At 71.3% G+C, this 56514-nt stretch carries 52 protein-coding genes (2 of these 52 running past the window's edge); 19 read left to right on the plus strand and 33 right to left on the minus strand.

The genetic code is table 11. The annotated features are described in order from the left end of the window. From ACIQMV_RS02275 to ACIQMV_RS02295, 5 genes are all read right to left on the minus strand, one after another. Window positions 1–270, minus strand: the 5' end (the start) of a protein-coding gene (locus ACIQMV_RS02275) for a carbohydrate ABC transporter permease (protein ID WP_141362026.1). The gene continues 570 nt to the left of window position 1, outside the view; the window shows 270 of its 840 coding nt (coding positions 1–270); it begins with the start codon at window positions 268–270; its stop codon lies beyond the left edge, outside the window. Further along, window positions 267–1637, minus strand: a complete 1371-nt coding sequence (locus tag ACIQMV_RS02280; protein ID WP_402590472.1) for an ABC transporter permease subunit — start codon at window positions 1635–1637, stop codon at window positions 267–269. The genes ACIQMV_RS02275 and ACIQMV_RS02280 overlap by 4 nt, the downstream gene beginning before the upstream one ends. Window positions 1638–1643: 6 nt before the next feature. Continuing rightward, window positions 1644–2984: an ABC transporter substrate-binding protein gene (locus ACIQMV_RS02285; protein ID WP_402590474.1), complete on the minus strand. Its 1341-nt coding sequence runs from the start codon at window positions 2982–2984 to the stop codon at window positions 1644–1646. A gap of 38 nt (window positions 2985–3022) precedes the next feature. Further along, complete coding sequence (locus tag ACIQMV_RS02290) at window positions 3023–4654, minus strand: glycoside hydrolase family 13 protein (RefSeq protein WP_402590476.1); 1632 nt, start codon at window positions 4652–4654, stop codon at window positions 3023–3025. Window positions 4655–4858: 204 nt separating this feature from the next. Beyond that, window positions 4859–6133, minus strand: coding sequence for an ABC transporter substrate-binding protein (locus ACIQMV_RS02295; protein ID WP_402590478.1), 1275 nt, complete (start codon window positions 6131–6133; stop codon window positions 4859–4861). A 160-nt stretch (window positions 6134–6293) separates the two neighbouring features. Between ACIQMV_RS02295 and ACIQMV_RS02300 the strand changes: the two genes are divergently transcribed. From ACIQMV_RS02300 to ACIQMV_RS02310, 3 genes are all read left to right on the plus strand, one after another. Beyond that, window positions 6294–6809 (plus strand): PadR family transcriptional regulator, encoded by a 516-nt coding sequence (locus tag ACIQMV_RS02300; RefSeq protein ID WP_141362016.1) that lies wholly within the window; start codon window positions 6294–6296, stop codon window positions 6807–6809. Next, entirely contained in the window at window positions 6806–7561 is a 756-nt protein-coding gene (locus tag ACIQMV_RS02305; RefSeq protein ID WP_402590480.1) for an ABC transporter ATP-binding protein, read from the plus strand. Before ACIQMV_RS02300 ends, ACIQMV_RS02305 begins: the two co-directional genes overlap by 4 nt. Before the next feature lie 109 nt (window positions 7562–7670). Next, a complete protein-coding gene (locus ACIQMV_RS02310; RefSeq protein WP_402590482.1) occupies window positions 7671–9953 on the plus strand; it encodes an FtsX-like permease family protein in 2283 nt (760 codons plus the stop codon). 201 nt (window positions 9954–10154) lie between these two features. Here the strand turns inward: ACIQMV_RS02310 and pgi are convergent, their stop codons facing one another. The 11 genes from pgi to uvrC all read right to left on the minus strand — a co-directional run bounded on the left by pgi (window position 10155) and on the right by uvrC (window position 23326). Further along, window positions 10155–11807 (minus strand): glucose-6-phosphate isomerase, encoded by a 1653-nt coding sequence (gene pgi / locus ACIQMV_RS02315; protein WP_402590484.1) that lies wholly within the window; start codon window positions 11805–11807, stop codon window positions 10155–10157. A 66-nt stretch (window positions 11808–11873) separates the two neighbouring features. After that, window positions 11874–13154 carry an MFS transporter gene (locus tag ACIQMV_RS02320; protein WP_402590486.1) on the minus strand — a complete coding sequence of 427 codons (1281 nt, stop codon included), beginning with the start codon at window positions 13152–13154 and terminating at the stop codon, window positions 11874–11876. A gap of 155 nt (window positions 13155–13309) precedes the next feature. Then, window positions 13310–13645: an RNA polymerase-binding protein RbpA gene (locus ACIQMV_RS02325; protein ID WP_073952427.1), complete on the minus strand. Its 336-nt coding sequence runs from the start codon at window positions 13643–13645 to the stop codon at window positions 13310–13312. A gap of 215 nt (window positions 13646–13860) precedes the next feature. Continuing rightward, window positions 13861–14097: a preprotein translocase subunit SecG gene (secG, locus tag ACIQMV_RS02330; protein WP_100569504.1), complete on the minus strand. Its 237-nt coding sequence runs from the start codon at window positions 14095–14097 to the stop codon at window positions 13861–13863. Between the two features lie 159 nt (window positions 14098–14256). After that, on the minus strand, window positions 14257–15033 hold the full coding sequence (gene tpiA / locus ACIQMV_RS02335) for a triose-phosphate isomerase (RefSeq protein ID WP_402590488.1): 777 nt from the start codon (window positions 15031–15033) through the stop codon (window positions 14257–14259). Window positions 15034–15039: 6 nt separating this feature from the next. After that, the gene (locus ACIQMV_RS02340) at window positions 15040–16251 is read right to left on the minus strand and encodes a phosphoglycerate kinase (protein ID WP_402590490.1); all 1212 of its coding nucleotides are present in this window, start codon (window positions 16249–16251) and stop codon (window positions 15040–15042) included. A gap of 166 nt (window positions 16252–16417) precedes the next feature. Then, window positions 16418–17425: a type I glyceraldehyde-3-phosphate dehydrogenase gene (gene gap, locus ACIQMV_RS02345; RefSeq protein WP_100569507.1), complete on the minus strand. Its 1008-nt coding sequence runs from the start codon at window positions 17423–17425 to the stop codon at window positions 16418–16420. 687 nt (window positions 17426–18112) lie between these two features. Then, the gene (whiA, locus tag ACIQMV_RS02350; protein WP_141362000.1) at window positions 18113–19102 is read right to left on the minus strand and encodes a DNA-binding protein WhiA; all 990 of its coding nucleotides are present in this window, start codon (window positions 19100–19102) and stop codon (window positions 18113–18115) included. Next, a complete protein-coding gene (yvcK, locus tag ACIQMV_RS02355; RefSeq protein ID WP_402590493.1) occupies window positions 19093–20187 on the minus strand; it encodes a uridine diphosphate-N-acetylglucosamine-binding protein YvcK in 1095 nt (364 codons plus the stop codon). The genes whiA and yvcK overlap by 10 nt, the downstream gene beginning before the upstream one ends. Beyond that, window positions 20184–21185, minus strand: coding sequence for an RNase adapter RapZ (gene rapZ / locus ACIQMV_RS02360; protein WP_141361996.1), 1002 nt, complete (start codon window positions 21183–21185; stop codon window positions 20184–20186). Before rapZ ends, yvcK begins: the two co-directional genes overlap by 4 nt. Continuing rightward, on the minus strand, window positions 21182–23326 hold the full coding sequence (gene uvrC / locus ACIQMV_RS02365; protein ID WP_402590495.1) for an excinuclease ABC subunit UvrC: 2145 nt from the start codon (window positions 23324–23326) through the stop codon (window positions 21182–21184). Before uvrC ends, rapZ begins: the two co-directional genes overlap by 4 nt. Before the next feature lie 275 nt (window positions 23327–23601). On the opposite strand from uvrC, the gene ACIQMV_RS02370 reads away from it, so the two are divergent. Next, window positions 23602–24549, plus strand: a complete 948-nt coding sequence (locus tag ACIQMV_RS02370; protein WP_402590497.1) for a hypothetical protein — start codon at window positions 23602–23604, stop codon at window positions 24547–24549. A gap of 24 nt (window positions 24550–24573) precedes the next feature. On the opposite strand, the gene ACIQMV_RS02375 is transcribed toward ACIQMV_RS02370, so the two are convergent. Beyond that, window positions 24574–25002: a Rieske (2Fe-2S) protein gene (locus tag ACIQMV_RS02375; protein ID WP_141361990.1), complete on the minus strand. Its 429-nt coding sequence runs from the start codon at window positions 25000–25002 to the stop codon at window positions 24574–24576. Window positions 25003–25168: 166 nt separating this feature from the next. Here ACIQMV_RS02375 and ACIQMV_RS02380 point away from each other — a divergent pair, with 166 nt between their 5' ends. Continuing rightward, the gene (locus tag ACIQMV_RS02380) at window positions 25169–26080 is read left to right on the plus strand and encodes a carbohydrate kinase (RefSeq protein WP_402590499.1); all 912 of its coding nucleotides are present in this window, start codon (window positions 25169–25171) and stop codon (window positions 26078–26080) included. A 61-nt stretch (window positions 26081–26141) separates the two neighbouring features. Here ACIQMV_RS02380 and uvrA read toward each other — a convergent pair whose 3' ends face one another. After that, window positions 26142–29162, minus strand: coding sequence for an excinuclease ABC subunit UvrA (uvrA, locus tag ACIQMV_RS02385; RefSeq protein WP_402590501.1), 3021 nt, complete (start codon window positions 29160–29162; stop codon window positions 26142–26144). A gap of 234 nt (window positions 29163–29396) precedes the next feature. Here uvrA and ACIQMV_RS02390 point away from each other — a divergent pair, with 234 nt between their 5' ends. Both ACIQMV_RS02390 and ACIQMV_RS02395 read left to right on the plus strand, forming a co-directional pair. Further along, window positions 29397–30083, plus strand: coding sequence for a maleylpyruvate isomerase family mycothiol-dependent enzyme (locus ACIQMV_RS02390; RefSeq protein ID WP_402590503.1), 687 nt, complete (start codon window positions 29397–29399; stop codon window positions 30081–30083). Between the two features lie 48 nt (window positions 30084–30131). Beyond that, window positions 30132–30788: an MBL fold metallo-hydrolase gene (locus ACIQMV_RS02395; RefSeq protein WP_141361982.1), complete on the plus strand. Its 657-nt coding sequence runs from the start codon at window positions 30132–30134 to the stop codon at window positions 30786–30788. A 226-nt stretch (window positions 30789–31014) separates the two neighbouring features. Here ACIQMV_RS02395 and aroQ read toward each other — a convergent pair whose 3' ends face one another. From aroQ to ACIQMV_RS02430, 7 genes are all read right to left on the minus strand, one after another. Continuing rightward, window positions 31015–31491, minus strand: a complete 477-nt coding sequence (gene aroQ, locus ACIQMV_RS02400) for a type II 3-dehydroquinate dehydratase (protein ID WP_402590505.1) — start codon at window positions 31489–31491, stop codon at window positions 31015–31017. Window positions 31492–31572: 81 nt separating this feature from the next. Further along, window positions 31573–32673 carry a calcium:proton antiporter gene (locus tag ACIQMV_RS02405; protein ID WP_141366768.1) on the minus strand — a complete coding sequence of 367 codons (1101 nt, stop codon included), beginning with the start codon at window positions 32671–32673 and terminating at the stop codon, window positions 31573–31575. Between the two features lie 70 nt (window positions 32674–32743). Then, window positions 32744–33763: a TerC/Alx family metal homeostasis membrane protein gene (locus ACIQMV_RS02410; protein WP_141361979.1), complete on the minus strand. Its 1020-nt coding sequence runs from the start codon at window positions 33761–33763 to the stop codon at window positions 32744–32746. Between the two features lie 167 nt (window positions 33764–33930). Next, window positions 33931–36018 carry a TerD family protein gene (locus ACIQMV_RS02415; RefSeq protein ID WP_402590508.1) on the minus strand — a complete coding sequence of 696 codons (2088 nt, stop codon included), beginning with the start codon at window positions 36016–36018 and terminating at the stop codon, window positions 33931–33933. Between the two features lie 72 nt (window positions 36019–36090). Then, a complete protein-coding gene (locus ACIQMV_RS02420) occupies window positions 36091–36669 on the minus strand; it encodes a TerD family protein (RefSeq protein WP_141361975.1) in 579 nt (192 codons plus the stop codon). Between the two features lie 132 nt (window positions 36670–36801). Then, on the minus strand, window positions 36802–38967 hold the full coding sequence (gene uvrB, locus ACIQMV_RS02425; protein ID WP_402590510.1) for an excinuclease ABC subunit UvrB: 2166 nt from the start codon (window positions 38965–38967) through the stop codon (window positions 36802–36804). 40 nt (window positions 38968–39007) lie between these two features. Next, window positions 39008–39886: an MHYT domain-containing protein gene (locus ACIQMV_RS02430; RefSeq protein ID WP_402590512.1), complete on the minus strand. Its 879-nt coding sequence runs from the start codon at window positions 39884–39886 to the stop codon at window positions 39008–39010. Window positions 39887–40173: 287 nt separating this feature from the next. On the opposite strand from ACIQMV_RS02430, the gene ACIQMV_RS02435 reads away from it, so the two are divergent. The 4 genes from ACIQMV_RS02435 to ACIQMV_RS02450 all read left to right on the plus strand — a co-directional run bounded on the left by ACIQMV_RS02435 (window position 40174) and on the right by ACIQMV_RS02450 (window position 43942). Beyond that, a complete protein-coding gene (locus tag ACIQMV_RS02435) occupies window positions 40174–41052 on the plus strand; it encodes a glycerophosphodiester phosphodiesterase (RefSeq protein WP_402590514.1) in 879 nt (292 codons plus the stop codon). 92 nt (window positions 41053–41144) lie between these two features. After that, window positions 41145–41720: a methylated-DNA--[protein]-cysteine S-methyltransferase gene (locus tag ACIQMV_RS02440; protein WP_402590516.1), complete on the plus strand. Its 576-nt coding sequence runs from the start codon at window positions 41145–41147 to the stop codon at window positions 41718–41720. A gap of 363 nt (window positions 41721–42083) precedes the next feature. Continuing rightward, a complete protein-coding gene (locus ACIQMV_RS02445) occupies window positions 42084–42989 on the plus strand; it encodes a pseudouridine-5'-phosphate glycosidase (RefSeq protein WP_402590518.1) in 906 nt (301 codons plus the stop codon). Further along, window positions 42986–43942 (plus strand): carbohydrate kinase family protein, encoded by a 957-nt coding sequence (locus tag ACIQMV_RS02450; RefSeq protein WP_402590520.1) that lies wholly within the window; start codon window positions 42986–42988, stop codon window positions 43940–43942. The genes ACIQMV_RS02445 and ACIQMV_RS02450 overlap by 4 nt, the downstream gene beginning before the upstream one ends. Before the next feature lie 23 nt (window positions 43943–43965). On the opposite strand, the gene ACIQMV_RS02455 is transcribed toward ACIQMV_RS02450, so the two are convergent. Further along, window positions 43966–44895, minus strand: a complete 930-nt coding sequence (locus tag ACIQMV_RS02455) for a methyltransferase domain-containing protein (protein WP_402590522.1) — start codon at window positions 44893–44895, stop codon at window positions 43966–43968. Window positions 44896–45050: 155 nt separating this feature from the next. Here ACIQMV_RS02455 and ACIQMV_RS02460 point away from each other — a divergent pair, with 155 nt between their 5' ends. Next, window positions 45051–46142 (plus strand): magnesium and cobalt transport protein CorA, encoded by a 1092-nt coding sequence (locus tag ACIQMV_RS02460; protein WP_402590524.1) that lies wholly within the window; start codon window positions 45051–45053, stop codon window positions 46140–46142. Window positions 46143–46338: 196 nt separating this feature from the next. Here ACIQMV_RS02460 and ACIQMV_RS02465 read toward each other — a convergent pair whose 3' ends face one another. Continuing rightward, complete coding sequence (locus ACIQMV_RS02465) at window positions 46339–46980, minus strand: uridine kinase (RefSeq protein ID WP_172633001.1); 642 nt, start codon at window positions 46978–46980, stop codon at window positions 46339–46341. 81 nt (window positions 46981–47061) lie between these two features. Here ACIQMV_RS02465 and ACIQMV_RS02470 point away from each other — a divergent pair, with 81 nt between their 5' ends. After that, window positions 47062–47754, plus strand: a complete 693-nt coding sequence (locus tag ACIQMV_RS02470) for a DUF2293 domain-containing protein (protein WP_402590526.1) — start codon at window positions 47062–47064, stop codon at window positions 47752–47754. Between the two features lie 375 nt (window positions 47755–48129). Then, window positions 48130–49617, plus strand: coding sequence for a glutamate synthase subunit beta (locus tag ACIQMV_RS02475; protein ID WP_402590528.1), 1488 nt, complete (start codon window positions 48130–48132; stop codon window positions 49615–49617). An 89-nt stretch (window positions 49618–49706) separates the two neighbouring features. On the opposite strand, the gene ACIQMV_RS02480 is transcribed toward ACIQMV_RS02475, so the two are convergent. From ACIQMV_RS02480 to ACIQMV_RS02490, 3 genes are all read right to left on the minus strand, one after another. Continuing rightward, the gene (locus ACIQMV_RS02480; RefSeq protein WP_141361953.1) at window positions 49707–50495 is read right to left on the minus strand and encodes an SAM-dependent methyltransferase; all 789 of its coding nucleotides are present in this window, start codon (window positions 50493–50495) and stop codon (window positions 49707–49709) included. Between the two features lie 91 nt (window positions 50496–50586). Beyond that, entirely contained in the window at window positions 50587–50859 is a 273-nt protein-coding gene (locus tag ACIQMV_RS02485) for a DUF397 domain-containing protein (protein WP_141361951.1), read from the minus strand. Next, the gene (locus ACIQMV_RS02490; protein WP_401774087.1) at window positions 50860–51720 is read right to left on the minus strand and encodes a helix-turn-helix domain-containing protein; all 861 of its coding nucleotides are present in this window, start codon (window positions 51718–51720) and stop codon (window positions 50860–50862) included. Between the two features lie 249 nt (window positions 51721–51969). On the opposite strand from ACIQMV_RS02490, the gene ACIQMV_RS02495 reads away from it, so the two are divergent. Then, window positions 51970–52608, plus strand: a complete 639-nt coding sequence (locus ACIQMV_RS02495; RefSeq protein ID WP_402590531.1) for an ATP-binding protein — start codon at window positions 51970–51972, stop codon at window positions 52606–52608. Beyond that, window positions 52599–53051: a hypothetical protein gene (locus tag ACIQMV_RS02500; RefSeq protein WP_141361937.1), complete on the plus strand. Its 453-nt coding sequence runs from the start codon at window positions 52599–52601 to the stop codon at window positions 53049–53051. Before ACIQMV_RS02495 ends, ACIQMV_RS02500 begins: the two co-directional genes overlap by 10 nt. A gap of 33 nt (window positions 53052–53084) precedes the next feature. Here the strand turns inward: ACIQMV_RS02500 and ACIQMV_RS02505 are convergent, their stop codons facing one another. The 3 genes from ACIQMV_RS02505 to ACIQMV_RS02515 form a co-directional block, all read right to left on the minus strand. After that, a complete protein-coding gene (locus ACIQMV_RS02505; protein ID WP_141361935.1) occupies window positions 53085–53270 on the minus strand; it encodes a hypothetical protein in 186 nt (61 codons plus the stop codon). Between the two features lie 249 nt (window positions 53271–53519). Further along, window positions 53520–53708, minus strand: coding sequence for a DUF397 domain-containing protein (locus tag ACIQMV_RS02510; RefSeq protein ID WP_402590533.1), 189 nt, complete (start codon window positions 53706–53708; stop codon window positions 53520–53522). Further along, window positions 53705–54547 (minus strand): helix-turn-helix domain-containing protein, encoded by an 843-nt coding sequence (locus ACIQMV_RS02515; RefSeq protein WP_402590535.1) that lies wholly within the window; start codon window positions 54545–54547, stop codon window positions 53705–53707. The genes ACIQMV_RS02510 and ACIQMV_RS02515 overlap by 4 nt, the downstream gene beginning before the upstream one ends. Window positions 54548–54741: 194 nt before the next feature. On the opposite strand from ACIQMV_RS02515, the gene ACIQMV_RS02520 reads away from it, so the two are divergent. The 3 genes from ACIQMV_RS02520 to ACIQMV_RS02530 all read left to right on the plus strand — a co-directional run. Continuing rightward, window positions 54742–55194 carry an ATP-binding protein gene (locus tag ACIQMV_RS02520; protein ID WP_402590537.1) on the plus strand — a complete coding sequence of 151 codons (453 nt, stop codon included), beginning with the start codon at window positions 54742–54744 and terminating at the stop codon, window positions 55192–55194. A gap of 164 nt (window positions 55195–55358) precedes the next feature. Further along, entirely contained in the window at window positions 55359–56300 is a 942-nt protein-coding gene (locus ACIQMV_RS02525; protein ID WP_402590539.1) for an ABC transporter ATP-binding protein, read from the plus strand. Continuing rightward, on the plus strand, window positions 56297–56514 hold the beginning of the coding sequence (locus ACIQMV_RS02530) for an ABC transporter permease (protein WP_402590541.1). The gene runs 1141 nt beyond the window's last position; the window shows 218 of its 1359 coding nt (coding positions 1–218); it begins with the start codon at window positions 56297–56299; the stop codon falls past the right edge of the window. Before ACIQMV_RS02525 ends, ACIQMV_RS02530 begins: the two co-directional genes overlap by 4 nt.

The following is a 56514-nucleotide window of genomic DNA, read 5'->3' on the forward strand; positions in this document are numbered from 1 at the left end:
GACGACCAGGACCGTCGTGGGCACCGAGATCAGCACCGTGTTCCAGAAGGCCTTGGTGATGCCCGAGTTCTTCAGCAGTGCCGAGTAGTTGTCGAAGGACAGCTGCCCGGGGCTGGCCAGCGCCGTCCACCAGCCGCCCTTCGCGGTGTCCTGGGCCGAGCGCAGCGACGACAGGAAGAGTCCCGCGAGCGGGGTCATCCAGACCAGGCCGATCACCACGAGGACGGCCTGGACCAGCCCGTTGCCCAGGCCCCGCCTGACCGCGTTCATCGCTGACTCCTTCGGAAGCGGCGGACGTTGAACACCATCGCCGGGATCACCAGGAGCAGCAGGAGCACGCCGAGCGCGCTGCCGAGGCCCTGGTTGTTGCCACCGCCGAAGGACACCAGCCACATCTGGGTCGCCAGCACGGTGGCGTCCTGCTGCACCGGGCCGGGCGCGATGATGTAGACGAGGTCGAAGACCTTCATCACGTTGATCACGAGGGTGACGAAGACGACGGTGAGGACGGGGGCGAGCAGCGGCACGGTGATCCGGCGGAAGATCTGCCACTCGTTGGCCCCGTCGATGCGCGCCGCCTCCAGCGCGTCACGCGGCAGCGCGGACAGTCCGGCGCCGATCAGCACCATCGCGAATCCGGTCCAGATCCACAGGTAGGCACCGATGATCATCGGGGTGACGAGCGTCGGGCCGAGCCAGGAGACGCCCTGGTAGGGCTGTGCGAAGTTGGCGTGCGGCAGCTTCACCTCGTACGAGCCCGAAGTCAGGCCCGTGAAGCGGAAGGAGCCGTCGGAGCCCGTGGTGGTGGTCGCGACCGTCCGGCCGTCGCGCACCGCCTCGACCTTCATGCCGGGCAGGCCGCTCTCGCCGCGGTCGACCTTGCCCTGGGTGCCGCCTCCGCCGGGCGCGAAGTCCAGGTAGACGACTCCGCGCAGTTCGTCCCCGGCGGCCTTCCCGCCCTCCACCGGGCGGGCGGGCGAGGCATCGCCGGGCAGGTCCTTGGGCAGCACGCCGACCATCGGCAGGGTCACCGTGGCGCCCGGCGAGAGGCTCGCGTCGGTGAGGTACGAGCCGTCCCGGCCCTGGGTCAGCCCGAATCCCTCACGGGCGCGTGCGCTCGGGTAGGACGGGGATCCCTTGAAGGCGTCGTGCACGGAGACCACGGCGGCGTTGAGGACGCCCTTGTCCGGGTCCTCGTCGTAGGCGAGCCGGAAGATGATGCCGGCGGCCAGGAAGGACACGGCCATCGGCATGAACAGCAGCAGCTTGAACGCCGTCGCCCAGCGGACCTTCTCCACCAGTACGGCGAGGATGAGTCCGAGCCCGGTGAGCAGCGCCGGGGCGACGACGACCCAGATCATGGTGTTCCGGACGGCCTTCAGCGTCGCGGGGTCGCGGAACATCTCGGTGTAGTTGTCCCCGCCGACGAACCGGGTGCCGGAGGCGTCGAAGAAGCTCCGGCCGACGGAGAACAGGACCGGGTAGACGACGAGGGCGCCGAGCAGCAGCAGTGCGGGGAAGACGAACAGCAGCGCGACGACCCGCCCCCGCCGCCGCGCGCGCCGAGTACGTTCGGCGCGCGCGGCGGGCGTCGGGGGGCCCGCTCCCTTCTCCTTCGCGAGCGTGGTGGCGGTCATGGTGCGTCAGCCCTGGTTCTTGTACGCCTTGGCCGCCGCGGCCTCCAGCTTCGCCGCGGTGCCCTTCGGGTCGGACGGGTCGCGCAGGAAGTCCTGGAGCAGCTTCCACTCGCCCACGCCGCTGGTGCCTCCGAAGGACGCCGGGGCCTGGTCGGACATGTCGAACCGGACCGCGTCGGAGTCGCCCGCCGCGACCAGGGACTTGGCGGTGGCGCGGGTGACGTCGTCGCCGTAGGAGGCGAGGTCGAGGTTCTTGTTCGGGGACAGGAAGCCGCCGGCCTTGGCCCAGACGGCCGCGGCCTCCGGAGTGGCCAGGTACTCGAGGAGCTTCATGCCGGCCTTGGCGTTCTTGCCGTCCTTGAGGACGGCGGCCGCGTCGCCGCCGCTGACGACCGGCGCGTTGCCGCCGTCGACCGGCGGGAACGGGAAGAAGTCCGCGTCCTTGCCGATGGTCCGGTCGAACTGGTCGTGGGCGACACCCGCGACGAAGTCGCCCTCGTAGACCATGCCGGCCTCAGGCTTGGGCCCGAAGACCTTCTCCACCGAGCCCGGGAAGTCGGTGTTGAGGGCGCCCTTCTGGCCGCCCGCGATCAGCTGCTTGTCCTTGAACAGCTTGCCGAGCGTGGTGAGCGCCTTGACCACGCTGTCGTCGTTCCACTTCAGCTGGTGCGCGGCGAGGGCGTCGTACTTCTCGGGGCCGGCCTGGGAGAGGTAGATGTTCTCGAACCAGTCGGTCAGGGTCCAGCCGTCCTGTCCGGCGACCGCGAAGGCGGCGAGCCCGGAGTCGGAGAGGGTGTGCCCGGCCTTGAGCATCTCGTCGTACGTCGCCGGCGGCTTGACGCCGGCCTGGTCGAGCGCGTCGGGGCTGTACCAGACGGTCGACTTGTGGGCGGCCTTGAAGTACAGGCCGTACAGGGTGTCGTCGACGCTGCCGTACTTCTTCCACACCGGCGCGAAGTTGGCGTCCACCGACTTCTGGGTGGTGTCGGACAGCGGCTCCAGCCAGCCCTTCTTGGCGAACTGCTGGAGCACGCCGACCTGCGGGACCATCACGACGTCGGGGGCGTTGCCGCCCTCGATCTTGCTGCCGACGACGGTGGAGACGTTGTCGCCGGTCGACATGAACTGGGTCTTGGCGCCGGTCTTCGCGGAGAACGCGTCCAGCACCTTCTGGAAGTTCTTCTGCTCGCTGCCGGACCAGACGCCGGCCACGGTGACCGTCTGGCCGTCGAGCGTCTTGTCGCCGCCGCCCGCGGAGACGGGGTCGTCGCTGCCGCAGGCGGTGGCGCCGAGGGCGAGGACGAGGGCGGTGCAGCCGGTGAGCAGGGTGGTACGTCGTCGCATCATCGTTGATGTCCCTTCGGAAGGTGGGGAATTGACGAGGTTCAGAGGTCGGTGCCTTCGGTGATCCACCAGGCGGCGGTGGACCCGGGAAGCACTCCGGGCGGGCAGTCGCCGCTGGCCAGCAGCGGGGTGCCGGGAACCGGCGCGGTCGTGGGCGAGGTACCGAAGTTGACGGCGCAGACCAGGCCGTCGCCGCGGACGAAGGCGAGGACGTCCGGCGGGGTGTCCAGCCAGCGCAGCGAGCCCTCGCCCAGCTGGGGCAGTGCGGAACGCAGTTGCAGGCCGTCGCGGTACAGGTGCCAGAACGAGCGGGTGTCGGCGAGGGCGCGTTCGGTGACGTACTCGGCGAAGTACGGGGGCTGCGGCAGCCAGGGCTTGGCGCTCTGGGTCCCGGAGGTGAAGCCGAACGGGGAGACCTGCCCCGACCAGGGCAGCGGTACCCGGCAGCCGTCGCGGACACGGGCGCGGCTTCCGGTGCGGCGGAAGATCGGGTCGGTGAGCACGTCGTCGGGCAGGTCGACGACCTCGGGCAGGCCGAGTTCCTCGCCCTGGTAGACGTACGCGGCTCCGGGCAGCGCCAGCATCAGCAGCGCGGCGGCGCGGGCGCGGGCGGCACCGAGTCCGCTGCCCTCCATGGCGGCCTCGCCGTAGCGGGTGACGGTGCGGACCTGGTCGTGGTTGTTGAGGACCCAGGTGACCGTGGAGCCGGTGCCGGCGATGTCCTGCATGGCCTCGGAGATGACCTTGCGGAAGGCGTCGGGGTCCCAGGGGGCGCCGAGCAGGTCGAAGAAGAAGGCCTGGTGCAGTTCGTCCGGGCGGACGTACATGGCGTGTTCGCGGGCGCTGGGCACGGACACCTCGCCGACCAGCAGGCGTTCGCGGCCGTCGCGGGCGGTGTACTCCTCGCACACCGCGCGCCAGTGCCGCCACACGTCGTGCACCTCGGGCTGGTTCCAGGCGAGCGGGTTGACCGAGTCGCGGGTGCGGGCGTCGGCCTCCGGGTCCGGGGAGTCGGGCAGTTCGGGGTGCTTGAACAGGCCGGCGGCGACGTCGATGCGGAAGCCGTCCACGCCCCGGTCCAGCCAGAAGCGCAGGACGCGCTCGAACTCGGCGGGGATCTCGGGGTTGCGCCAGTTCCAGTCGGGCTGCTCGGGCGTGAACATGTGCAGGTACCACTGGCCGGGGCGGCCGTCCGGCTCGGTGATCCGGGTCCAGGCGGGGCCGCCGAACATGGCGTGCCAGTTGTTGGGCGGCTCGGCGCCGTCCGGGCCGCGGCCGTCGGTGAAGTGGAAGCGGGCACGGGCGTCGCTGCCGGGCTCGGCGGCGAGCGCCTCGCGGAACCACGGGTGCTCGCTGGAGCAGTGGTTGGGGACGATGTCGAGGAGCACCCTGATCCCGAGCCGATGGGCGGTGGCCATCAGCAGGTCGAACTCGGCGAGGTCGCCGAAGAGCTGATCGACTCCGCAGTAGTCGGCCACGTCGTAGCCGTGGTCGTGCTGCGGGGAGGGGTAGAAGGGACTCAGCCAGATGCCGTCGACGCCGAGCTTCTTCAGATACGGCAGCCCGGCCCGGACCCCGGCCAGATCGCCGATGCCGTCGCCGGTGCTGTCCAGGAAGCTGCGCACGTAGACCTGGTAGATCACCGCGTCGCGCCACCAACCATGCCTGTTCAATCCATTGACCTGTTCCTGTGAAGGCAGCAGTTATGCATGCATGTTAGGTATCGGTGTCACGAAGGTGTCAACGAACGAAACAGAAGCTACTGGGCAGTTGACTTCTCATGTCCGGACTTGTCCGGACGGTATGACCATAGATGTGATGGCGGCGTTACCTAACAAGTAACTACTACCGCGCTTCCGCCGTGAGCGGTACAAGCGCTACGAGCGCCCGGCGATGGCGTCGAGCTCGCGCGCGAGGCGCCGCACGGCCGCCTCGGGGGTCTGCCGCCCGGCCAGCGTGTCGTGCACGACCGCCTGAACCACCAGGCTGACCTGGTCGTAGTGCGGGCTCTTGGGGCGCGGCGCGGCGGCCAGCACGGACGCACGCAGGGTCGGCAGGTACGGGAACCGCCGTACGAGCGCGGGGTCTTCGTACAGCGCGGCGCGCACGGGCGGCAGCGCGCCCTCGGTGAGCACCTGGCGCTGGACGGGCTCGCTGGTGAGGTACGCGATGAGGCGCGCGGCCGAGTCGGGGTGCCGCGCGTGCGTGTTGACGGCCAGGTTGGAGCCGCCGAGGACACTGGTCCCCGGCCCGTCGGGTCCGGGCAGCGGTACGGCGCCGATCTTCCCGGCGACCGCGGAGCCCTCGGCGGAGGCGACGGCGTACGCGTAGGGCCAGTTGCGCAGGAAGAGCAGCCGGCCGTCCTGGAAGGCCTGCTTGGACTCCTCCTCCTTGTACGTCAGCGCCTCCTCGGGGATCCAGCCCTCGGCGAAGCCGCGCGCCAGGAAGCCGATGCCCTCGCGGGCCGCGCCCGAGTCGACGGTGACGCGCTCGCCCTCGTCGCCGAGGATCGTGCCGCCCGCCGAGTACACGGCTTCGGCCGCGTTGACGGTCAGCCCCTCGTACGGCAGGAACTGGCCCGCGTAGCCGTCCAGTCCGTACTTCGGCGCGATGGTCCGGGCGGCGTGCTCCAGCTCGGCCCAGGTGCGCGGCGGCGGGACGCCCTCCTTGGCCAGGACGTCCTTGCGGTACAGCAGCAGGCCGGCGTTGGTGACGTACGGGACCGCGTACAGCCGTCCGTCGTAGGTGGCGGTGTCGACGACCGGGGGCAGGAACGTCTCCAGCGGGAAGCGCTCGCGCGGCAGCGGTCGGATCCAGCCGGCGGCGGCGAACTCCGAGGTCCAGTTGACGTCGATGTTGAGCACGTCGAACCGGCTGCGGTTGCCGCCGCGCAGGTCGGTGGCCATCTGCTCGCGGGTCTCGTCGGCGGCGTCGGGCAGCTCGACGAGGGTGACCCTCTCGGTGGGGTGGGTGCGGTTCCAGCCCTCCAGCAGCGGGCCGAGGTAGCCGGTCAGGTCGCCCGCGGTGGCCAGGGTGAGCGGGCCGCGGCCCTCACCGCTCCGCTCGGTCGCCCGGGCACCCGAGGAGATATAGCCGGTCATGACCACGACCAGAACAAGGAGGCCCCTACCGGCGGCGTGGATCCACCGCATAGGTTCCTCCTTGCACACCGGCGCCGGGCACCTTCGCCCGGCTCAGGCCATGTATACCTGTTAGGTATGGGCGATACTAGGGCTTGGCGTCAATCTCACGTCGTCCACCCGGAGACACCCCGCATGACGCGTCTGACGAGCACCTAGGAGGAGAGCACGCGTGCGCCTGCCCCTCCTGGCACTTCTCGCGCGCGGTCCCGCCCACGGCTACGAGCTGAAGCAGGACCTTGAGCAACTGCTGGGCTCCGCGTACCCTCAGCCGAACGTCGGCCAGATCTACGTGACCCTCGGCCGCCTCGAGAAGTCGGGACTGATCGAGGGCGAGGAGGTCGAGCAGTCCAGCCGGCCCAACAAGAAGATCTACCACCTCACCGACTCCGGGCGGGGGGCGCTGCGCGCCTGGTTCGAGGAGCCCGAGGACGAGCCGCGGGTGCGGGACGAGTTCTTCATGAAGCTCGCCCTCGCCCCGCAGACCGGCCTCGCCGACCAGATCGCCCTCATCAACAAGCAGCGGCGCCAGTACCTCAACACCATGCGCAACCTGTCGAAGCTGGCCGCCGCCGAGAACCGGGACAACCGAATCGCCCAACTGCTGATCGAGGGCGCCATGCTGCACCTTCAGGCCGACCTGGACTGGCTGGAGCGGTGCCAGGAGGAACTGGAGGGGCTGGAGTGAGCGACGTCCGAGCTCCGGCGCTGCTGCGGGCCGAGGGCCTGGTCAAGACGCACCACGGCCAGGGGGCGCCCGCGCGGGCCGTGCGCGGGGTGGATCTGTCGGTGACCCGCGGCGAGTTCGTGGCGGTCACCGGCCCGTCCGGGGCCGGCAAGTCGACGCTGCTGCACCTGCTCGGCGGACTTCAGCGGCCGGACAAGGGCAGCATCTGGCTGGACGGCCGGTGCACCGACTCCTACGGCGAGGCCCGCTGGGCCGAGAAACGCCGCAACGGCATCGGGATCGTGTTCCAGTTCTTCAACCTGGTCTCCAACCTGTCCGTCGCCGACAACGTCGAACTGCCCGCGCTGCTCGCCGGCCGCTCGCCGCGGCAGGCCCGTGCCGAGCGGGAGGAACTGCTGGCCGAGCTGGGCCTGGAGGGCAAGGAGCGCAGTATGCCGGGCGAACTGTCCGGCGGTGAGCAGCAGCGGGTCGCGCTGGCCCGCGCGCTGGTCAACCACCCTCCGCTGCTGCTCGCCGACGAGCCCGCCGGCAGCCTCGACAGCAAGGGCACCCGCGAGGTGATGCGGCTGCTGTCCCGCTTCCACGGGCGCGGCCAGACGATCGTACTGGTCACCCATGACGCCCGGCTGGCGAGCGCCGCGGACCGGGTGATCAGTTTCTTCGACGGCCGGATCGCCGACGACGCGGCACTGGACGGGACGACGCCGTCGCGGAGCACGGGGATCTCGGGCGTGCTGGAACTGAGGGACTGAGTGCGGTGTACGACCACCTGATGTGCCCGGGGTGCGACCACCCGGCGTGCCCGGGGTACGGCCGCCCGGCGTGCCCCGGTCCGCGTTCCGGGCCGAGGGACTGAGGCCGGTGCGAGCCACGTTGCGCTGGGCGCACTCCGATCTGCGCGCCCACCGGGGGGAGGCGTTGTTCATCGTGCTGGCCACGGCCGGCATCGTCGCCTCGCTGCTGCTGGCCACCGCGCTGTTCGGCTACGCGACCAATCCCTGGCAGCGGGTCTTCACCCAGTCCCACGGGGCCCATGTGTGGCTGCACACGGCGAGGTCCGCCGAGACGGGACGGCTCGCCGCGCTGGACGGCGTCGAGTCGGTCACCGACGCCTACCTCGTCGAGTCCGCCACCGTCGTCTCCCGCGGCACCCGCGCCACCGTGGAACTGCGCGGTACACCCTCGCTGCCCGCCGTGGGACGCCCGCTGCTCACTGCTGGGCACTGGCTGAACGCCGGGGAGCCGGACGGCGTGGTCCTGGAGAGCCGCCTGGCCACGGCCCTGCTGGCCGAGCCCGGGGACACGCTCGTCCTGCCCGGTACCGGGCGCGCGCTGAGCGTGGTGGGCATCGCCGACAGCGCCGAGCCCCGCTACGGCCCCGGCGAGCAGCCGGGGCTGGTGTGGGCGCAGCCGTCCGCGGTGCGCGAGCCCGGCGGACGGGTGGTCGGACTGCGGCTGGCCGATCCCGACGACACGGACTACGCCGTGCAGCGCGCCGTCACCGTGCTGGGCGCCGGCGTGGTCGGCGAGGTGTCCACCTGGCAGCAGGCACGGGCCGAGGCGCAGAGCGACAACCGGCTGCTCGGGCAGGTGCTGGGCCTGTTCGGGCTGGGCGCGCTGATCGCGGCCGGGCTGGCGGTGCACGGCGCGATCGGCACCCGTATACGGGGGCATCTGCGGGACATCTCGGTGCTGAAGGCGATCGGTTTCACGCCCGCCCAGGTGGTCCGGATCTTCCTGCTCCAGCACGTGGCGTACGCCGTGCTGGGCGCCGTGGCCGCGGTGGTGCTGACCGAGGGGCTGGGCGCGCGGATCCCGGGCCGGCTGGGCGACGCGGTCGGGGTGTGGCAGGGCCTACCGGGCCAGACGGTGACGATGGGCGCGGTCCCGGTGGGCGCGGTGCTGTTCATCGGCGCGGTGACCGGGCTCGCGGCGTGGCGGGCGGGACGGGTGCCGCCGGTCCCGGTGCCGCACCCGGCGGCGGTGCCGGGCGGCGGCCTGCCCGGGGTCGCCCGCAGGGCGCTGGGTCTGCGCCTGCCGCCCGCGCTGGTCCTGGGCTGGCACCGGGCCTTCACCCGTCGCCCGCGCACCTTCGCCACGGTGGGGCGGCTGGCGCTGCCGCTGCTGCTGATCGTGGTGGCGATGAGCGCCTGGACCACGATCGACCGATTCCACAACCGGCCGGAGGAGCTGGGGCTGCCGGCCGCGCTGACCGTCCGCCCCGACAGCACCCTGAACGACGGCGGCACGCGGGAGCTGCTGGATCGGGAATCCGGGGTCGCCGCCGTCTACCCCGGTGTGGAGGTGGCCGCCCTGGTCCCCGGCCAGACGGCCACGATCGCCCTGCGGGGCCTGGGCACCCGCGAGGCTCCCTACCCGTTCGCCCTGGCCGAGGGCCGCCGCGCCGACGGGCCCGACGAGGCGGTCGCCGGGCAGGGCCTGCTGGACCTGCTCGACGTCCGGGTCGGCGACTGGGTGCGCATGACGGTGGGCGACCAGCCGCAGATCCTGCACATCGTCGGCCGCAGCATCGAACCGGAGAACGCCGGCCGGGTCATCTCCACGTCCCTGGACACCCTGCACGAGAACGACCCGAACCTCAGCCCCACCTTCTACCAGCTCCGCCTCGATCCGGGCACCGATCCGCGCCACGTCGCCACCGCCCTGTCCGCCGCCGCCCACGGCCACCTCGACGTCCATCCGGTGTCCAACCCGGCCGACGGCCTGTCGTCGATGCGCGCGGTCATCGTGGGCCTGACCTGTGTCCTGGCCCTGATCGGCCTGATCGAGCTCCTCTCCGCGATCGGCGGCACGATCCGCGAGGGCGAACGGGACCTCCTGGCCCTGAAGGCCATCGGTCTCTCTCCCCGCCAGATCACCGCGATCACGGTGACCGCGACCGGTTGCACGGCCCTGGCCGCCGCAGCCGCCGCCACGGCCCTGGCGCTCCCCCTGTCCACCTGGTTGATCAACGCCCAGGGCCACTCCAGCGGCATAGGCGCCGGCATCGCCAGAACGCCCTCCCCGCTCCTGCTGCTCCTCTTCGTCGCCTCGGCGGCCCTGGGCGCCGCGGCCCTCTCCGCCCTCCCCGCCACCAGAGCCTCCCACCGCCGCCTGGCGGACACGTTGTCAGCGGTGGCCTGAACACCCACGGGTCCGGGCGGGGGCTGGGGCGGAGCCCCGGGTGAACCGGAGAATCCGGGGATCCGAGGGTCCCGGGTGTCCCGAGGGTCCCGGGTGTCCGAGGGTCCCGGGGAGCCCGGGGGTCCCGGAGGTCCCGGAGGTCCCGGGGAGCCCGGGGAGCCCGGGGGCTCCGCACCAGCGAGACGAGTGGGGGAAGAGGGATCAGCGGGAGCGAAGGGCGCGGTACTTGGCGACCAGGGTCGTCGTGGAGGGGTCCAGCCCCTCCACTCCCGCGCCCTCCGTCAGAGCCGGCTCCACGCGCTTCGCGAGGACCTTGCCCAGCTCGACTCCCCACTGGTCGAAGGAGTCGATGTTCCAGACGGCGCCCTGGACGAACACCTTGTGTTCGTACAGCGCGATCAGCTGCCCCAGCACCGACGGAGTCAACTCACGCGCGAGGATCGTGGTCGTGGGGTGGTTCCCGCGGAACGTCTTGTGCGGCACCAGCTCCGCCGGCACCCCCTCCGCCCGCACCTCCTCCGGCGTCTTGCCGAAGGCCAGCGCCTGGGTCTGCGCGAAGAAGTTGGCCATCAGCAGATCGTGCTGCGCCCGGAGTTCATCGCTCAGCTCGGCCACCGGCTCGGCGAAGCCGATGAAATCCGCCGGGATCAGCTTCGTACCCTGGTGGATCAACTGGTAGTACGCGTGCTGCCCGTTCGTGCCCGGCGTCCCCCACACCACCGGCCCGGTCTGCCACTCCACGGGCTCTCCGTCCCGCTGCACCGACTTCCCGTTGGACTCCATGTCCAGCTGCTGAAGATACGCGGTGAACTTCGACAGATAGTGCGAGTACGGCAGCACCGCATGCGACTGCGCGTCGTGGAAGTTGCCGTACCAGATTCCCAACAGGCCAAGCAACAATGGCACGTTGGACTCGGCCGGCGCGGTCCTGAAGTGCTCGTCGACGAGCCGGAAGCCGTCCAGCATCGCCCGGAACCGGTCCGGCCCGATCGCGATCATCAGGGACAGGCCGATCGCGGAGTCGTACGAGTACCGACCCCCGACCCAGTCCCAGAACTCGAACATGTTCTCGACGTCGATGCCGAACTCGGACACCTTCTCCGTGTTCGTGGACAGCGCCACGAAGTGCCGGGCGACCGCCTCCGGGCCGGCCTTCAGCTCTCCCAGCAGCCAGTTGCGCGCCGACGTCGCGTTGGTGATCGTCTCGATCGTGGTGAACGTCTTGGACGCGATGACGAACAGCGTCTCCGCCGCGTCCAGATCCCGCACGGCCTCGTGCAGATCCGCGCCGTCGACGTTCGACACGAACCGCACCGTCAGACCGCGGTCGGTGTAGGCCCGCAGCGCCTCGTACGCCATCGCGGGGCCCAGGTCGGAGCCGCCGATGCCGACGTTGACCACATTGCGGATCCTGTTGCCGGTGTGCCCCGTCCACTCCCCCGACCGCACCCGGTGCGCGAAGTCGCTCATCTTGTCGAGGACCGCGTGCACCCCCGGCACGACGTTCTCCCCGTCGACCTCGATCACCGCGTCCCGCCGCGAGCGCAGCGCCGTGTGCAGCACGGCCCGGTCCTCGGTGACGTTGATCTTCGCACCGCGGAACATGGCGTCCCGCAGCCCGAACACGTCCGTCGCGGCGGCCAGCTCCCGCAGCAGCCGCAGGGTCTCGTCGGTGACGAGGTGCTTGGAGTAGTCGACGTACAGATCACCGACCTGGAGGGCGTACGCCTCGCCGCGCTCCGGGTGGGCCGCGAACAGATCCCGTAGACCGGTGTCGGCGAGCTCCTCACGGTGCCTGGCCAGGGCGGTCCACTCGGGCCTCTGGTTGAGCCTGGTACGGGCGTCTGCGTTCATTCGGACCTCAGCCTTCTTTCCTAGCTGTCCTGCGTCCTTGCCCCGCTGCCGGTCCAACCTAGTTGATCAGCGGGAGACATGAGTCGTCGTCACGCCGTCGTCCGGCGTAACAACGAGTACGTCGGCACGGCGCGCGGGTATCAGCGCGGCCACGGAAAGGACGAAGAACGCGGCCGTGAGCAGCACCGGCCAGTTCGGCCCCCACACGGCCGCGACGGCCCCGCCGAGCACCGCGCCCAGCGGCGCCCCGGCCACCGCGAGAGTGCGGAAGGCCGCGCTGACCCGGCCCAGCATCCCGGCGGGGCTGCGCTGCTGCATCAGTGTCGTCGTGTTGACGTTCCACACCATGCCCATCAGCCCGAACACGGCCAGTGCGGCCACCGCGAAAGCCAGGCTGGGCACCAGTCCCAGGACCACCAGCGCGGCGATCTGCACCCCGCCGGCCAGCACCACGGCCCGCATCCGCCCGAGCCGGGCCACGATCCGCCGGTTGACCGCTCCCCCGGCCAGGCTGCCGAGCGTGTACGCCGTCAGCGCCGCCGCGTATCCCTTGGTGCCCGCGCCCAGCCAGCCGGTCACGACGACCACCAGGGTGGCGATGAGCGCGCCCATCCCGACGTTGCACAGGGCGGTGGCGGCGCACAGCCCGCACAGGGCCCTGTCCCGCCCGAGGGCGCGCAGCCCCTCGGTTATCTCCCGCCGCAGCGTGCTGCCCGCCGGTGTCGGCCCGCGCTCGGGCGCCGGGACCCGCAGGGAGGCCACGAGAGCGGCGGCGACCAGGAAGGTGGCGGCGTCGGCCGCGAAGGGCGCGGCGGCCCCCGCGGCGAACAGCAGGGGCACGACCGGGCCGCCCAGCAGCCCGCCCGCGAGGCGCTGCCCGGTCATCAGACGGGCGTTGGCGCTGCCCAGCGCCTCGGACTCCACCAGGGCGGGCAACAGGGCCGTGGCTGCGTTGTCGAAGAGTGTCTGGAGCGTGGTCAGCGCGAAGGCCAGGGCGACCAGCAGGCCGATCGAGGCGTGTCCGAGGGCCACCGCCAGGGCGAAGCCGCCGACCAGGAGGCCCCGTACCGTGTCCGCCGCCCACATCGCGCGCCGCTGGTCCACACGGTCCGCGACGGCGCCGCCGAGCAGCCCGAAGACGATCCAGGGGAGATAGCCGCAGGCCGTGACGGAGGCGATGAGCAGCGGGTCGTCGGTCAGGGACAGGGCGAGCAGCGGCAGCGCGGCCGTACGCAGCGCGTCGCCGAAGCTGGACAGCACGGCGGCGCTCCACAGCCGTCCGAATCCGCCGCGCCACGCCGGCGCACCCGCGTCGACGGCTTCGCGCCCGGCCTCGATCCCCGTCATGGTTGCCCCTCCGCCTCACGATTCACCGATACGCAAACCGTAGAGGGCACCACTGACAATCGGTCCGCGGCGGCCGGTCCGCCCGGATACGCGACAGGTCCGGTACGCAACAGGTCCGGCCCCGCGCCCGAAGGCGGCCGACCGGACCTCAAGTCCTAGATCTCGCCCCGGAGTTTGGCGAGCGCCTCGGCGAGGATCGCCTCACCGTCCGCGTCGCTGCGGCGCTCCCGCACATAGGCCAGGTGCGTCTTGTAGGGCTCGGTCCGCGGCGGGGCCGGCGGGTTGTCCTGGTCCTGACCGGCCGGAAAACCGCAGCGCGGGCAGTCCCAGGTGTCGGGAACCTGCGCGTCGCTGGCGAAGCTCGGCTGGGTCTCGTGTCCGTTGGAGCACCAGAAGGAGATGCGCAGACGCGGCGCGGACTCGCCACGCTCGGCCTCGCCCATCGGCCCCGCCCCGACCCGGCTTCCTCGGATCGCGTTGCCACTTGCCACGGTCGTAACTCCCTGCGTGATGGTGCCGCGAAACGGGTCGGCCTCCGCTTCGCCGCGAGCGCCTCAGTCTACGTAAGGCCCAACGCGCGTCCAGTGATGGGAGTTACCGCTCCCACACAGACGCAAGCCCCATGATAGGCCGCGCTCAGGAACGCGTACCGACCATGGGGCCTTACGTACGGAATGTGCGGTCCCGACCGACGGGCAGCCGCTCGTCAGCTGCTCGTCTTCATCAGGATGCCGAGCACGATGATGCAGGCGAGCCACAGCAGGCCGATGACCACGGTGATGCGGTCGAGGTTGCGCTCGGCGACCGAGGAGCCGCCCACGGAGGACTGCATACCGCCACCGAACATGTCGGAGAGGCCGCCGCCCTTCCCCTTGTGCATCAGCACCAGCAGCATCAGCAGCAGGCTGAAGACGATCAGGGCGATCGAGAACCCCAAAACCACGGCTGGACCAACTTCCTCGGATTCGGATGGACGACGGGGTGTGGCAGGTCATGCCTACCATGCCCCCGCAAGGGTACGACGGATCGCCGCCCGCGCATACTCACAGCCCGGCCCGCCGCTCACGGCGGGCCCGGCCCAGTGCCCGCGACGGGCCCCGGCTCACTGCTCGCCGAAGCGCACGATCTTGACGAACTCGTCGGTGTCCAGCGAGGCACCGCCGACCAGGGCGCCGTCGATGTCCTTCTGCGCCATGATCTCGGCGACGTTGCCCGACTTCACCGAGCCGCCGTACTGGATGCGCACCTGGTCGGCGACCTCCTGCGAGTACAGCTCGGCGAGCTTGCCGCGGATGGCGCCGCAGACCTCCTGGGCCTCCGCCGCGCCGCAGACCTTGCCGGTGCCGATGGCCCAGACGGGCTCGTAGGCGATCACGATCGACTCGGCCTGCTCGGCCGGGAGGTCCTTCAGACCTCCCTCGACCTGGGTGAGCGTGTGCGTGACGTGGTTGCCCGCGTCGCGGACGTCCAGTTCCTCACCGACACACAGGATCGGGGTCAGGCCGTGCTTGTAGGCGGCCTTGACCTTGGCGTTCACCAGCTCGTCGGTCTCGTTGTGGTACTGCCGGCGCTCGGAGTGGCCGATCACCACGAAGGTGCACTTCAGCTTGGCCAGCATCGGGCCGGAGATCTCGCCGGTGTAGGCACCCGAGTCGTGCGCCGAGACGTCCTGGGCGCCGTACTTGATCTTGAGCTTGTCACCGTCGACCAGCGTCTGCACGGAGCGCAGGTCGGTGAAGGGCGGCAGGACGGCGACCTCGACGGCCTCGTAGTCCTTGTCGGCCAGGGCGAAGGCGAGCTTCTGGACGTGCGCGATGGCCTCGAGGTGGTTGAGGTTCATCTTCCAGTTGCCCGCCATCAGCGGCGTGCGCGTGCTCATACGGTTTCAGTCCTCCAGTGCGGCGAGGCCGGGGAGCGTCTTGCCCTCGAGGTATTCGAGGGAGGCGCCGCCGCCGGTCGAGATGTGGCCGAATGCCGACTCGTCGAAGCCCAGCGTACGGACGGCCGCGGCGGAGTCGCCGCCGCCCACGACGGTGAAGCCGTCCGAGTCGACGAGGGCCTGGGCGACCGCCCTGGTGCCCTCGGCGAAGTCGGGGTGCTCGAAGACGCCCATCGGGCCGTTCCAGAAGACGGTGGCGGCGTCGGCGAGCTTCGCGGCGTACAGCTTGCGGGACTCCGGGCCGATGTCCAGGCCCAGCTGGTCGGCCGGCATGGCGTCCGCGGCGACCGCGGTGGGGTGGACGGGGGCCTTGGCCTTCAGGTCCGGGAATTCGGGCGAGACCAGCGTGTCCACCGGCAGGATCAGCTCGACACCGGTCTTCTCGGCGCGCTCGATGTACTCCCTGACGGCCGGGAGCTGGTCCTCCTGCACGAGGGACTTGCCGATCTCGTGGCCCTGGGCCTTGAGGAAGGTGTACGCCATGCCGCCGCCGATGAGCAGGCGGTCGGCCCTGCCGAGCAGCTCGTCGATGACGGCGAGCTTGTCGGAGACCTTGGCGCCGCCGAGCGCGACGACGTAGGGCCGCCGGACGTCCTCGGTGAGCTTCTTCAGGACGCCGACCTCGGTCGTGATGAGGTAACCGGCGTAGTGCGGGAGGCGGGCCGGCAGGTCGTAGACGGAGGCGTGCTTGCGGTGCACGGCGCCGAATCCGTCGCCGACGTAGACGTCCGCGAGGGCGGCGAGCCGGTCGGCGAACTCGCCGCGCTCGGTGTCGTCCTTGGCCGTCTCGCCGGGGTTGAACCGCAGGTTCTCGATGACCGCGACCTGGCCGGGCTGCAGGCCGTCCACGGCGGCGTGGGCGGCCGGGCCGACGGTGTCCTGGGCGAACGCCACGGGCGCGCCCAGGAGTTCACCGAGCCGCTCGGCGGCGGGCAGCAGCGAGAAGGCCGGGTCCGGGGCGCCCTTGGGGCGGCCCAGGTGGGAGGCGACGACCACCTTGGCGCCGGCTTCGGCGAGGGCCTTGACGGTGGGCAGGACGGCGCGGATGCGGCCGTCGTCGGTGATGACACCGTCGGCCAGCGGCACGTTGAGGTCGGCGCGGACGAAGACCCGCTTGCCGTCCACGCCTTCGGAGAGAAGTTCGTCGATCGTCTTCATTGGGTTGGGACTCCTGAAGAGGGGGCTCTTGATCGTACGAGGGCTGATCGATCCGCACGTGGGCGGGTTGTGGTCGTTCGGCCCGCTGTACGTGCGTCAGGGCCCGGTCGGCGCGTCGGCGCGCCGCCCGGGCCCTGCGCTCACATCGAGGTGCCTGCCCTGCCGGTCAGAGCTGGTTGCCGACGAAGACCGTGAGGTCGACGAGGCGGTTGGAGTAGCCCCACTCGTTGTCGTACCAGCCGATGACCTTCACGTTCTTGCCGTCCTGAACCATGGTCAGGGAGGAGTCGAACGTGCAGGACGCCGGGGCGTTGACGATGTCCGAGGAGACGATCGGGTCCTCGGTGTAGTCCAGGAGGCCCTTCAGCTCACCCTCGGCGGCCTTCTGGAAGGCGGCGTTGACCTCTTCCTTGGTGACCTCGCGGGAGAGCTCGATGACGAGGTCGGTGACCGAGCCGGTGGGCACCGGGACGCGCATGGCGATGCCGTCCAGCTTGCCCTTGAGCTGCGGCAGCACCAGGGCGGTGGCCTTGGCGGCGCCGGTGGTGGTCGGGATGATGTTCTCGGCGGCGGCACGGGCGCGGCGCAGGTCCTTGTGCGGGAAGTCCAGGATGCGCTGGTCGTTCGTGTACGCGTGCACGGTGGTCATCAGACCCTTGACGATGCCGAAGTTCTCGTCGAGGACCTTCGCCATCGGCGCCACGCAGTTGGTGGTGCAGGAGGCGTTGGAGATGACGTGGTGGTTGGCCGGGTCGTACTGGTCCTGGTTGACGCCCATCACGATCGTGACGTCTTCGTTCTTCGCCGGGGCGGAGATGATGACCTTCTTGGCGCCGCCGGCGATGTGCTTCTCGGCGTCTTCCTTCTTGGTGAAGATGCCGGTGGACTCGATGACGATGTCGACGCCGAGTTCACCCCAGGGGATGTCGGCGGGGTTGCGCTCCGACAGCACCTTGATGGTGTGGCCGTCGACGGTGATGGTGTCGGCGGTGTGGGAGACCTCCTGCTTGAGGCGGCCCAGGATGGTGTCGTACTTCAGCAGGTGAGCGGTGGTCGCGGTGTCACCCAGGTCATTGACAGCCACGATCTCGATGTCTGCACCCTGCTCCAGCAGCGCGCGGAAGTAGTTACGACCGATGCGGCCAAAGCCGTTGATGCCTACGCGGATCGTCACGAACCGATCTCCTCGTTGGTACGCCGGTTTCGACGCCGGCGAGCTGTATTGGGATGTCCCCGACCACCCACGACCCTACCCCTCCAAGGCCTCCGAAGTGACATCCGGACGCGTCCTGGACAGCACGGCTTCGACAAAGGCCCGAACCCCTCGCGCCGGCCGCCGGGATCACCCGATTTCGCTATGGATTGCCCATACCAATTGACCGTGTTGGTCACTCGTTCGTGAGCACCTCAGCTCACTTGTGAAATGCCATGATCTCCGACCAATCCGGACTTCCGGCAAACCCGTCAATTCCCCCACGGGGCCGCCGCGGCGGCAGACCGTACCCACCGCCCCGTCCACACCCGGGCCACCGCTCCCCGCGGTGGCCGAAGCAGCCTGTCAAGCACCGTCGCCGACCCGCGTCGCCCGGCCCGGGCCGGTCACCGTCGGTAGTTGCACACCAACCGACCGGCCGCCATCGGCCAACCAGCCGGTGCTGGTTGGCCGATGGCGGCCGGTCGGAGTGTGGTGACGGTCGATGTGAGGCGGCACGCCCGGTGGCGGCCTGCGGGGGCGGTGGGGGGTGCCGACCGACCCGTGGCAGGAGACGCGGCCGACCGGAGGCGGCAGGGCGGTCGGGAACGATCAGGACGTGATCCGGTCGGAACATGAGGCCGGGCCGGTCGGCCGGGCCCGCGCGGGTCAGCCCGCCAGGTTGTCCGCCAGTTCGTCGGCGAGGTTCGCCTCGGTGCCGGGGATGCCGAGGTCGGAGGCCCGCTTGTCGGCCATGGCCAGCAGGCGGCGGATGCGGCCGGCGACGGCGTCCTTGGTCAGCGGGGGGTCGGCGAGGGCGCCCAGCTCCTCCAGGGAGGCCTGCTTGTGCTCCATGCGCAGGCGTCCCGCGGCGGCGAGGTGCTCGGGGACGTCGTCGGCGAGGATCTCCAGGGCGCGGGCCACCCGCGCGCCGGCCGCGACGGCCGCGCGCGCCGAGCGGCGCAGGTTGGCGTCGTCGAAGTTGGCGAGGCGGTTGGCCGTGGCGCGCACCTCGCGGCGCATCCGCCGCTCCTCCCAGGCCAGCACGGACTCATGGGCGCCCAGCCGGGTCAGCAGGGCGCCGATCGCGTCGCCGTCACGGACCACCACCCGGTCCACGCCCCGCACCTCCCGGGCCTTCGCGGCGATGGACAGCCGGCGCGCGGCACCGACCAGCGCGAGGGCCGCCTCCGGGCCCGGGCAGGTCACCTCCAGGGAAGAGGAGCGGCCCGGCTCGGTGAGCGAGCCGTGGGCCAGGAAGGCACCGCGCCAGGCGGCCTCCGCGTCGCAGGTGGCCCCCGAGACCACCTGCGGCGGCAGGCCGCGGATCGGCCGGCCCCGACCGTCGACCAGACCGGTCTGGCGGGCCAGCTGGTCACCGCCCGCGACGACGCGTACGACGTAGCGCGAGCCGCGGCGCAGCCCGCCCGGCGCCATCACGATCAGCTCGGAGCTGTGACCGAAGATCTCCAGGATGTCCCGCTTCAGGCGCCGTGCCGCCATGGCGGTGTCCAGTTCCGCCTCGATCACGATCCGCCCGCTGACCAGGTGGAGGCCGCCGGCGAACCGCAGAAGGGCGGAGACCTCCGCCTTCCTGCAGCAGGTCCGGGTGACGGGGAGCCGGGAGATCTCGTCCTTCACCGCTGCCGTCATCGCCATGGGCCGATCCTTCCATGCATCCGAAAAATACGGTCGTACGCGGCGGCCAGCTGCTCCGGGTCGTGCCGCGGAGTTCCGTCCCTCCGGGCCACCGGCGCGAGCTCGACCGCGGCGCCGAACCGCTTGGCGGCCTCGGTCAGCACTTCGCGGTCGGGCACGGCGGCCTCGTCGGCCAGCACCACGTCCAGGGCGAGTTTAGGGGCGTGTCGTCCCAAAACCTCCAAATGACGCTGCGGGGAGAAGCCCTCGGTTTCTCCCGGCTGCGGCGCGAGGTTCAGGGACAGCACCCGGCGTGCCCTGGTCTCGGTGAGCGCGTCCAGAAGCTCGGGCACCAGCAGGTGCGGAATGACCGAGGAGAACCAGGAGCCGGGTCCGAGCACCACCCAGTCCGCGTCCAGGACCGCGTCCACGGCCTCGGGCACGGCGGGCGGGTCGTTCGGCACCAGGTGCACGGACTGCACCTCGCCCGAGGTGAGCGCGACGGTGGCCTGGCCGCGCACGGTGTCGATGTCCTCGGGCCGCTCCGGATCGTGCCCCTTGACCAGGGCCTGGAGCTCCAGGGGCACGGCGGACATGGGCAGCACGCGCCCGTGCGCCCCGAGCAGCTTGCCCACCAGGTCCAGCGCCTGGACATGGTCGCCGAGCTGTTCCCACAGGGCGACGATCAGCAGGTTGCCCACCGCGTGGTCGTGCAGGTCGCCCTGGGAGGTGAAGCGGTGCTGGATCACCCGGGCCCAGGTCTGGCCCCAGTCGTCGTCGCCGCACAGCGCGGCCAGCGCCTTGCGCAGGTCCCCGGGCGGCAGCACGCCCAGCTCGTCGCGCAGGCGCCCGCTGGAGCCCCCGTCGTCGGCCACGGTCACGACTGCGGTGAGGTCGCCGGTGATCCGGCGCAGTGCGGCGAGCGAGGCGGACAGGCCCATGCCGCCGCCGAGGGCGACCACCTTGGGCTGAGCGCCGCGGCGGCGCGCCCGCCCGCCCCGCGCCTCGGCCGGGCGCCCCGCGCGCGCCGCGATCGCCTGACGTGCCGAACGCCCCTCCGGCACCACCCGGCGCAGCCTGCTCAGCCGCGGAGTACGTCCGCTCACTCGCGCCCCATGTCCCGGTGGACGACGACGGTCTCCACGCCCTCGGCCGCGAGCCGCGCGGCGAGCTTCTCCGACGTGGCCACCGAGCGGTGCTTGCCGCCCGTGCAGCCGATCGCGATGGTCACGTACCGCTTGCCCTCGCGCCGGTAGCCGGCCGAGATGAGCCGCAGCAGCTCGGCATAGCGGTCGAGGAACTCCTTGGCGCCGGGCTGGTTGAAGACGTACGCGGCGACCTCGTCGTTCAGGCCGGTGTACGGGCGCAGTTCGGGGACCCAGTGCGGGTTGGGCAGGAACCGCATGTCGGCGACCAGGTCGGCGTCGACCGGCAGGCCGTACTTGAAGCCGAACGACATCACGGTGGCCCGCAGTTCGGGCTCCTCCTCGCCGGCGAACTGGGCGTCCATCTTGGCGCGCAGTTCGTGCACGTTGAGGCTGGAGGTGTCGATCACCAGGTCGGCGTCGCCGCGCAGCTCGCGCAGCAGCTCACGCTCGGCGGCGATGCCGTCGACGATGCGGCCGTCGCCCTGGAGCGGGTGGGGCCGGCGCACCGACTCGAAGCGGCGCACCAGGGCCTCGTCCGAGGACTCCAGGAAAACGATCCGCCGGGTGACGTTCTTGGCCTCCAGGCCGGCCAGGGACTCGCGCAGGTTGTCGAAGAAGCGGCGGCCGCGGACGTCGACGACGACCGCGATGCGTGCCACGTTGCCCTGCGAGCGGGCACCGAGCTCCACCATGGTGGGGATCAGCGCCGGCGGCAGGTTGTCGACGACGAACCAGCCGAGGTCCTCCAGACATTTGGCGGCCGTGGACCGGCCTGCCCCGGACATGCCGGAGATGATCACCAGCTCGGGAATGGCCGTGTCGGGGACGCCGGCCGTGTCGATGCCCGTACTCACCTGTGCTCCGTTTTCCTTGGACGCGCGCTCGTTCTGTTCCTCGCGCGGTCCCTCGTGGGACTGATCTCGCTCGGCGCTTCGCCGTGCGTCGTGCTCGGTCATGTCTCCTGCCCCCGTCGGTCGTCCGGAACGCCCGTGGACACGGGCGTCTCCGCGTCATCCGCCGTCGTCGCCGGTGGCGCTTCTTCCACGTCTTCCATGATCTCTCCAGTCGCCGTGTTGACGGCGGGTGCGGCCGGGACCGCCTGGGCGAGTGCCGCGGCGATGGTCTCGGCCGTCTTGCGGCCTATACCGGGTACCCCGCAGATCTGGTCGATTGTCGCGGACCGCAGCCGCTTCACCGAGCCGAAATGCTTGATCAGCGCCTGTTTGCGTGTCTCGCCGAGGCCGGGCACGTCGTCCAGGGGCCCGGCCCGGAAGCGCTTGGCCCGTCTGGTGCGCTGGTAGGTGATGGCGAACCGGTGGGCCTCGTCGCGCACGCGTTGCAGCAGGTACAGGCCCTCGCTGCTGCGGGGCAGGACCACCGGGTCGTCGTCGCCGGGCAGCCAGACCTCCTCCAGGCGCTTGGCCAGTCCGCACACGGCGATGTCGTCGATGCCGAGTTCGTCCAGGGCCCGCTGGGCGGCCGCGACCTGGGGCTGCCCGCCGTCGACGACGACGAGCTGGGGCGGGTAGGCGAAGCGCTTGGGACGGCCGTCGTCCTCGGTGAGGGCACCGACGGGGCCGCCGGGTGCGTCGTCGGGCGAGCCGTCGAGGGAGCCGCCGGGTGAGCCGTTCACGGGGACGTCCTCGCCGTCGGCCCACTCGCCGGTCTTCTCCTTCTCCGCGAGGTAGCGCCTGAAGCGGCGGGTGATCACCTCGTGCATGGAGCGGACGTCGTCCTGGCCCTCGCCGTGCCACAGCTGCGTGTCTCCGGCACGGCCCTTGATCTGGAAGCGGCGGTACTCGCTCTTGCGCTGGAGGCCGTCCTCGAAGACGACCATGGAGGCCACCACGTCGTCGCCCTGGAGGTGGGAGATGTCGTAGCACTCGATCCTGAGGGGGGCGCTGTCCAGGTCGAGGGCCTCGGCGATCTCCTCCAGGGCACGCGAGCGCGTGGTGAGGTCGGAGGCGCGCCTGGTCTTGTGCAGGACGAGCCCCTGCTGGGCGTTGCGCTGCACGGTCTCCATGAGGGCCTTCTTGTCGCCGCGCTGCGGGATGCGCAGCGAGACGTTCGACCCGCGGCGCTCGGCGAGCCACTCCTGGACCGGTTCGACCGGGTCGGGCAGGGCCGGGACGAGGACCTCCTTGGGCACGGCGTCCCCGCTCTCCTCGCCGTACAGCTGCTGCAGGGCGTGCTCGACGAGGGCGCCGGTGGTGACGTCCTCCACCTTGTCGGTCACCCAGCCGCGCTGGCCGCGCACCCGTCCGCCGCGCACGTGGAAAATCTGTACCGCGGCCTCCAGTTCGTCCTCGGCGACGGCGATGAGGTCGGCGTCGGTCGCGTCGGCGAGCACGACCGCGTTCTTCTCCATGGCCTTCTTCAGGGCCTCGATGTCGTCGCGCAGGCGGGCGGCCCGCTCGTACTCCATCTCCTCGGCCGCCTCCGTCATCTGCTTCTCCAGGCGGCGCAGATACGTGCCGGTGCGGCCGGCCATGAAGTCGCTGAAGTCCTCGGCCAGTTCACGGTGCTCCTCGGCGGAGACACGACCGACGCAGGGCGCGGAGCACTTGCCGATGTAGCCCAGCAGGCAGGGGCGGCCGGTGCGGGCGGCGTTCTTGAAGACACCGGCCGAGCAGGTGCGCACCGGGAAGACGCGCAGCAGCAGGTCGACCGTGTCGCGGATGGCCCACGCGTGCCCGTACGGCCCGAAGTAGCGCACGCCCTTCTTCTTGTGGCCGCGCATCACCTGCACGCGCGGGAACTCCTCGTTCATCGTCACCGCGAGGTACGGGTAGCTCTTGTCGTCGCGGTACTTGACGTTGAACCGGGGGTCGAACTCCTTGATCCAGGAGTACTCCAGCTGCAGCGCCTCGACCTCCGTGGACACCACCGTCCACTCCACGGACGCGGCCGTGGTGACCATGCTGCGGGTGCGCGGGTGAAGGTTCGCGAGGTCCTGGAAGTAGTTCGCCAGGCGCTGGCGCAGGCTCTTGGCCTTTCCGACGTAGATGACCCGGCGGTACTCGTCACGGAACCGGTAGACCCCGGGGGAGTCCGGGACGTCTCCCGGTTTGGGGCGGTAGCTGGAGGGGTCGGCCATGACTCAACCCTACTGTCGAGCACCGACACCGCGGCGGCCCTCCACGACCCGGGCCGCGACGCGCCCCGGCCGGGGCTGCTTCCTTGGCCAGGAGCTCACTCCTGTCGGGTCTCAGGTGTTGTCGGGACTTGGTCAACACGCTTCAATGCGTTGGAACTCGGGGCCGTGAACGACGGCGTACGGATGTGAAGAACCCTGCCTTCGCGCGGGGCGGCCCCGACGACCCGCGTGAAGGGTCCGCCGAGTCGCCCGCACCTTCACAGAAAGGCCCGCGCATGCCGCACGCCCCACAGCAGGCGGACGTCGCCACCGCGGAACTGGACACGGTCCTGCGGGGCGGCCCCTTCCACGTGGCGCTGCGCGCCGCGATCGCCGCTCGTGGACTGCCGTTGCAGCGCGTGCAGCACCATCTGACGCGCTACGGGGTGAAGGTCGGCGTCACCAGCCTCAGCTACTGGCAGCAGGGTGCCCGGCGCCCGCAGCGCCCGGAGTCACTGCGGGCCGTACGGGCGCTGGAGGAGATTCTGCGGTTGCCGGACGAGTCACTGATCCGGCTGCTGGCCGACGCCGACGAGCACGCGGCCGGCGGGCGGCCCGCCGTCCGCTCCTACCGCTCCCTGGTCCGGGCCTCGGACGTGCTGCGCGGGCTGCTGGCGGAGCTGGACTGCCCGCCCGGCGGCGGGCTGCACGTGCTCGGGCACCACGAGCGGGTGCTGATCGGGGCGCGGCGCGAACTCGCGGGCCGCGAGTCCGAGCACATCGTGCGCGCCCACCGGGACGGCGTGGACCGTTTCGTGGCCGTCCATCACGGCGATCCGGGCTGCGCGCCGGAGCGGATGACCGTGCGGGCCCTGGAGAACTGCCGCACCGGCCGGATACGCCGGCACCACGACACCGGGGTGCTGGTGGCCGAGCTGCTCTTCGACACCCGGCTGCGGGCCGGCGACACGTTCCTGTTCCGGCACGGCGTGGAGGACGGAACGGCCGGGACGACGCGCGAGTACGTCCGGGAGTTCCCCTCCGCCGGCGGCCAGTACGCCCTTCAGGTCCGGTTCGACGCCGGCACCCTGCCGGTGCGCTGCCACCGGTTCACTCAGGCGTCGGCGGCGGCTCCGCGCAGCGGCCGCCGGGAGCTGCCGGTGAGCGAGCGGCACCGTTCGGTGCACCTCGTGGAGCCGCGCGTGCGGTCGGGGACCGTGGGGGTCGGCTGGGACTGGGAGTGAGCGGGCCGGACCGGCGGCCGGATGTCAGGCCCCGGGTCCGGCGACGAGCCTGCCGCCCTCGGCGCGCACGGGAAGTTCGGGCAGCGGCGTGCTTGCCGGGGAGCGCACCACCTCGCCGGTCGTGGCGTCGAACTCGCTGCCGTGGCAGGGGCAGATCAGCTTCGTCCCCTGAAGCTTGTTGATCGGGCACTGCGCATGCGTGCAGATCGTGCTGAACGCCTTGAGGGTGCCGTCCGCGCCCCGGCTGACCACCACGTTGTGGTCCCGGTACAGCTTGGCGCCACCCTCGGGGACCTCGCTCTCGGCGCCGAGGTCGACCGGCGCGGTGGGCGTGGCGGGGGTCGTGACGCCGCCGCCGATCGGTCCGCAGGCGGTGAGCCCGAGCGCGACGGCGGGGGTGAGGGCCGCTCCCCGCAGGATCGTGCGGCGGCTCGCGGAGGGGCGGCCGGACATGAAGGCCTCCACTGGTCAAGGGGCTGGACAACGCCGACGATACCCACCGGGCCCGGACCGGACGGGGGCGGGTCGGACGGACGCGGACGACCCGGGCCGGCGTTGTACCTCCGGCGCGCAATGGGATAGCTTCCCGGCCCGAGCTGTCCGAGAGAGGAATGGACTCGTGATCGTCGTCGCCGGTGAGGCCCTGATCGACCTGGTACCGCGGGGAAGGGGCGCCCTCGCGGACCTCAGACCGGCGCTCGGCGGCGGCCCGTACAACACGGCCGTCGCGCTGGGCCGCCTCGGCTCGCCCACGGCGTTCTGCTCCCGCACGTCGTACGACGCCTTCGGCGAGGCCCTGCTCGACGGGCTGCGGGGTGCCGCGGTGGACGTGTCCGGTGTGCAGCGCGGCGCCGAGCCGACGACGCTGGCGGTCGCCACGGTCGGCACCGACGGCTCCGCCGCGTACGCGTTCTACGTCGACGGCACCGCCGACCGTCTGTTCACGGCGCCCGCCGCCCTTCCCGCCGGAACCCGCGCGGTGTCCTTCGGCACCTGTTCGCTGGTGCTGGAGCCGGGCGCGACCGCCTACGAGGAGCTGATGCGGACGGCTTCCGCGCAGGGTGTGTTCACCGCACTGGACCCGAACGTCCGGCCCGGACTGATCGCGGACGCGGACGCCTACCGGGCGCGTTTCGCGAGCTGGCTGCCCTCGGTGTCGCTGCTGAAGCTCTCCGAGGAGGACGCGGGGTGGCTGGGCGGCACTCCGCGCGAGTGGCTGGCCGCCGGGCCCGGGGCGGTGGTGATCACCCACGGCGGCGACGGGCTCACCGCGTACACCCGGGACGGCGCGGAGCACTCCGTTCCGGGCGAGAAGGTCGACGTCGTCGACACCATCGGCGCGGGCGACACCGTGAACGCGGCCCTGCTGCACGGACTGGCCGTGCAGGACGCCCTCTCCCCCGAGGGCCTCGCGGGCCTCGGCGCCTCGGGCTGGAGCCGGCTGCTGCGGTTCGCGGCCCGCGCGGCCGCGATCACCTGCTCGCGCGCGGGAGCGGAGCCGCCGTACGCGGCGGAGGTGGGCGCGCCGTAGGCCTCCGGCGCGAGCAGCGCCCCGCGGGAGTGCCCGCGGGGCGCTGTGGCCGGACTGTGTCTCAGGCCTTGCGGGCCCGCGTCGTCTTCTTCGCGGGCGTCGCCTTCTTGCTCGCCGTGCTGTTGGCCTTGGTCGTCGTCCTCGCCGTGGCCGTCTTGCGGGTCGTCGACGCGGCCGCGACGGCCTTCTTGACGGCGGTCCCGCGCGGGGCCTTGGCCGAGGATGCGGCATCGCTGATCCGGTCCGGCTGAAGGATCTCGCGCAGGAACTTCCCGGTGTGGCTGGCCGGGACGCCGGCGACCTGCTCGGGCGTGCCCTCGGCGATGACCAGGCCACCGCCGGCGCCGCCCTCGGGGCCCATGTCGACGACCCAGTCGGCGGTCTTGATCACATCGAGGTTGTGCTCGATGACGATGACCGTGTTGCCCTTGTCGACCAGTCCGGACAGCACCTTCAGCAACTTGCTGATGTCCTCGAAGTGCAGACCGGTGGTGGGCTCGTCCAGGACGTAGACCGTGCGCCCGGTGGAGCGGCGCTGCAGCTCGCTGGCGAGCTTCACGCGCTGCGCCTCACCGCCGGACAGGGTGGTCGCGGACTGCCCGAGCCGGACGTAACCGAGGCCGACGTCCTTGAGGGTCTTGAGGTGGCGGGCGATCGCCGGGACCGCCTCGAAGAACTCGGCCGCCTCCTCGATCGGCATGTTGAGCACGTCGGCGATGGACTTGCCCTTGTAGTGGACTTCCAGGGTCTCCCGGTTGTAGCGGGCGCCGTGGCAGACCTCGCAGGGGACGTAGACGTCCGGCAGGAAGTTCATCTCGATCTTGATGGTGCCGTCGCCCGCGCAGTTCTCGCAGCGCCCGCCCTTGACGTTGAAGGAGAAGCGGCCGGGCTGGTAGCCCCGGACCTTCGCCTCGGTGGTCTCGGCGAACAGCTTGCGGATGTGGTCGAAGACGCCGGTGTACGTCGCCGGGTTGGACCGCGGGGTGCGGCCGATGGGCGACTGGTCGACGTGCACCACCTTGTCCACGAGGTCGTCGCCGTCCACGCGCGTGTGGCGCCCGGGCACGTTGCGGGCGCCGTTCAGCTCGCGGGCCAGGTGGGTGTACAGGATGTCGTTGACCAGCGTCGACTTGCCGGAACCGGAGACTCCGGTGACCGCCGTGAACAGGCCGAGCGGGAAGGACACGTCGATGTCCTTCAGGTTGTTCTCCCGGGCGCCGTGCACGGTGAGCTGCCGGGACGGGTCGAGCGGGCGCCGGATGTCGGGCAGCGGGATCGCCTTCTTGCCGGCCAGGTACTGCCCGGTCTGCGACTCGGCGTTGGCGAGCAGTTCCTTCAGGGAGCCGCTGTGCACGACCTTGCCGCCGTGCTCGCCCGCGCCGGGGCCGATGTCGACGATCCAGTCGGCGGTCTTGATGGTGTCCTCGTCGTGCTCGACGACGATGAGCGTGTTGCCCATGTCGCGCAGCCGGACCAGGGTCTCGATCAGCCGGTGGTTGTCGCGCTGGTGCAGGCCGATGGACGGCTCGTCGAGGACGTACAGGACGCCGACGAGGCCGGAGCCGATCTGGGTGGCCAGGCGGATGCGCTGGGCCTCGCCGCCGGAGAGCGTGCCGGCCGCGCGGTTCAGCGAGAGGTAGTCGAGGCCGACGTCGACCAGGAACCGCAGCCGCTCGTTGACCTCCTTGAGGACGCGCTCGGCGATCTTCTTGTCGCGCGCGTCCAGCTTCAGCCCGCGCAGGAAGTCCGCGCAGTCGCTGATGGACATCGCGGAGATCTCGGCGATCGACTTGCCCATGAGCGTGACCGCGAGGACGACCGGCTTCAGGCGCGTGCCCTCACAGGTGGGGCAGGGCACCTCGCGCATGTAGCCCTCGAAGCGCTCGCGGCTGGCGTCGCTCTCGGCCTCGCTGTGCCGGCGCTTGACGAACGGCACGGCGCCCTCGAAGGGCGTGGTGTAGACGCGCTCGCGCCCGTACCGGTTGCGGTAGCGGACCTCGATCTGCGTCCTGTGGCCGTAAAGCAGGGCCTTCTTGGCGCGCTGCGGCAGGCCCGCGAAGGGGATGTCGGTGCGGAAGCCGAGGGCGTCGGCGAGGGCGCCGACCAGCCGGCCGAAGTAGTCCTTGGTGTGCCCGTGCGACCAGGGGTGGATGGCGCCCTCGTCGAGGGACTTCTCCTCGTCCGGGACGATCAGCTCCGGGTCGACCTCCATGCGGGTGCCGATGCCGGTGCACTCGGGGCAGGCGCCGAAGGGCGAGTTGAAGGAGAAGGAACGGGGCTCCATCTCCTCGAAGGACAGGTCGTCGTACGGGCAGTACAGGTGCTCCGAGTACATCCGCTCGCGCTCGGGGTCGTCCTCGGGCAGGTCGACGAAGTCGAGCACGACCATGCCGCCGGACAGGCCGAGCGCGGTCTCGACGGAGTCGGTGAGGCGGCGCTTGGCGGAGTCCTTCACCGTGAGGCGGTCGACGACCACCTCGATGGTGTGCTTCTCCTGCTTCTTCAGCGTGGGCGGGTGGGAGAGCTGGACGGTCTCGCCGTCCACGCGCGCGCGGGAGTAGCCCTTGGTCTGGAGGTCGGCGAAGAGGTCGACGAACTCGCCCTTGCGCTCGCGCACCAGCGGCGAGAGCACCTGGAAGCGGCTTCCCTCCGGCAGCTCGAGCACCCTGTCGACGATGGCCTGCGGCGACTGCCGTGAGATCGGGCGGCCGCACTCGGGGCAGTGCGGCTTGCCGATGCGGGCGAAGAGCAGGCGCAGGTAGTCGTAGACCTCGGTGATGGTGCCGACCGTCGAGCGCGGGTTGCGCGAGGTCGACTTCTGGTCGATGGAGACCGCCGGCGAGAGGCCCTCGATGAAGTCGACGTCCGGCTTGTCCATCTGGCCGAGGAACTGGCGGGCGTACGAGGAGAGCGACTCCACGTAGCGCCGCTGGCCCTCGGCGAAGATGGTGTCGAAGGCCAGGGAGGACTTGCCCGACCCGGACAGGCCCGTGAAGACGATGAGCGAGTCCCGAGGCAGGTCGAGCGAGACGTTCTTCAGGTTGTGCTCGCGCGCGCCACGGACGATGAGACGGTCGGCCACGCCGGTCCGCACCTTTCTTGAGAGAAGTGACAGGGGCGGGGCCCCCGTGCTTTCTCAGACTAGGGGGAGCCACTGACAACGCCGGGCGGGATTCCCGGATGCGCCCGGATACACAACAATCCCCGGCTCTCCAGCATGCCCGATGCCGCATCCGACCTTATAGCACGTACATTCGATTTACGGCCGTCCTTCACCGCCTTCACCCGAAGGTGTGGCGCGACTAGGGTCGGCGTCATGATTGATCACGCGCGCGACCTGGCGTCTGTGCAGGACGCAACCGAACGACTGCTGACCGCTGTCGGCAAGCTGGACAACGCGGCTGTGACCGACCAGTCACGACTGCCCGGCTGGACCCGGGGCCACATCCTGGCCCACCTCGCCCGCAACGCGGACGCGCTGGTGAACGTTTTCGAGGGCCGTCCCATGTACGCGTCCGCCGAGGCCCGGGACGCCGACATCGAGCGGGACGCCCCGCGCCCCCTCGACGTCCAGGTCGCCGACGTGCGCGACACCGCGGCCCGCTTCCAGCGGACGGCGGCCGAGCCCGCGGACTGGTCGCGGACGGTGGAGCTGCGCAACGGCGTCACCGACTCCGCGTCCCGGGTGCCCTTCCGGCGCTGGGTGGAGGTCGAGCTGCACCACGTGGACCTCGGCATCGGCCACGAGCTCGAGGACCTGCCGGCGGAGTTCGTCGAGCGGGAGATCGAGTTCCTGGCCCAGCGGTTCTCCGGGCACCCGGACGTGCCGCCGGCCCGGCTGACGGACGGCACGCACGCGTGGGACACGGGCCGGGAGGCGGAGGAGCCCGCGGTCACCGTCACGGGGGGCCGGGCGGACCTGCTCGGCTGGCTCGCGGGGCGGCGCGACGGATCCGCCCTGACGGTGGCGGGCGGCGCGCTCCCGGCACTGCCGCCGCTGTAGCCGCGTGCGCGGTCCCCGGGCGGCTGCCCCCGCTATAGGCTGACGGCCATGACGTACAGCGGAGAGGTGAAGGTCGGCGGCCCGGCGGACGTGCACGAGCTGAAGGACCTGATGATCACCAAGATCGCGGTCGGCCCGATGGACAACAACGCCTATCTGCTGCGCTGCCGGGCCACGGACGAGCAACTGCTGATCGACGCGGCGAACGACGCGCACACGCTGCTCGGCATGATCGGTGACGACGGCATCGCCTCCGTCGTCACCACCCACCGGCACGCCGACCACTGGCAGGCGCTGGCGGAGGTCGTGACGGCCACGCGCGCGCGTACGTACGCGGGACGGGACGACGCCGAGGGCATCCCGGTGCCGACCGACGTCCTCGTGGGCGACGGGGACACCGTGCGGGTGGGGCAGGTGGAACTCACCGCGCGCCACCTCGTCGGCCACACCCCCGGCTCGATCGCGCTGGTCTACGACGACCCGCACGGGCATCCGCACGTGTTCACGGGCGACTGCCTCTTCCCCGGCGGGGTGGGCAACACCCGCAAGGACCCGAAGGCGTTCGCCGGCCTGATCCACGACGTGGAGACGAAGATCTTCGACGTCCTCCCGGACGAGACCTGGGTCTACCCGGGCCACGGCAACGACACCACGCTGGGCGCCGAGCGCCCGCATCTGCCGGAGTGGCACGCGCGCGGCTGGTGAACGGGCCGGGTGGTGAACGGGCGGCGTACGGCCGCACGCCGCTCTCCGCCCGCGCACCCCGTGTGCACCCCGCGCACACAGCGGCGGCACGCACCCGCTCCCCCTCCGCGTCGTCGCGCAGTCGGCTGGGGGCAGCCCCGCGTGGGAAGACGGCTCCCGCGCGGTACGGGCCGCCGGTCCTCTGTCCCGCCCTCGACCGGCGGCCCCGGCCACGCGCCGCGGGCGGCTACGCGTCGGCCGCCCGCTGTGCGCCGGCCAGTGCCGCGACCCGCTCCACCGCGAACGCGTAGCCCTGCACTCCGCACCCGGCGATGACGCCGTCGGCGCGCAGGGAGACGTAGGAGTGGTGCCGGAACTGCTCACGCTGATGGATGTTGGAGATGTGCACCTCCACCACCGGCATCCCGTCGCAGGTGTTGAGCGCGTCGAGGAGGGCGACGGAGGTGTGCGAGTAGGCGGCGGGGTTGATGACGATTCCGCAGTGGTTCAGCCGGGCCTCGTGGATCCAGTCGACCAGTTCGCCCTCGTGGTTGGACTGGCGGAGGTCGACCGTGCCGCCGTGCGCCGCGGCCGCCTTGGCGCACAGTGCCTCGACGTCCGCGAGCGTGTCGGAGCCGTAGATCTCCGGCTGCCGCTGCCCGAGCAGGTTCAGGTTGGGGCCGTTGAGAATCATGATCGGGGCGTTGGCCAGGGTGCGGGGCACGGTTCCTCCGGTCCGTTCGTCCGACGGCGGCCGATGGGCGACCGCCGTTCGGACCCGGTCTATCACGGCACGCCGGTTCGCCTAGGGGTTGATCGCCAGCTCCAGATAGGCCGCGAAGATCACCAGATGGACACCGCCCTGGAGTGGCGTGGCCCGTCCCGGCACCACGGTCAGCGAACTGACCACCACGGTGAGCAGGAGCAGCAGCATGTGAGTGGGACCGAGGCCGAGGACGAGCGGCCCGGACAGCCACAGCGACGCCAGCGCGACGGCGGGGATGGTCAGGCCGATGCTGGCCATCGCTGATCCCAGCGCGAGGTTGAGGCTGGTCTGCACCCGGTCGCGCCGGGCGGAGCGCAGCGCGGCGATGGTCTCGGGCAGCAGCACGAGCAGGGCGATGATCACGCCGACGACCGCGTGGTGCAGACCTGCGGACTCCACCGCTGACTCGACGGTGGGCGACACGCCCTTGGCCAGTCCGACCACGCCGACCAGGGCCAGGCCCAGCAGTCCCACGCTGATCCAGGCGGTGCGGGTGGACGGTGCCGCCGCGTGGTCCTCGGAGGTGATCACCTCGCCCTGCCGGGTGATCGGCAGGAAGTAGTCGCGGTGCCGCACGGTCTGGGTGGTCACGAACAGGCCGTACAGGACGAGTGAGGAGATCGCGGCGAAGGTGAGCTGGACTCCGGAGAACTGCGGTCCCGGCTGGGTGGTGGTGAACGTCGGGAGGACCAGGCTGAGCGTGGCCAAGGTCGCCACGGTGGCGAGCGCGGCGCCGGTGCCCTCGGCGTTGAAGACGGCCGTGCCGTGACGCAGGGAGCCGACCAGCAGACTGAGTCCGACCACGCCGTTGCAGGTGATCATCACGGCCGCGAACACCGTGTCCCTGGCGAGCGTCGAGGACTTGTCGCCGCCGTCCGCCATCAAGGTCACGATGAGCGCGACCTCGATGACGGTGACGGCGATCGCGAGGACCAGGGAGCCGAAGGGTTCTCCGACCCGGTGGGCGACCACCTCCGCGTGGTGCACCGCGGCCAGGACCGAGCCGGCGAGGACCAGGGTGACCACGCCGACGACCGCGCCGGGCAGGGACCGCCCCCAGGTGAGGATCAGCAGGACGACCGCGAGAACCGGCACGATGATCGTCCACGCCGTCAAGAGTCCCCTGAGCCGCGTGATCATGCTGCGATCGTCGCAGAGTCCCGGAACGATCGCATGCGCGATGAGGGGCCGGGTGTGCTCCCGCTCACGCTCACGCATCGACCCGGTCCTTCGCCGCGTCCTCGTGGCCCGCCTCCCGTGCCTCCGTCTCCCGCACCTCCTTCGCGGCCTGCTTCCGGGCGGCCAGCAGGCTGGTGACGGTGGTGACGGCCAGAACCGCGCAGATCACGCCGAGGGAGACCGGGATGCTGATCTCGGGGACATGCACGCCGGACTCGTGCAGCGCGTGCAGCACCAGCTTGACGCCGATGAAGCCGAGGATCACCGACAGGCCGTAGGACAGGTGGACCAGCTTCTTGAGCAGGCCGCCTATCAGGAAGTACAACTGCCGGAGGCCCATCAGCGCGAAGGCGTTGGCGGTGAAGACGATGTACGGGTCCTGGGTGAGGCCGAAGATCGCGGGGATGGAGTCGAGGGCGAACAGGATGTCGGTGGTGCCGATCGCGAGCATCACGACCAGCATCGGCGTCATCACCCGCTTGCCGTTCTGCCGGATCCACAGCCGGGTGCCGTGGTAGCGGTCGGCCACGCCGAAGCGGCGCTCGGCGGCCTTGAGCAGCTTGTTCTCCTCGAAGTCCTCTTCCTCGTCCCCGCCGGAGCGGGCCTCCTTGATGAGCTTCCAGGCGGTCCAGATCAGGAAGGCGCCGAAGAGGAAGAACACCCACGAGAAGCTCGCGATGATCGCGGCTCCGGCGGCGATGAAGCCGGCCCGCAGCACCAGGGCTATGAGGACGCCGATCATCAGCACCCGTCGCTGGTACTGCGACGGCACGGCGAACTTGGCCATGATCAGGACGAAGACGAAGAGGTTGTCGACGCTCAGCGACTTCTCGGTGATGAAGCCGGCGAAGAACTCGCCGGCCGGGCGGCCGCCGCCGAAGACGAGCAGACCGAGCCCGAAGAGACCGGCCAGGACGACCCAGACGGCCGTCCAGATCCCGGCTTCCTTGATCGACACGTCATGGGGTTTGCGGCCGATGAAGAAGTCGACGGCGATCAGGGCGGCCAGGCCGATGATGGTCAGGACCCACAGGGACAACGAGACATTCACAGGACAAAACGGTACCCGAACCCCAAGGAATGGTAAAGAGAAAGGCAAAGAAAAGATCAAAGTTGCAGGTCAGAGGGGTTTGCGATTCCTTGGGAAGGGGTGGTGTACCCGGGCTCAGCGGTTCCAGTCGCGACGACTGAGGCGACCGAGGCCCCGGTCGGGACCGCTCAACGGTTCCCGTCGCGCCGGGCCGCCGCGACCTCGGTGAGCACCAGTTGGAGCACCTGGCTGCCCGGCGGCACCACCGGCGGCTCGTACGTCCAGGCGTGTCCGACCCAGGGGTCGGCGAGGTGGTCGTCGGGCACCGAAGTCAGTCGCATCAGCGAACGCCACAGCGGGTCGAGCAACGGGCCGTAGGCGGCGGCGTCCTCGCGGTCGGCGACCATCATCAGGTGGACACCCACGGCCGGGCCCTCGTCGGCGAGGTAGCGCAACTGGGTCACGGCGCGGTCGTCGAATCCGTGCGGGAAGTCGTTGACGATCAGCAACTGTTCGGCGGCGTCGAAGCCGGGCGGCAGCGCGTCCGGCGCGCCCCCGCGCACGGCCATCTGCACCAGGTCGACCCGCTGGGTGAGCCGGCTCAGGACATCGGCGACCCCGGCGGCGCCGGCCGCGGGCGGCCCCGCGAGCACGCCCGTGCGCACCAGGGGCGCGAGTGCCTGCGCTCCGGATCCGGCCGGGTCGATGACGTGGACGCCGAACTCGCCCGCCGGGTAGACGGCGATCAGCCGGGCCGCGTGCGCCACGGCCGTCTCCATCGCCAGGAGGCGCCGTTCGCCCGCGTCCGCGAAGGATTCGTCGGGGGACGCCCAGCGGCCGCTGTCGATCCACAGGCCGCGCTCCAGCGGCAGCCGGATCAGCATGGGGATGCGCAGGGACGGGTCCTCGGGCAGGTGGAGATCGCCGAGGCGTACCGCCATGGGGATCTCCATCGGCACGCGGTAGCCGTGCCAGACCGGGTTGTCCCACCGGGCGTACGCCGCTGGCAGGGCCGGCTCGACGACCTCGGACTCGTCGGTGAGCTGGGCCAGGTCTCTGTCGAGCGACGCCCTGGCCTGGTCGACGAGCCGCGCGTGCTTGGCACGGGCCGCCTCCCGGGCGGCATCGCCCTGACCGCCGATGCGGCTGCGCGGGTCGGACAGGACCTGGTCCAGCTCCTTCTCCATGCGCGACTCGGCGAAGTCGACGGCACTGCGGTAGGCGGCCGTGGTGCGGGCCAGGTCCTCGAACATCCCCCAGACCTGGTTGTAGAGCCGCTCCTCCATCGACCACCCGGTCGCGTCCCCCGCGACGGGCCGCGCGGGCTGCCCGTCGTGGCCGGGACTCGCGGCCGGTGCGGCCGGCGGCGCCGCGGGCTGTCCGGACAGGGCCGAAGGCTGCCGGGGCGGGGGTGCGGGCTGTCCGGACGGGGGTGCGGGCTGTGCGGGCGGGGGTGCGGGCTGTCGCCGCGGGTGCCGGTAGTCGATGGTTCCGCCCGCGGGCACCGATGTCGTTGGTCCGGCCGCGGGGGTCCCGCCTCCGGATCCTCCTGGGCCCGCGGGCTGCGGCGCCGAGGGCCCGGCGGTCCCGGAGACCTGTCCCTCGTGGGAAGAACCCTCGTGGGAGGAAACGGAAGCAGCGGGGTTCGGCCGGGGCGGCGCGGAGGCCTGGGGGGAACGGGCTTCATCCGTCGTGCGGGGCGGGGGTGCCGCCACCGAGCGGGCCAGTCCCTCGGCCACCGCCTCCTCGGTGGCGGTGGCCAGTTCAGCGGCCTGGGTCAGCCCCAGGTCGCTGAGAAGTTCGGTGAGGCCGCCCGCGTAGCCCTGGCCGACGGCGCGCACTTTCCAGGCGTCCTGGCGGCGGTACAGCTCCATCGCGATCACGGCGGACTCGGCGTCCAGGCCGGTGATCGTATAGCTGGCGAGTTCGGTGCCGTCCGGGCCGGTGACCGCGACGAAGGGGGCGGCGACCGCGCCGAACCGGGTCGGGCCCCCACCCGCGGCGGGCAGGGCCAGCAGCACGTCGACGCGGTGCACCGCCTCGGGCATGGCGCCCAGGTCGACGGCGAGCCGGTGGTCGGCGGCTGCCTGGCGCGAGACCTCCAGACCGGGCAGGACGGGAGCGCCGGGGTGCACCACCCACTCGGCGCCCCGCGCCCTGCCGCTGTCGTCGCTGAGCGTGGCCGCAGCCACGACCGGACAGCCGGCCGAGATCCGGATCTCCAGGCGGACCTCGGAGAGCGGGTGGTTCTGCCCCCGCACCAGCTCGGCCGTCATCGCCTTCGTCCCCCTGGTGTCATGTGCTGTCGCCCGCCGACCGTCCGGACAATCCGAACCGTTCGGGCCGTTCTACAGGTGCGGCAGGATCGTCGGCATCAGGTCCTGGAAGGTGCGGCCGTTGGCGGGGGCGCCGAGGGCCGTCATCGTCCAGGCGCCGTTCACGCGGTGCACCTTCGCCATGATCTGGGCGGTGTAGTTGCCACCGCCGGCGAGGGTGTAGCGGGCGAGCTCCTGGCCGTTGGTCTCGTCGACCAGGCGGCAGAACGCGTTCTGCACCTCCTGGAAGGTCTGGCCCGTGAAGGAGTTCACGGTGAAGACGATCTGGTCGATGTGGACCGGGACGCGCTGGAGGTCGACGAGGATCGACTCGTCGTCGCCGCCCTGGCCCGCGCCGCCGACCAGGTTGTCGCCGGTGTGGCGCACGGAGCCGTCGTCGCTCACCAGGTGGCGGAAGAAGACGACGTCGACCGGCTGCTTCTCGGCGAAGAGCACGGCGGAGGCGTCGAGGTCGATCTCGCGCGTGCGCGAGCCGAACAGGCCCCGGCGCGGAGCCGCCTGCCAGCCGAGACCCATACGGACCGCGGTCAGGCTGCCCCCGTCGTTCTTCTGCAGACTGATGGCCTGACCCTTGGTCAAGTTGACGGTCACGGCTGATTCCCCTCTCGAGCTACGCCCCTGTCGCCGCCGGTACCGCGGCTGCCAAGAACCCTACGCAGCGGCAGTGGCGCCGCCGCACACGGGTCCGCACTTTGTGTCGGTCTTGCAACACAGCGCAGTCGGTCAGGACAGCCCCGCCTCGCGCATCTGACGCAGTTCCTTCTTCATCTCCGCGACCTCGTCGCGCAACCGGGCCGCGACCTCGAACTGGAGGTCGGCGGCGGCGGCGCGCATCCGCTCCGTCATCTCCTCGATCTGCTCGGCGAGTTCGGCGGCGGGACGGTCGGTGGGCACCGTCTCCTTCGCCTTGCCCTTGGCGGACTTGGCGGATTTGGCCGGCTTTGCGGCACCGGCGGCCTTGGCGCCGTTCTCGCCGCGGGACGGCACGGGGGTCTTCGCGCCCTTGCCGTCCTTCCCCTTGCGGTACCCGGAGCCGAGCAGCTGCTCGGTGTCGACCTCCTCGCGGGCGATCTGCGCGACGATGTCGTTGATCTTCTTGCGCAGCGGCTGCGGGTCGATGCCTTTCGCCTTGTTGTACGCGATCTGCTTCTCCCGGCGGCGGTTGGTCTCCTCGATGGCCTTCTCCATCGCCGGGGTGATCTTGTCGGCGTACATGTGGACCTGGCCGGAGACGTTGCGCGCCGCGCGGCCGATGGTCTGGATCAGTGAGGTGCCCGAGCGCAGGAAGCCCTCCTTGTCGGCGTCGAGGATCGCCACCAGTGACACCTCGGGCAGGTCGAGGCCCTCGCGCAGCAGGTTGATGCCGACCAGGACGTCGAACTCGCCGCTGCGCAGCTCGCGCAGCAACTCGATCCGGCGCAGGGTGTCGACGTCGCTGTGCAGGTAGCGCACCTGGATGCCGAGTTCCAGGAAGTAGTCCGTCAGGTCCTCGGCCATCTTCTTGGTCAGCGTGGTGACCAGGACACGCTCGTCCTTCTCCACGCGCCCGCGGATCTCGTGCACCAGGTCGTCGATCTGGCCCTCGGTGGGCTTGACGACGACCTGCGGGTCGACCAGGCCGGTGGGGCGGATGATCTGCTCGACCTGCCCGTCCGAGCGGGACAGCTCGTACGTGCCCGGCGTCGCCGACAGGTACACCGTCTGTCCGATGCGCTTCTGGAACTCCTCCCACTTCAGCGGGCGGTTGTCCAGGGCGGACGGCAGCCGGAAGCCGTGCTCGACGAGGGTGCGCTTGCGGGAGGCGTCACCCTCGTACATCGCGCCGATCTGGGGCACGGTGACGTGCGACTCGTCGATGACGAGCAGGAAGTCGTCCGGGAAGTAGTCGAGCAGGGTGTTGGGCGGGGTGCCGGGCGCGCGGTCGTCGAAGTGCATCGAGTAGTTCTCCACGCCGGAGCAGGTGCCGATCTGGCGGAGCATCTCGATGTCGTAGGTGGTGCGCATCCGCAGTCGCTGGGCCTCCAGCAGCTTGCCCTGCTTCTCCAGCTCGGCCAGGCGCTCCTCGAGCTCCTTCTCGATGCCCCTGACCGCCCGCTCCATGCGCTCGGGGCCGGCGATGTAGTGCGAGGCCGGGAAGACGTACAGCTGCTGGTCGTCGCTGATGATCTCGCCGGTGAGGGGGTGCAGGGTCGACAGCGCCTCGATCTCGTCGCCGAACATCTCGATACGGACGGCCAGCTCCTCGTAGACCGGGAAGATCTCGATGGTGTCGCCGCGCACCCGGAAGGTGCCGCGGGTGAAGGCCATGTCGTTGCGCGTGTACTGGATGTCCACGAAGCGGCGCAGCAGCTCGTCACGGTCGATCTCGTCGCCGATCCGGAGGGGCACCATGCGGTCCACGTACTCCTGCGGGGTGCCCAGGCCGTAGATGCAGGAGACGGAGGCGACCACGACGACGTCGCGACGGGTGAGCAGTGAGTTGGTCGCCGAGTGGCGCAGGCGCTCGACCTCCTCGTTGATCGAGGAGTCCTTCTCGATGTAGGTGTCCGACTGCGGGACGTAGGCCTCGGGCTGGTAGTAGTCGTAGTACGAGACGAAGTATTCGACCGCGTTGTTCGGCAGCAGTTCGCGAAACTCGTTGGCCAGCTGGGCGGCGAGCGTCTTGTTCGGCGCCATGACGAGGGTCGGTCGCTGCAGCTTCTCGATCATCCACGCCGTGGTGGCGGACTTTCCGGTGCCGGTGGCGCCGAGCAGGACGACGTCCGGCTCCCCCGCCTCGATGCGCTGGGCGAGTTCGGCGATGGCCTGCGGCTGGTCGCCGCTGGGCTGGTACGGGCTGACGACCTCGAAGGGCGCCACCGTGCGTTCGATGTGAGAGACGGGCCGCATGACATCCACCGTACGACCCGCCACTGACAACGGGTCCCGATCAGCGGTTCTGCGGAACGCGGGGGCGTTCGCGGACCGTCTCACGGCCGGGATCGCCGTGGGCGCCGGCCGGGGGACACCCGGCGGAATGGGCGACAAGTTCACGCGCCGGCACGCCCGGCTTGTGCTCGGCCGGGGTCCAGTCGGACCTGCCCGTGATCATCAGCGGGTCGAACAGCACGACGGCACCGGCGAGCAGCAGGAAGACGAGCGGACCGATCAGCATCGGCGTGAGCAGGGCGGCCGACGACTCGCCGGTGGTGGCGCCGCTCGTTTCGTGCAGGTGGACGCTGAGGGCGGCCATGCCCGTGTAGTGCATGCCGACGACGGCGAGACCCATGACGAGGCTGGCGCCGACGCTCCAGAGGAACCCTTTCGCCCGCCCGGCCGCCCAGAGGGCCGCGGTCGCGGCGACGACGGCGATGACCACGGAAGCCGCGACGGTGAGGGTGTTGTACTCGAGCGTGCCGTCGAGCCGCATCCCGGCCATGCCCAGATAGTGCATGCTGGCGACGCCGAGCCCGGTGATCGTGCCGCCGGTGAACAGAGCGGAGCCGGTCGCACCCCGGTAGCCGACGATGAAGATCCCGATCCCTGTCATGATGATGGCGACGGCGAGGCTCGCGTACGTCGTCGGCCGGTCGTAGCCGATCGACGCCTCTTCGACGGTGAAGCCGGTCATCGCGACGAAGTGCATCGTCCAGATGCCCGAGCCGATCGCGGCCGAGCCGAGGGCGAGCCAGCCGGGGCGCCAGGAGCGCGCGACGAGCAGGGCGCGGGTGGTGCAGCGCAGACCGAGGGCCCCACCGAGGCAGGCCATGAGACAGGCCACCAGCGGGGTGACGAGCCCGTAGCTGAATCCGTCGACGGTGCCGTGCATGCGCGGTCGCCCTTCCGCCCTCTTGAAGTCCCGGAAATCGTGAATGCCCCCCGTCCCAGGACCGCCACGCGGTCAAGGTTGACGCTGAGAGTATGACTGCCACCGGAATGGCCGAACGACTTTCCGGCAAAGAAGCACGGCCTCGTCGCAGATGTGCGGCACCCGTGAGCGAGCACGGTCGGTTCCGTGTGGTCCGTGACTCCACCCGTGGCTCTTCCTCGAGCGCCTCGTTGACTCTGTGCTGTCACTCTTGTGCTATCTGTGATCATTTGTCGCGAGGAGTACGTATGCACGCGCGCGCAGTCGCCGCCCTGGCCACCGCCCTGGCGGCGGTCGCCGTCCTGTTCCTGCCCGGCTCGGAGGTACGGGCCGCGGAGGCCCACCGGCCGCAGCCCGCGGTCGTCGCCCACCGGGGTGCCTCCGCCCACGCCCCGGAGAACACGCTGCCCGCCATCGACAAGGCGGCGGCGCTCGGCTTCTCCTGGGTGGAGAACGACGTCCAGCGCACCAAGGACGGCAAGCTCGTGGTCATCCACGACGCCACCCTGGAGCGGACGACCAACGTCGAGCAGGTCTTTCCCGGCCGGGCCCCATGGAAGGTGAAGGACTTCACCGCCGCCGAGATCGCCCGCCTGGACGCGGGCAGCTGGTTCTCCCCCAAGTTCGCGGGCACGCGCGTGCCGACGCTCGACCAGTACATGCGCCGGCTCGAACGCAACCACGAGAAGCTGCTCCTGGAGATCAAGAACCCAAAGCTGTATCCGGGGATCGAGGCACAGACCCTCAAGGTGCTCGCCAACGACGGCTGGCTCGACCACCGGCACCTGGCGAGCCGACTGATCGTGCAGAGCTTCAGCGCCAACAGCGTGCGGACCGTGCACGCGCTGAAGCCCGCCGTCCGCACCGCTTTCCTCGGCCGCCCGGACACGGCGGACCTGCACCGGTACGCGGCCTTCGTGGACCTGATCAACCCCTCCTACCGCACGCTGTCGGCGGACTACGCGGCGGCCGTCCGTGCGCACCGAGGGCCGCACGGCGTCCCGCTGGGGATCTTCACCTGGACGGTCAACAACGCCGCCAGTGCCCGGACCGTCGCCGGCTTCGGCGTGGACGGCATCATCACCAACAAGCCGGAAGTGGTACGCAGGGCGCTCAAGACCGCCTGATCGCTTGAGACCGCCTCATCGCCCGAGACCGTCTGGTCCCGCGGCGGTGCAGGTCGGAGGGCGTTGTCAGTGGCGGGCCGTACCGTAATCGCATGGACAACCACGAGCAGGACGAACATCGGGTCGTACCGGACGAGCAGCGGGTCGTGTGGGCCGTCGTCGGTACCGGCATCGGCCCCCTGCTGCTGGCCGCGACCCCCGAGGGCCTGGTCAACGTCGTCTTCCACGCCACTGACGCGATACGGGAGCGCGCGCTGGACCGGCTGGCGTCCCGGCTGGGCACCGAGCCGGTCGAGGCGCCCGACTCCCCGCTGCTCGCGGAGGCGATACGCCAGGTGCGGGCGTACTTCGCGGGCGAGCGGCAGGACTTCGAACTGCCGCTGGACTGGTCTCTGATCTCGGGCTTCAACCGGCAGGTGCTGCGCGAACTGGCGTCGGGAGTGCCGTACGGCACGGTCGTCGGGTACGGCGATCTGGCCGACCGGGTGGGGCAGCCGGGTGCCGCCCAGGCGGTGGGCGCGGCGATGGGCGCCAATCCGCTGCCGGTGGTCGTGCCGTGTCACCGGGTCGTCGAGAGCGACGGGGGCATCGGCGGCTTCGGCGGCGGCCTGGAGGCCAAGCGCAGGCTGCTCGCGCTGGAAGGCGTGCTGCCCGAGCCGCTGTTCTGAGGCGCCGGGCGCGAGGCGCACTGCCCTACGGGCGCGAGGCGCGCTGCTCGTAGTACCTGGCCGGGTGTGCCCTTCTCGTGGTGCCGGACCGCGCGTGCGCTGGTCACCGCGCGTGCGCCAGTCGTAGTGCCGGACCTCGAACGGGGTGGCCCGCGCTGCCCGCCGCGCCGGGGACCATGCTCATGCGTTCGGCCATGTCGAGCGGGGCGAGGTCGAGGATCGTCTCCTCGGTCAGGCGTACGGAGGGGAAGGACGCCTCGCATGCGTCCCAGGCTGGGCCTCGCGGGACGGGCCGCAAGGGTTTGGCCCGGTGCGGCACCCGCCAGAGATGAGGGGAGAGCGCAACAGACGGGAGGCAGGCACGTGCTGGTGGTGTCCGAAGAGGTGCGGGAGGCGCTGGCCGCGCGTCGTCCCGTGGTGGCCCTGGAGTCCACGATCATCGCCCATGGGCTGCCGCGCCCGCGCAATCTCCAGGTGGCGCTGGAGCTTGAGGACGCGGTACGGCAGGAGGGCGCCGTGCCCGCGACCATCGCGGTGCTGAACGGCCACCCTCACGTCGGCCTGGACAAGGGGCAGTTGGAGCGGGTCGCGAACGAGGAGGGGATGCGCAAGCTCGGCCATCGCGACCTGCCGCTCGCGATGGCCGCGGGGGCGAGCGGGGCGACCACGGTGTCGGGGACGGCGCTGCTGGCCTCGCTGGCGGGCATCCGTGTGTTCGCCACGGGCGGGCTGGGCGGAGTGCACCGCGAGTGGACGGCGACGCAGGACGAGTCCGCCGACCTCGGACTGCTGGCGCGCACACGGATCACGGTCGTGTGCGCCGGGGTCAAGTCGATCCTGGACGTGCCGGCGACGTTGCAGCGGCTGGAGACGCTGGGGGTCGCGGTGGCCGGGTACGGCACGGACCGCTTCCCCGGGTTCTATCTGTCCGACTCCGGTCATCCGGTGGACTGGACACTGCGGACGCCGGAGGACGTGGCCGCGGTGATGCGGGCGCAGAACGCGCTGCGGGCGCCGGAGTCGGCGCTGATCGTCGCCAACCCGGTGCCGCCGCAGGAGCAGTTGGATCCCGAACTGCACGCGCGTGTGCTCGCCGACGCGCTGCACGCGTGCGAGGAGGAGGGCGTCACGGGGCAGGCGGTCACCCCGTTCCTGCTCGACTACCTGGTGCGGCACACCGACGGCGCCTCGCTGCGCGCCAACCTGGCGGCGGTGCGCGGCAACGTACGGCTGGCGGCGCTGATCGCGGCGGCGTGGGCCCTGCCGTGACGGGCCCTGCCGTGACGGACGGCGGGGGTGGGGCGCTGCTGGTGGTCGGGGACGTCGTGACGGATGTCGTCGTGCGGCATCGCGGCCCTCTTGCGACCGGCACCGACACCTCCGCCGCGGTCCGGATGCTGCCCGGCGGGGCGGGGGCCAACGTGGCCTGCTGGGCGGCCCACAGCGGGTGCCAGGAGGTCCGGCTGCTGGGGCGGGTGGGCGCGGAGTCGGCGGCCTGGCACGAACGGGCGCTGGTCGCCTCGGGCGTGCGCCCCCATCTGGTCGTCGATCCCGGGGCGCCGACCGGGACGGTGGTCTGCCTCGTCGACTCCTCGGCGGCGGCCGAGCGCACGTTCCTCACGGACAGCGGGGCGTCGCTGCGCCTTGAGGCGGGTGACTGGTCCGACGCGCTGCTCGACGGGGTGGCCCGGCTGCACCTGTCGGGCTACCTGCTGTTCTCCGGTACGGGCCGGGCGGTGGTGGCGAGCGCCGTCGCGGCGGCCCGCGCGCGTGGCGTGCCGGTGAGCCTGGATCCCGCGTCGGCCGGGTTCCTCGTCACGCTGGGCGTGGACCGGTTCCTCGCCCTCATCGAGGGGGTGGACGTGCTGCTGCCGAGCCGCGACGAGGCCTGCCTGCTGACGGGCCTGCCCGACCCGGCGGACGCGGCGGCCGAGCTGAGCCGCCACGTCCCGCTCGTGGTCATGAAGCAGGGCGCCGCCGGGGCACGGGTGGCACACGCGGGTGCCGTCCACGCCCACGTACCCGCGGTGCCTGCCACCGCGCGGGACACCACCGGCGCGGGCGACGCCTTCACCGGCGCCTTCCTAGCCGCCCTTCTGGCCGGAGCCGCCCCCGGGGCCGCGGCAGCCCGGGGATGTGCGGCGGGCGCGCTGGCGGTGGCGCGGGTGGGCGGGAGGCCTCCGAGAGCCCGGTGGCGTTCCGATGCCTCCGAGAGCCGGTGACCTTCCGGTCGGCGGCTCAGGTGCTACGGCTTGGTGCCCCAAGCGGAGATCATCGGTGCTGTGGTCAGGTCCATGGTGCCGGAGGCCACGTTGGCCAGGTGCTGGTCGATCTCCTCGTCGGTGGCCAGGCACGCGGTGACGAGGCGGGTGCGGATCTGCCGGACCGTGGCCGACTCCAGGGCGCTGCAGGCCGGGGAGGTGACCGGGAAGTAGGCGTCGGCCTCCACCTGGCGCAGGCCTGCCTCGCGCAGCAGGCGCGGGAGTCTGCGGCCGTAGGACAGGTCGGCGCCACGGTCGGCCAGCAGGCGGCGGAAGCCGCGGCGCAGCCGATTGGCCAGTTCCTCCGCCGCGCCGTGTTCGTCCGGGCAGAGCAGGGGCTGGAGGGCGGGGTCGGCGTCCTCCAGCAGCAGCCGTCCGCCGGGGCGCAGTGCCTTGATCATCGACCGCAGCGCCCGTTCCCGGTCCGGCACGTGGACCAGGACGAGCCGGGCGTGCACGAGGTCGAAGCCCTCGCCCGGCGGCTCCTCGGCGCCCACGTCGTGCACTCTCACCTCCACCGGCGGACGGGCGGCCTCGGCGACCAGTGAGGTGTCGATGTCGGTCGCGACGACCATGCCGGTGGGGCCGACCCGCTCGGCCAGCCAGGAGACGACGGAGGTGCCGCCGGCGCCGACCTCCCAGCAGCGCCATCCTGGTCCGACGCCGATTCCTTCGAAGTGACGGAACGTCGTGGGATCGAAGAGGGTCGCGAAGGCGTCGAAGCGCTCGCCGGCCTCGGTCTGCCGGTTCTCGAGCAGATATCGGCCTCCACCCGGGCCTTCGCGCCGCCCCTCGCGTCGCCCCTCGCCCCGGCTCTCGGGCTGACCCGCGTCCCGGCCGCCCTCGTTCCCGTCCTTGTCCTGGTCGGTGTCCGCGCCGGAAGGCCCGTCCGGATGCCCGTCGCTGTGCGTCATACCGGGATCATCCCAGCCTTCCCCGGCGCCTGCCGTGCCCGTCCACAGGCGGGAACAAAGCGGAATGTGCGGTTTCCACAGGCTTACCCGGCGCTCACGTGGGCCTGGCAAACTGGCTCGACCAGGCGGCAAAAGGTGCACGCGAGGAGATCCGGATGTCCATGGCGGGGAATCTGCGGAAGGTGGCTCGGCTGGCCCGAGGGCGGCGCCGGGTCGACCTGAGCCATCCCGCCCGGTCGCCGCTGGGCTCCTCCGTGGTGAACTGCGTGGCCTACCAGGACGGCGAGCGGGTTCCGGAGGCCGGTGATCTGGTGGAGGCCGTGGCGCGGGTGCGCAAGGCCCGTGACGGTTTCGTCTGGCTGGGACTGCACGAACCGACGGACGCGGAGTTCGCGGGCATCGCGGACCTCTTCGACCTGCACCCGCTGGCGGTGGAGGACACGGTCAAGGCGCATCAGCGCCCGAAGGTGGAGCGGTACGGCGAGACGCTGTTCGCGGTGTTCAAGACGGTGTGCTACCTCGAGCACGAGAAGCTGACGGCGACCAGCGAGGTGGTCAGCACCGGCGAGATCATGGTGTTCACCGGGGAGGACTTCGTGATCACCGTGCGGCACGGCCTGCACGGCTCGCTCGGTCCGCTGCGCGAGGAACTGGAGTCCGATCCGGGGCAGCTCGCCAAGGGGCCGGCGGCGGTGCTGCACGCGATCGCGGACCATGTGGTCGACGACTACCTGAGCGTCACCGACTCGTTCCAGGAGGACATCGACGAGGTGGAGGCCGAGGTGTTCGCGGAGGATGGCGCGCGTGTCGATCCGGGGCGGATCTACCAGCTCAAGCGGGAGCTGCTGGAGCTGAAGCGGGCCGTCGTGCCGCTGGGGCGCCCGCTGGAGGAGCTCTCCGCCCGGCCGATGAAGGTGGTCGGCGCGGAGATACAGGCGTACTTCAGGGATGTCCTCGACCACCAGACCCGGGCCAAGGAGCAGATAGCCGCCTTCGACGAACTGCTGAACTCGATTCTCCAGGCCCACCTCGCGCAGGTGACGGTGGCGCAGAACGAGGACATGCGCAAGATCACGGCATGGGCCGCGGTGATCGCCGTGCCGACCATGGTGTGCGGGGTGTACGGCATGAACTTCCGCGTGATGCCGGAGCTCCACTGGCGGTTCGGCTATCCGCTGGTCATCTGCCTGATATCGGCCGTGTGCGTGTCGCTGTACCGCGGCTTCCGCCGTAACGGCTGGCTCTGAGCCGCCGGCCCGCCCCGACAGACGGCTGACCCGGCAGACGGCTGACCCGGCAGACGGCTGACCCGGGAACTGGGTGGCGTCTCAGGGACCGGCCGCCGGGACCGGGAGCCACGGCCGGGAGCGGGTGCCGCAGGGACCGGCCGCCGGAGCGGGTGCCGCACGGGCCGACAGCTGGGTGACCAGGGGGCGCCGGGGCTCAGCCGTTCCAGGCCGGGTGCCGGGGGTCGTCGGCGCGTACCAGGACATCGGCGGTGCGGGCCGGGTCGGTCTCGGCGTCGTAGCGCTCGAAGGCGGGCAGCGTCCAGTGTTCGGCCTCCGGAGTACGGCGGCGCAGGGCGCCCGGGGAGAGGAGGACGTGGACGGTCAGGTCGAAGGGGAACCAGTGACGCAGCAGGAGGGGGCCGTGCAGCAACAACAGGGCGCCGGGCGGGAGCTGGACGTAGGCGCTGCGGGTGGCGCGGTCGGTGACCGGGTCCCGCAGGTCGGGCAGGACGCGTCCGTCACCGCCGGGTTCGAGCGGGCCGAAGACCTCGCGCCACAGGGCGCCGGTGTCGAGCCAGCCGTTGTAGTAGGACTCCTCGTCCCGGTGGCCGTGTTCCAGCCGGAGGGAGGCCGGGCGCAGGAAGCCTTCTGTATCCACGACCAGCGCGGAACGGCCGAGCGGCCGCAACGCCTCGGCGACGCGGTGCGCCAGGTCGCCCGGGAGGGCGGCGGGGGCACCGTCGAAGGCGATGCGCGGCCAGGGGCTGCCGTCGGCGGGCTTCAGGTCGAGCAGGCGCTCGGCGAGGAGGTCGCCGAGCCGTTCCCAGGTGATCGCTTGAAGACGCACACGGCCCATGATGCGTCAGGGCGGAAGCGGGGTGCGGCGGGAGGAGCGTCCGGGTACGCGCCCGGGAATGTACGTCGTATGGCCCCGCGTATGGCCGCGCTCCCGGTCCCCCGGCCGTCCGACGGCCTCCTCGTCCTCCAGCCGCTGCGGCGCAAGCGGTGTGCCGCGTGCCGGCGCGGCCCGCTGCCGCTGCTCGTACTGGAGGAGGGGGTGCCGCGGTGCCTGGACTGCGCCGACCTCGGGCACCTGGTCTTCCTGCCGCGCGGCGACACCGCGCTGACGCGCCGGTCGCGGGAGGAGAGCGCGCTGTCGGCGGTGGTGGTGCGGTTCAACCGGCGCAGAAGCCGGTACGAACGGCAGGGCGTCCTCGTCGAGGAGGCGGCGCTCGCGCGCGCGGAGCTGCGGTGCCTGGCGGACGCCGAGGCGCGACGCCGTCGCCGCGCGCGCGACGCACGGCTGCGGGCGGCCGAGGACATACGGTTCGCGGACGCGTTCGCGGCGGAGATCCTGCGGCTCTTTCCCGCCTGCCCGCCGGACCGCGCGCGGGCCATCGCCGGGCACACCTCCCTGCGCGGCAGCGGACGGGTCGGCCGCAGCGCGTCGGGGCGCGCTCTGTCCGAGACCGCGGTCACCTCGGCGGTCGCGGCCTCCGTACGCCACCTGGACACGCCCTACGACCGACTGCTGATGAGCGGGGTGGCACGGCCCGAGGCCCGACAGCGGATCAGGGCCGACGTGGACTCGGTGCTGCGGGCCTGGCGGGAGCAGAACCCGAGCGCGTAGAGCACCCGCCCGAGCCGGCGGCTCCGCACATACCGCTCCACGGACAAACCCGGCTCCGCGCCCCGCACCACGGACAAGCCGAGCCACGTGCGCCCCGCACCTCTGGCAGGCCCCGCCACCCGCACCACGGACAAGCCACGCCACACACACCACCCGCACCACGGACAAGCCCAGACACACACACCACCCGCACCACGGACAAGCCCAGACACACACACCACCCGCACCACGGACAAGCCCAGACACACACACCCCGCAGCACGGACATGCCGGGCTCCGCGTGCCCCTCACGACGGGCATAGCGGGCTCTGCACCTGGGGCCCGGCGGTCGTATCGTGGCCGGAAGAGGTGGTGCCCGAGGCAAGGGGGACGGCCATGGCCGATCCCAAGGGTTTCATGACCACACCCCGCCAGGAGTGGCCCCGCAGGCCGGTCGAGGAGCGGGTGCGGGACTGGCACGAGGTGTACGTGCCGGGCGGGCTGCTTCCGATCATCAGTAAGCAGGCCGACCGCTGCATGGACTGCGGGGTGCCGTTCTGCCACGAGGCCTGCCCGCTGGGCAATCTGATCCCCGAGTGGAACGACCTGGTGTCCCGGGAGGACTGGCGGGCGGCCGCCGACCGGTTGCACGCGACGAACAACTTCCCCGAGTTCACGGGGCGGTTGTGCCCGGCGCCGTGCGAGGCGGGGTGTGTGCTGGCGATCAACCAGCCGGCGGTCACCATCAAGAACGTCGAGTGCGCGATCGCCGATCGGGCCTGGGAGGAGGGGTTCGCCCCGCCGCGCCCGCCGGACCGGCTGTCCGGGCGGACCGTCGCGGTGGTCGGGTCGGGGCCGACCGGGCTCGCCGCGGCCCAGCAGCTGACGCGCGCGGGACACACGGTCGCCCTGTACGAACGGGACGACCGGCTCGGCGGACTGATGCGGTACGGCATTCCCGCGTTCAAGATGGAGAAGCACCACCTGGAGCGGCGGTTGGAGCAGATGCTGGCCGAGGGGACGAAGTTCCGTACGTCGACGGAGGTCGGGCGGGACGTCGGGGCCGGGGAGCTGCGGGCGCGCTACGACGCCGTGGTGATCGCCACGGGCGCCACGGCCTGGCGTGAACTACCGGTACCAGGGAGGGAGTTGGCCGGAATCCACCAGGCGATGGAGTACCTGCCGCTGGCCAACCGGGTGGGTGAGGGCGACGTGGAGAACTCACCGGTGTCCGCGGCCGGCCGGCACGTCGTGATCGTCGGCGGCGGGGACACGGGAGCCGACTGCCTGGGCACGGCGGTGCGGCAGGGCGCCGCGTCCGTGACCCAGCTGGACATCTACGCCCAGCCGGGCGCGGAGCGCGACGAGGACCTCGAGCCGTGGCCGACCTACCCGAAGATCTACCGGCTGTCGCCCGCGCACCAGGAGGCGGGCGACCTGGGCACGGCGCCGGTCGCGGACGCCGACGCGCGGCTGTTCGCCGCGTCCACGCTCCGCTTCGCCGGTGACGCCGACGGGCATGTCCACGAGCTGCACCTGACCGAGGTGGACGCGGCACGGCGCCCCCTGCCGGGCACCGAACGCACGCTCCCGGCCGATCTGGTGCTGCTCGCACTGGGTTTCTCCGGCCCGTCCCAGGAGGACGGCCTCATCGACCAGTTGGGCCTGCGGCTCACCCCGCGTGGCACGATCGCCCGCGACCCCGCCTTCGCGACCAACGTCCCGGGCGTGTTCGCCGCCGGGGACGCCGCCCGCGGCCAGTCGCTGATCGTCTGGGCCATCGCCGAGGGCCGCGCGGTCGCGGCGGCCGTGGACCACCACCTGACGGGCGTCTGGAGCCTCCCGTCCCCGATCGGCCCGTACGACCGTCCGATGCGGGTGTGATGCCGACGGCGTCCCACCCTGACCGACAGCGTCCCACCCTGACCGACAGCGCCCCGCCTGACCGGCGGGGCGCCGCGGACATCACTCCGTCACGGCTTCCGGGCCACCGCCCCGTAACCCGGGATGACTCCGTCGTCCTGGCCCGGAACCGGTTCGCCCAGTTCCGGGTGCCACTTGTGGACGACCTCTACGCCGGGTTCGACGAGTTCCAGGCCGTCGAAGAAGCGGGTGAACTCCTCGCGGGTGCGGAGGGCGAGGGTGACGCCTCCCGCCTTCAGTCTGGCCGTGGCCGCCGCCGACTCCTCCGGGGTGAAGTCCGAGGTGGCGTGGGTCATCATCAGGTAGCTGCCGGAGGGCAGTTCGGCGAGCAGACGCGCGACCAGGTCGTGGGCGCCGTCCTCGTCGGTGATGAAGTGGAGCAGCGCCACCAGGGACAGGGCCACGGGTTGGCCGAAGTCCAGGACCTTCCCGGCGCCCTCCAGGATCGTGGCCGGGTCACGGACGTCGGCCTGCACGTACTCGGTGATGCCACCCGGCGCGCTGCGCAGCAGGGCCGCCGCGTGGGCCAGCACGATCGGATCGTTGTCGCAGTAGACGACACGCGCGTCGGGCGCGATCGACTGGGCGACCTGGTGCAGGTTCGGCTCGGTGGGTATGCCCGTGCCGATGTCCAGGAACTGCCGTACGCCCTGGCCGGCCAGCCACCGCGTCGCCCGGTGCATGAACGCGCGGTTGACCTTGGCCATCACCGGCACCCGCGGTTCGAGTGCCAGCATCTGCCGGCCCAGTTCCTCGTCGACCGGGTAGTTGTCCTTGCCGCCGAGGTACCAGTCGTACATCCGCGCGGGGTGCGGCTTGCTGGTGTCGATCTCGGTCATACGGCACCTCGTAAGCGTCTGGAATGAGCAATGATCATGATCAAGTCAGTACCAAGATTAGGGAGTTGAGTTAGCCAACAGACAGGGTCGTTCAAGTCAGCAGGAAGTCCGCCTCTCCGGCCTTCGCGCCCTCGATGAACGCCGTCATCTCGTCGGTCGTGTAGATGAGGGCCGGTCCGTCCGGATCGGTGGACTGACGGACCGCGATCCGGCCGTCGTCCAGCTTCATGGCCTCCAGGCAGTTGCCTCCGTTGCCCCCGCTCCACGGCTTGTGCCAGCCCTCGCTGCCGAGTTCACCGGCGGGCATGCCGTTGTAGATCCCGCGGCGCAGCCGCGGCTTGGGCTGGGACGTGATGCGTTCCATTCACAGCTCCTTGCGGAAATCCCGGAGGATCTCCTTCGTGCGATGTGCAGTAGCGGCCTGCGCCGCCATGCGGTCCATGACCTCGAGGTGGCTCGCCACCTCCTGACGCGCGTCCAGGTAGACCGCGCCGGTCAGGTACTCGCTGTAGACCATGTCCGGCAGTTCGGGCATGGCGAATCGGAACAGCACGAAGGGCCCGTACGTGCCGGCGTGCGGCCCCGCGGAGAACGGGGCGACCTGCAACGTCACGTTGGGCAGTTTCGCGGCTTCCAGCAGCCTGTCGATCTGAGCACGCATCACCTCGGAGTCGCCGACCTGCCGGCGCAGCGCCGTCTCGTCCATCACCACCCAGATCCTGGGGGCGTCCGGACGGGTGAGCAGATCCTGGCGTTGCATGCGCAGCGCGACATGGCGCTCTATGTCCTCGGGGCTGGTCTGGCCGACGGCGCCGGACTTGAGCACTCCGCGCGCGTAGTCCTCGGTCTGGAGCAGTCCGGGGACGAAGTGCGGCTCGTAGGACCGGATGAGGGCGGCGGCACCCTCCAGGCTGACGTACATCGAGAACCAGCCCGGCAGGATGTCGTGGAACCGCTGCCACCAGCCCGGCTGGTTGGCGTCCTCGGCCAGCCGCATGAAGGCCTCGGCCTCCTCGTCGGAGACGCCGTACGCCTTCAGCAGCAGCTGGAGGTACGGGATTTTGAGGGCGACCTCGGCCATCTCCATCCGGCGCACGGTGGCGGGGGCCACGTGCAGGATGCGGGCGGCCTCCTCGCGCTTGAGCCCCGCGCTCTCCCGCAGGTCCAACAGGCGCCGGCCGAGCACGACCTGCCCGACTGTCGGCGCGGACCGCGGCTCACTCACACTCCACCTCCACTGACCCAGGACCGAACTGTAAGGACGGACGTGAGGATTCAGGAGGTTCCCGTCATGAATCCCGCACAGCCCTCGGCAACCGCTCGAAGACCCGTTCGAAAATCCGGTGGACCCGGCGGTCTCAACTGGCGCCGCTCGACGTGCTGTTGCGAGCAGTGTGCCATGGCCCCTGAGCGCGTCACCAACACTCTGCATTTTTCAGAGTGCCACTTGCCAAGTGTTCACGGCGGGGCGATAGTGGCAAGCGTGATTCCGTCTCCGCCCTTAGGAACAGACGCCGCCGCGATCCCGCTGAGCCGCGGCGTGAGTACGGGAGCGGGCCCCGGCGGGGCCGTTGCCGAGCGTCGGTTCCGTTTCGAGCTGGCCGCGCATCCCGGTTCCCCCGCGCGGGCCAGGCGCCTGACCCGGACCCGCCTGACCGGCTGGTCCGTGTGCGAGGACACCTGCGACGCGGCGGCCCTGGTCGTCTCCGAGCTGGTCACCAATGCCATCGTGCACACCGCCAGCAGGCAGATCGTGTGCGAGCTGCAGGACGAGGACGAGTTGGTGCGCATAGCCGTGCGGGACGAGGGGTGCGCGCCGGGTGAGCCGCAGCCGTCGCCGCGGCAGCCCGAGGAGGAGCACGGAAGGGGACTGCTCCTCGTCGACGCCATGTGCCTGGCCTGGGGAGCCCTGGAGCAGGGCACCGGCCTGGTGGTGTGGGCGGAGCTGCCGCGCCGTTCCGCTCCCGCCCGGAGCGACCTGGGCTGGGGCGCCCGCCCCAAGCCGGCCCCTGCCCGCGACACGGACGACAAGAACGGAGCGCAGGCTCACGGCCAGGCGCACCGGCAGACGCATCGGCAGGCACATCACGGAACGGGGACCGCATGGCTGTGACCGGCGCCGGCTCCTTGGGCGGCTCCGGTCAGTCGCTCAACCTGGACACGCTCGTACGCCTGGGGCGCGGTCGTCGCACCCACGGCGCACCCCGGCGGCTGTCCGTACCCGAGGGCATGACCGTCCCCCTGGGCTGCGACGCGGTCGCGATCCCCGCCCGCCTCGGTCCGCAGCTCATGCCCCGGCTGCCCCGCGTGGGCTGCGTCTTCGCCGACCGAGCGCACTGGTGGTGGATCGTCCCCGCGGACTCCGACTACGCCCTGCGCTGGCCCGCCCCGGCCCACTACTCCCCGGGCGCGACGCTCCCCGCCTCGCCGACGGCGCCCATGCTCATGCACCGCCCGGCGGGCACGATCCCCTACACCCCGCCGATCCCCCTCTATCTGGCCCTGTGCCGGATCACCGGGACGGCACCGGCCTGGTCCCGCACCGTCAGCGCGTAACCGACCGGACTGATCCGGTCGCCGGCCGCCGGGTCACGCCTTGGCGCCACCGCCGGACTCCCCGCCCCGGACGATCACCAGGAACGTGTCTGTCGCGAGGTCCATGACAACCTCGGCGGGCAGGCCTTCCAGACGCCGCGCATGCGCGAACTCCTCCGCCGGCCACGACCCGCGCGGACCGCCGGCGGGAAAGCGTTCGAGCACCGTTCGCCCGTTCACCCTGCACCTCCACGTTCAATGCTGTACTTGCAGATTTAAACGCCTTGCAGGGGGCGAACGCCTCTCCTGGTGACCCTACTGAGACGTACGTGACATCAGTTCACCACCAAGGGTGCGTCCCACTTCACATTTCCGGGCGGTACGAGCACCATCCGCGCCGATCCGCGTACACCCCGTGTTCACCCTTGCGCCGCGCGGACACGCCGGTGCCCCGTGACCCGAGGCGAGGGTCACGGGGCACCGCCACGTTCAGTTCCGAGCAGCGAACCCGACGAATTCGGCCCAGGCCTCCGGCTCGACGATCACCGCAGGACCGGCCTTGTCCTTCGAGTCGCGCACGTGCGTGGCGCCCGACCAGGAGGCGACCTCGACGCACTCGCCGCCTTCGCCGCTGCTGTAGCTGCTCTTGACCCAGGCCGACTCGGGTACAGCGTTCATGTCTCTCCCAGCAACTTCTCAATGAGGGCCAGCGATTCACGCGGACTGAGCGCAGCGGCACGAAGAAGCCCGTACTGCTCTTCAAGCTCCCGGACCGATTCGCGCTCCGCGTAGAGGCGGCTGTCCTTGTACGCCTCCACGTACGCGATCCTCCGCCCATCCCTGGTTTCGATCAAGGTGAACGGACCGGCCAATCCAGCGTGCTCCTCTCGCACGGTCGGCATGACCTGGATCTCCACGTTCCGCTTGTCCCCCCGCAGAAGAAGCTGCTCCAGCTGACCTCGCATGACGGTCGAACCACCCAGTGGCCTGTGCAGTACCGACTCCTCGATGACAAAGCTGATGATCGGCATCGGCGTTCGGCAGAAGATCTCCTGCCGGGCCAGTCGAGCGGCGACACGCTGCTCGATGATCTCTTCTGCCAGCAACGGACGGCGCATGGTGAACACCGCTCGTGCGTACTCGTCCGTCTGCAACAGCCCGGGCACGACCTGGTTGGCGTACACATGCAGGACGACCGCGTCGGCCTCCAACCTGGCCGCATCCCGGAAGAACGCCGGATACTGCGCCCGCGCCACCCCTTCCTTCCCCGCCTTCAACACCCCACCGGCGTTCAGCAGGTCGTCGGCCTGGTCGATGAACTTCGGCGGCGGGATCCGCCTCCCCTGCTCGAAGGAGGCGATCGTCGAGGCCGAGTATCCGACCCGGCCGCCGAACTCGGACCGGTCGAGTCCCGCCCGTTCACGGCACAGCTTCAACTGCCGTCCGAAGATGTGCAGGATCCCCGAACCGGGCTCGTTCTCGCGCTCCCGCTCGTCCTCCGCCTGCGTTTCCTCCACGCCCGGCACCTCCCGTACGTACCGCTCTCGCCGAACACCGAACCCGCGCCACGACCGCTGGCGGGACCAACGCGCCGCGCGGGGGGCCGGTCACGCCTCACGCGCGTACAGCCGCGTGCCGGCGGCGTACAGCCGGTGCCGGTGGCAGCGTCACTCCTGGCCGACGTTACGTACAGGCAGCGAACGTGTACCCCATGGAATCAGCGACTTCCCCACAAAGGCGTACGCCGCGGGACCCGGCGGCGGTGCGCGAGTTCGCGATGCGGTTCACGTCGACGCCGAGAGGGGCGCGGCTGGCCCGCCGGCTGGTGGCGCACCGGCTGAACGAGTGGGGGCACCCGTACACCTCGTCCGTGAACGAGACCGCCACGCTGGTCACGGCGGAACTGACCGCGAACGCCGTCCGGCACGGTCATGTCCCCGGCCGGGACTTCCATCTCCGGCTCACGGAGAGCCGGGGCACCCTGCGCGTCGAGGTCACGGACACCCGCACCGAGCGACTGCCGACGCGCGAGGAGCCGTGTCCTGACGGGGAGTCGGGCCGCGGACTGCTGCTCGTCGAGGCGCTGTCGGACGACTGGGGTGTGGTTCCCCGACCGGCCGGTCCCGGCAAGACCGTATGGGCGGAGTGCGCCTGCCCCGTATGACCGGCATGCCGTGCGGGCCCCAAGTGGACACCGTACGTGCCGACTGTGCGGGCGTTGTCGTGGGCACGATCTCTGCATTCCGTTCCATGAGCGTTCAACTCGCGGTCCCCGCACGGGTCGTGTGCCGTCCCTACGGTCCTTGAGGCCTGCGAAGGAAGGGACTCATGGACACACTCCTCGCGATCCGGGCGAGCGGGACGACCAAGTGTTTCGGCGATGTCGTCGCGCTCGACGGCGTCGATCTGACCGTGGAGCGGGGAAAGATCCACGGCTTGGTCGGACCGAACGGCGCCGGCAAGACGACACTGCTCGGCCTGCTGCTGGGCCTGGCCGTCGCCGACAGCGGGTCCCTCGAGATCCTGGGGACGCCGGTCGGGCGGGCGCCGGCCGCTCCCGACGGTGTCGCCGGGTTCGTGGACGGGCCCGGCCTCTACCCCTCGCTCACCGCACGGCAGAACCTCGCCGCGCTGGCCGCTCTGCGCGGCCTCGACGCGCGGACGGCGGGGATCGACGACGTGCTCGACCAGGTCGGGCTCACCGATGTCGCCCACGACCCGGCCCGCGGCTTCTCCCTCGGGATGCGTCAGCGGCTGGGACTCGCCGCGGCCCTGCTCACGAAACCCCGGCTGCTCGTGCTCGACGAACCCGCCAACGGCCTCGACGCGGCAGGCAAGAAGCACGTGCACGGTGTCCTCACCCGGCTCGCGGCGGACGGGACCTGTGTCGTGCTGTCGAGCCACCGCATGGAGGACCTGGAGGCGCTGTGCTCCGAGGTCACCATCCTGGCCACCGGCCGGGTCGTCTTCTCCGGCCCGCTGAGCAAGCTCGCCGCCGAGAACCGTGAACTCGACTACCGGCTGCTCACCTCCGATCCCCGGACCGCGCGCCGGATGGCCGCCGGCACGGCCGGGATCCGCGTCGTCGACGGCGCCGGGACACGGTACGGCGCCGAGACGCTCGTCGTGCGCGCGCCGGTGCCCGCTCTCGACGAACTGGTGGCGCGGCTCGTGGGCGGGGGCATCGCGTTGCGCGAACTCGCCGCCGTGGTGTCGCCGTTGGAGGCCGCGTTCCTCGCCCTGACCGAGCAGCAGGAGGCGGACCGATGACCGCGACCGCCACGCACGAGCAGGCCACCGGTGCCCGCCGCGTCCCGGTGACCCGCGCCTACCGCTTCGAACTGGTCAAGCTGGTCTCGCAGTGGCGGATTCGCCTGCTGGTCCTCGCCTGCTGGATCGTGCCAGGGCTCTTCGTCGCCGCGGTGAGCCTGCAGAGCACGCTCCCCTCCGACACCCTCTTCGGCCGCTGGATGCACGCCACCGG

The organism is Streptomyces sp. NPDC091412, assembly GCF_044756885.1.
GTDB lineage: Bacteria > Actinomycetota > Actinomycetes > Streptomycetales > Streptomycetaceae > Streptomyces.

What these genes read in the sequence shown, in the direction of transcription:
- ACIQMV_RS02285 (WP_402590474.1), bottom strand. Translation starts at nt 2,984, where the DNA reads ATGATGCGACGACGTACCACCCTGCTCACCGGCTGCACCGCCCTCGTC.
- ACIQMV_RS02465 (WP_172633001.1), bottom strand. Translation starts at nt 46,980, where the DNA reads ATGGGCCGTGTGCGTCTTCAAGCGATCACCTGGGAACGGCTCGGCGAC.
- ACIQMV_RS02480 (WP_141361953.1), bottom strand. Translation starts at nt 50,495, where the DNA reads ATGACCGAGATCGACACCAGCAAGCCGCACCCCGCGCGGATGTACGAC.
- ACIQMV_RS02320 (WP_402590486.1), bottom strand. Translation starts at nt 13,154, where the DNA reads ATGACGGGGATCGAGGCCGGGCGCGAAGCCGTCGACGCGGGTGCGCCG.
- ACIQMV_RS02375 (WP_141361990.1), bottom strand. Translation starts at nt 25,002, where the DNA reads ATGTCCGGCCGCCCCTCCGCGAGCCGCCGCACGATCCTGCGGGGAGCG.
- ACIQMV_RS02430 (WP_402590512.1), bottom strand. Translation starts at nt 39,886, where the DNA reads ATGCACGGCACCGTCGACGGATTCAGCTACGGGCTCGTCACCCCGCTG.
- uvrB (WP_402590510.1), bottom strand. Translation starts at nt 38,967, where the DNA reads ATGCGGCCCGTCTCTCACATCGAACGCACGGTGGCGCCCTTCGAGGTC.
- ACIQMV_RS02520 (WP_402590537.1), top strand. Translation starts at nt 54,742, where the DNA reads ATGGAATCAGCGACTTCCCCACAAAGGCGTACGCCGCGGGACCCGGCG.
- ACIQMV_RS02395 (WP_141361982.1), top strand. Translation starts at nt 30,132, where the DNA reads ATGACGTACAGCGGAGAGGTGAAGGTCGGCGGCCCGGCGGACGTGCAC.
- ACIQMV_RS02295 (WP_402590478.1), bottom strand. Translation starts at nt 6,133, where the DNA reads ATGCGGTGGATCCACGCCGCCGGTAGGGGCCTCCTTGTTCTGGTCGTG.
- pgi (WP_402590484.1), bottom strand. Translation starts at nt 11,807, where the DNA reads ATGAACGCAGACGCCCGTACCAGGCTCAACCAGAGGCCCGAGTGGACC.
- ACIQMV_RS02525 (WP_402590539.1), top strand. Translation starts at nt 55,359, where the DNA reads ATGGACACACTCCTCGCGATCCGGGCGAGCGGGACGACCAAGTGTTTC.
- ACIQMV_RS02370 (WP_402590497.1), top strand. Translation starts at nt 23,602, where the DNA reads ATGCCGCACGCCCCACAGCAGGCGGACGTCGCCACCGCGGAACTGGAC.
- ACIQMV_RS02415 (WP_402590508.1), bottom strand. Translation starts at nt 36,018, where the DNA reads ATGACGGCCGAGCTGGTGCGGGGGCAGAACCACCCGCTCTCCGAGGTC.
- ACIQMV_RS02435 (WP_402590514.1), top strand. Translation starts at nt 40,174, where the DNA reads ATGCACGCGCGCGCAGTCGCCGCCCTGGCCACCGCCCTGGCGGCGGTC.
- ACIQMV_RS02510 (WP_402590533.1), bottom strand. Translation starts at nt 53,708, where the DNA reads ATGAACGCTGTACCCGAGTCGGCCTGGGTCAAGAGCAGCTACAGCAGC.
- ACIQMV_RS02460 (WP_402590524.1), top strand. Translation starts at nt 45,051, where the DNA reads ATGTCCATGGCGGGGAATCTGCGGAAGGTGGCTCGGCTGGCCCGAGGG.
- ACIQMV_RS02405 (WP_141366768.1), bottom strand. Translation starts at nt 32,673, where the DNA reads ATGATCACGCGGCTCAGGGGACTCTTGACGGCGTGGACGATCATCGTG.
- ACIQMV_RS02455 (WP_402590522.1), bottom strand. Translation starts at nt 44,895, where the DNA reads ATGACGCACAGCGACGGGCATCCGGACGGGCCTTCCGGCGCGGACACC.
- ACIQMV_RS02475 (WP_402590528.1), top strand. Translation starts at nt 48,130, where the DNA reads ATGGCCGATCCCAAGGGTTTCATGACCACACCCCGCCAGGAGTGGCCC.
- ACIQMV_RS02485 (WP_141361951.1), bottom strand. Translation starts at nt 50,859, where the DNA reads ATGGAACGCATCACGTCCCAGCCCAAGCCGCGGCTGCGCCGCGGGATC.
- whiA (WP_141362000.1), bottom strand. Translation starts at nt 19,102, where the DNA reads ATGGCGATGACGGCAGCGGTGAAGGACGAGATCTCCCGGCTCCCCGTC.
- ACIQMV_RS02470 (WP_402590526.1), top strand. Translation starts at nt 47,062, where the DNA reads ATGGCCGCGCTCCCGGTCCCCCGGCCGTCCGACGGCCTCCTCGTCCTC.
- ACIQMV_RS02280 (WP_402590472.1), bottom strand. Translation starts at nt 1,637, where the DNA reads ATGACCGCCACCACGCTCGCGAAGGAGAAGGGAGCGGGCCCCCCGACG.
- rapZ (WP_141361996.1), bottom strand. Translation starts at nt 21,185, where the DNA reads ATGACCGAGCACGACGCACGGCGAAGCGCCGAGCGAGATCAGTCCCAC.
- ACIQMV_RS02390 (WP_402590503.1), top strand. Translation starts at nt 29,397, where the DNA reads ATGATTGATCACGCGCGCGACCTGGCGTCTGTGCAGGACGCAACCGAA.
- uvrC (WP_402590495.1), bottom strand. Translation starts at nt 23,326, where the DNA reads ATGGCCGACCCCTCCAGCTACCGCCCCAAACCGGGAGACGTCCCGGAC.
- ACIQMV_RS02440 (WP_402590516.1), top strand. Translation starts at nt 41,145, where the DNA reads ATGGACAACCACGAGCAGGACGAACATCGGGTCGTACCGGACGAGCAG.
- tpiA (WP_402590488.1), bottom strand. Translation starts at nt 15,033, where the DNA reads ATGAGCACGCGCACGCCGCTGATGGCGGGCAACTGGAAGATGAACCTC.
- ACIQMV_RS02500 (WP_141361937.1), top strand. Translation starts at nt 52,599, where the DNA reads ATGGCTGTGACCGGCGCCGGCTCCTTGGGCGGCTCCGGTCAGTCGCTC.
- ACIQMV_RS02340 (WP_402590490.1), bottom strand. Translation starts at nt 16,251, where the DNA reads ATGAAGACGATCGACGAACTTCTCTCCGAAGGCGTGGACGGCAAGCGG.